This is a genomic window from Microbacterium sp. NPDC089987 (assembly GCF_044748505.1).
Taxonomy (GTDB): domain Bacteria; phylum Actinomycetota; class Actinomycetes; order Actinomycetales; family Microbacteriaceae; genus Microbacterium.
The window spans coordinates 681,316-737,967 of record NZ_JBIVGE010000001.1 but is presented as its reverse complement, the minus strand read 5'-3'; the positions used below and the strand labels follow the sequence as shown (position 1 = coordinate 737,967).

Here is a 56,652-nt window from a genome sequence, read left to right as displayed (position 1 = left end):
GTTCCTTCTGACCCGCCCAGTGAGCGCCGGTCAGCAGCAGGTCGGTGCGCGCGCGGGTGACCGCGACGTACGCGAGCCGGCGCTCCTCCTGCCGCTGATACTCGCGATACCTCCCCTTGAACACCGTCAGCGCTCCGGGCGCCGTCTTGCTCTGACTCGTGAGGGATGCGACTCCGGCCTTGATGCTCTTCGCCGGCTCCGCCGGATCGTAGGCGGGCGCCGACCACTCGAAGACCGGCAGCGCGCCGGCATCGCCGCGCAGCGCGAAGGGCAGCATCCCGAACCCGAACCATCCGGAGGTGTCGTTCACCCGCGAGGGAAGCTCATCGTCGACCAGACGCACCACGGCGACCGCATCCCACTCGAGGCCCTTCGAGCCGTGGATCGTCAGCAGCTGCACGACGCCGGGCTCGGGTGGCTCCGGTCGCGGCATGAGCTCGTCGGTGCTCTCCGCCTTGTCGAGCCAGGCCATCAGGCTGGCTATCGTTCCGCGCGGGTCGGCCGAGAGGAATGCGCGCACCTCGTCGACGAACGCCCGCAGCTGCGTCGCGGCCACCCGCGCGGGACCGCGGGTCTCATTGGCGGCGAGTTCGATGTCGAGTCGGAGCTCGAGCTCGATCAGCCGGATCAGCTCGGGGATCGGCTGCGCGGATGCCCGTCTCAGGCGCTCCAGCATCTCGCCGGCCGCACGGAGGCGTCGGCGTCCCTCGATGCTGATGCCCTCGAGCAGGCGGTAGTCATCGCGCAGGCTGCGCACGACATCCACCGCGTCGACGATCGAGACGGCTTCGTCCGCGCCCCGCGACGAGCGGATGCGCGCGCGAAGCTCATCCGGCAGCGGGAGCAGCCCGCTGTCACGCCGCGAGAGCTCGGCCGCGAGGTCGTACAGCGCCGCCATGTCGGCGACTCCCACTCCGAAGCGCGGCCCGACCAGCAGCCGGATGAGTGCCGATCCTGCGTTGGGGTCGTTGATCACCCGCAGCACCGAGACGACATCGACCACCTCGGGAGTGGCGAGGAGTCCGCCGAGGCCGAGGATGCGATGCGGGATGCCCGCCGCGGCGAGCGCGCCCGCGAAGGTCTGCATGTGCCGCTTGGAGCGGAACAGGATCGCGCCGGTGTGCGGCTTATCCCCGGGTGCGGCGGCGGCATCGTGCGCTGCGCGGCGATCGGCGAACCACGCCGCCACCTCCGCGGCCTCCTCATCGACCGTGAAGGGGAAGCGGATCTCGACGGCGCCCTGCCCGGCCCCCGGCCGGGGCTGAAGCGGCGGCACGTCGAGACCGGGCCGCTGCAGCGGCGCGAGCACTCGATTGGCGATGTCGAGGATGCGACTGTCGTTGCGCCAGCTCGTCATCAGGCTGTAAGTGCAGGGCTGCTGCTCACGGGCGAACGAGCACGAGAACGCGTACAGGTTGTCGGCACTCGCACCCCGCCAGCCGTAGATCGACTGGTGGGGATCGCCGACCGCCATCACCGCGGAGTCGCGGAACAGCTCCGCGAGGAAGCGGGTCTGGATGACCGAGGTGTCCTGGTACTCGTCGAGCAGCACCACGCGGTGCTGCTCGCGCAGCTCTGCGCGCACCTCGGGCGCGGACTCGACGATGTCGTACGCCCCGCTGACCTGATCGGCGAAGTCGAGCACGCCACGTCGCTGCTTCTCGGCGATGTACTCGCGCACCAGCGCGACCAGCGTGGGCAGGGCGATCAGGTTGGACGCTGCTCTGTCGATGGCGTCGTTGCTGCGGTACGGCTCGAATGTGCGCGCCGTCTCCAGGGCGATGCGGGAGGCTCGATCGAGATCGGCGCGGTGATCGAGCGCGTCTCCCGCCAGTCGCTGCACGGCATCGACGATCGTGTTGACCGCCAGCTCGATGTTCTCGAGCTCGGGCAGGTCGGCGCGCAGCACGACCTCGCGCGCGAGCATCCACGATGCCGCCTGGCTGAGCATCGCGACATCGGCGTCTCGGCCGATCCGCGCCGCATGCTCCCGCACGATCCCGTCGGCGAAGGCGTTGTAGGTCGACACGCGCGGTCGGATCATCAGATCCTCCGCCGTGCGAGGCGCAGTCGGATCCCAGCCGGTGCGGTAGCGGCCCGCCAGTTCGTCGAGCAGCTGCCCCCGCACCACCTCACGCTGCCGGCCGGGCGCCGCGGCATCGATCCGCAGCAGCTCGCCCGATCCGACGATCTCGGGCAGGTGCGGGAGCAGACCACGACGGCCGTACTCGTCGATCATGGCGAGCCGTGATCCGATGCGCTCGGCGAGCTCGCCGGCGGCCTTGCGCGTGAAGGTGAGCCCGAGGATCTCGTCTCGGCGCACCAGGTCGTTCGCCACCAGCCAGACCACGCGTCCCGACATCGTCTCGGTCTTGCCGCTGCCCGCGCCCGCCACCACCAGGGCCGGCGTCGGGGGCGCCTCGATCACGCGCTGCTGAGCCGGCGTCGGCGTGGGCAGCCCGAGCGCCGCGGACACGTCCGTGGCAGAGATGAGGGGCGGATGCGGCCACTCCCCCTGCTCGGGGATGGCGGCAAGCGTCGAGGCGGTCGGGCCCTGCGCCGCGGTCACGCGCTCACCGCCGGGATCGCGTGGATGCGGCAGGTCTTGATCCGCGCCTGTGTATCAGCGCAGTGAGTCTCGACCTGCGCCGTGAAGCTGCCCGCCGACATGCCCCTCGCGGCTTCGGAGACCCGCAGCAGGAACTGGGTCTTCGCGTCGTCGTCCAGACCGTGCTGGTGCGCGACGCGGTAGTCGCTCTTGGCGAGGGTGTCGGCGAGCATCACGAGCCGTGCGCCGCCGAGCGCCCGCGGCTCCGCTCCGCTGATGAGTCCCTGCTGCACAGCGATCTGATAGGCGGCGAGCTGGGCGTGCTCGATCACCTTGCCGTCGGTGGCCGTCTCCCTCGCCTCCTTCTTGCCGGTCTTGAGATCGACGACGACCACCCGCTCCCCCTCCTGCATCCGCTGCCATCCGCGCCCGCGCGCATCCTGGTGCTCGCCCGCGCCGTCCGGGTACGCCTCCACCCGGTCGATGAACCCATGGATCACGGCCTGCCCCGGCGGCGGCATCGCGCCATCGGGCAGCACAGTGACGGCCGGTGCCTCGCCGTCCGCCTGGGCCTCGGCGTCGACGGCGAAACGGAACTCGACCTCGCTGGCGATCACCCGACCGCCGTCGCGCTCGACCTCGCGCAGGTAGCTGTGCAGGCGGTCGATGAACTGGTCTGCACGACGGCGCTCCTTGCGACCGATCCACTCGGTCTCGAAGTCGAGTTCGGGCCAGTGCTCCTCAAGCACGGCGCGCAGCCGCACGAGATCGCCCTCGGGGCTGGTCTCCATCGCCTCGTGGATGATCGTGCCGATCCCGGCGGCGGGCGGCAGCACGCTGTCGCCGCCCAGCGCCGAGATCACCCATCCCAGTCCGCACTCCTCGAAGGTCTCCATCTTGGAAGGCGACACGCGAGCCGCCGCTGTCGTGAGATCGCGCAGCGGCGCATCCGACGACGGGCCCGAGACGCCGTACCACTGCTCAGGTGCGGCTCCCGGCACCCCCTCTTCCGCCATCAGCGCCAGCTGCGCAGCGGCGCCGCGCTTCACCGGCTCGGGTGCGTGCGAGGTGAGCGTGCGCCGATGCCGCGCGACGAGACCCCGCAGGGTGAGCGGATGCTCGGCCGAGGGATGCTGCTCGGGAGGCTGCGGAGCAGGAAGGAACGAGAAGAACGCGCTCGGGGTCAGATCGTCGTCGTCGACCGCCGTGACGAGAAGGCGCGAACGGGCTCGGGAGACCGCCCGCACGAAGAGCCGCAGCTCGTCGTGCAGAGCGGCGCGCCGACGATCCAGCACGCCGACGTCGGGGATGCCGACGCCCGTGCGCTGACCGATGAGCGCATCGGCGAGACGCCACGTCCGCAGCAGGCCCCCGCGCAGTCGCACGTTCGGCCACACCCCCTCCTGCACGCCCGCCACCACGACCGCATCGAACTGCGTGCCGAGCGCTGTCGCGGGTGTGAGCAGAGTCACTCGTCCGGGACGATCGGGCGTCGAGAGCGTGTCTTCCGGCACCTCGCTGCCGAGGATGTCGCGCACGAACCTCTCGGGGGTCTCGTTCGGGGTCCGCTCGACGAAGCGCTTGGCTGCGTCGAACAGCGCGACCAGCGCGTCGAGCGCACGAGCCGTCTCGCCGCCGGTGGCCTGCAGCGCGATCTCGCGCCACGCGATCTGCAGTGCGCGTCCGTCGACGGCTCGTGCCGCATCCCACGCGCGCCAGAGCAGATCGTGGATCGTCTCGCCCTCGGCGGCCGCAGCGCTCATCTCGGCCAGGGTCTTCGCGAAGCGCGCCGCCGCCCGCGCCTCCGGCGCGTCGATCAGCTCGAGCGGCAGGCGCTCGATCATCGCGCGCCGCAGCAGCTCTCGTGCGGGGGTGCTGCCGCCGTCTGACAGCTCCCGGTGGCGCAGGCGCGCCCGCAGGCGGCGCAGCCCGATGGCATCCATCCCGCCGAACGGCGAGAGCAGAGCCTCCTCCAGCCGGGCCGGAGTGCGCTCGTCGACGGGCAGCAGAGCGAGCTCGACGATGCCGACGAGGTCGCGCACCGCGGACTCCTCGCCGAGGGGACGCTGCACGCCGGCCGCCCTGGTCGGGATCTCCCGCGCGGCGAGCTCGGTCTCGAGCATCGCGACCTGCCGGGTGTCGTGAGCGATGACAGCCATGTCCTGCCAGGCCACCTCGTGCGAGAGATGCCAGTCGCGCAGCGTGCCGGCGATCCGGTCGAGCTCTTCGTACGGCGAGGCGGCGACGAAGCTCGTCAGCGCCGCGTCCGTGTCCTCGGCGGCGACCGGCACGGGTGCCCTGCGGTGCTCGACGCGCCCTGATGCGCCGATCGCCTGCGTGACGGTGCGCGTGAGCGCTGTCAGTGCCGGGTGCTGGCGGTGCGGCACCTCGAGCACCCAGACGCTGTCGAGCTCGACGGCCAGCCGCGAGAAGAGCTCGGGACTGGCGCCGCGGAAAGCGCCGGAGGAGATGTCGGGGTCGCCGAAGGCGAGCACCGCCACGCCCCGCTCGCGCAGCGCGAGTACGAGCTCGATTCCTCCGCGCGTGAGCTCCTGGGCGTCGTCGATGAGCACGACCCTCAGCGAGGCGAGGGGGCCGAGAGTCGCTGCGTCGGCATACCTCAGGATGCCGGTGGCCTCTGCGAGCAGATCGGCTGCGTCGCGGTGCGCCACCCGCATGCTGTCGAGCACGGCTCGATACTGCTCGAGGAAGTCGGCCGCGGCACGCCAGGCCTCGTCGCCGCTCGCGCGCAGCTCGACGGGATCGGCGCCGAGCTCGGTGCATTCAGCGAGGAATGCGCGCAGCTCGGACCGGAACGCCTTGCTTGTGCGGGCCGGCGCGCTCAGCGCCACCGGCCAGTCGACCGTGCCGTCCTCCAGGTCGCCGGCGAGCAGCTCCGCGATGATGCGGTCCTGATCGGCGCCGGTGAGGAGCGCCGGGGGTTCAGCGCCCTCGCGCACCATCGCCCCGCGCACGACCTGGAATGCGAACGACCCCAGCGAGCGCGCCAGGGCGCCGGGCGTGGCCTGGTCGATGCGCACGCCAACCCGATCCCGCAGCGCCGTGGCCGCCTGACGACTCGGGGTGAGCACCAGCACCTCTTCAGGCCGCAGCCCGGAGTCGAGCAGATGCACGACGCGGTCGACGAGCGCGGTCGTCTTCCCGGTGCCCGGGGCGCCGATCACCACGCCGGATGTCGTCGTGTCGACGTGCACCACCGCGTGCTGGACGGGATCCTGGGTCATGTCTTCCACGGTAGCGGCGGGTTCCGACACTTCGACTCGCTGCGCTCGCTCAGTGCATCGCACTTCGACTCGCTCCACGCATCGCACTTCGGCCCTGCGCTGAGCAGCTGTCGGCCGCGGCCTGTGCGCCCACGGCGAAATCACCCCCGACCGCGGAGTCGTGGGTGGGCCAGCCGGTAGAGTTGCCGGTGTTCGCCCAACCTGAGGAGATCGCGTGGAAATCCGCATCGGCATCATCAACACCGGTCGTGAGCTGAGCTTCGACACCTCCAGCACCGCTGACGAGGTGCGCGCCCAGGTCGTCTCGGCTCTCGAGGAGAACGCCAGCCACATCAGCCTCACCGACGCCAAGGGCAGCTCGTACATCGTGCCCACCGCGAACCTCGCCTACATCGAGCTGGGCACCGAGGAGACTCGCCGCGTCGGCTTCTTCGCCTGACATGTACATCCTGCTCGCCCTCATCGCGGCGTGCTCGCTGGGCGTCGCCCTGCACTTCCTCCTGCCGCAGCGCCGGCTGCGCGGGGTCGCCGTCACCCCGGCGATCGCGACGGCGACGACCGCCGCCGTCTACACGATCATGCAGTGGACGGGCGTCGGCGAGGGCGACGTGCGGCTCTGGGTGGTGAGCATCGGCGCCGGCATCGCGCTGGCCACGGCATCCACCCTCCTCCTGACGTCGCTGCGCACGCGCCGCGACGCGCTCGAGAAGCAGGCGCTCGGCATCTGAGGCGGACACGCGCCGTCGGAGATCTCAGCCCGGATGCTACGAGGCGAGCCCCATGGCATCCATCCGCCTGGCGTGCGCACCCATCAGCTCGGTGTAGACGGGCTCGATCCGCTGATCGTCGGCGACCAGTCGCCCTGGGCGCAGCGCGTCGCGGCACACCAGCAGCGTGTCACCGACCAGGCGGCGGCCCCACATCGACAGCAGCGAGCGCCATTCGTCATCGCTCTCGATCGTCTGCTGGATGATGGAGACGATCTCGCCGCCCCGGTCGTCCTCGCGCAGGATGGCGGCGACCCGCTCCCCCGTCTCGCCGTAGCTGCCGGCGAGCGCCAGGTAGAAGTCGTCCAGCATCCCGGCCGTGAGGTAGACCGCGAGCAGCGTCTCCTCCTGCCGCTCGCCGATGGTCTTGCGGCGGAACTCGTCGAGGTTCTCGCGGAAGGGCAGCATGACCTGCGTCGGATCGTCGCCGCGTTCGGCGATCACCTGCACGATGCCGCGGTGCTTGTCGAGGGCCGCACCGGCGGCGCGCGACAGCGCCTCCTTGCGTGCCAGCTCCTGGGTGCCCCGGATGCCGCGGCTGAGCGTCTCGAAGTACCCGAGCTGCAGGTAGGCGGCCTGTCCGAGGAACCGGTTCAGCTCGGGGGCGAGCTCGGCGAAATCCACGCGGGTCGTGCCGCTCGCCTCGCCGCGACTGTGCAGCTTCAGGGTGCGCCGCTGGGGCGTGCGCTTCCAGAACCAGTTGACCACAGGCCCAGACTAGTGGGCGAGGGGCCGTCCTCCGGTAGGCTTGTCCCGTCCTGCCATCGGAGCAGGGCCCCGCGCCTGTGGCATGCACGAGACGGCGTGGATCCGTTACGAGGCGCCCCGTGGCACACGCCGCGCTCGCGCCGGACAGGCAAGAGAACACTGTGACTTCATTCGCTGATCTGGGAATCGATCAGGACATCATCGATGCCCTCGCCGGGAAGGGCATCATCGACGCCTTCCCCATCCAGGAGCAGACGATCCCGCTGGGTCTTCCCGGCCAGGACATCATCGGCCAGGCCAAGACCGGCACCGGCAAGACCTTCGGCTTCGGCATCCCCGTGGTGCAGCGCCTGGGTAAGGACCCCGAGCACGGCGTCAAGGCGCTCATCGTGGTGCCGACCCGCGAGCTCGCCGTGCAGGTCTACGAGGACATGGACCTGCTGACCTCGAATCGCTCGACCAGCGTGGTCGCGATCTACGGCGGCAAGGCGTACGAGGGTCAGATCGACCAGCTCAAGGCCGGGGCGCAGATCGTCGTCGGCACCCCCGGGCGCCTGATCGACCTCGCCAACCAGCGCCTGCTCGACCTCTCCAACGCCACCGAGGTCGTGCTCGACGAGGCCGACAAGATGCTCGACCTGGGCTTCCTCGCCGACATCGAGAAGATCTTCTCGAAGGTGCCGGCCGTGCGCCACACCCAGCTGTTCTCGGCGACGATGCCGGGCCCGATCGTGGCGCTGGCGCGCCGGTTCATGTCGAACCCGATCCACATCCGCGCCAACGACCCCGACGAGGGGCTGACCCAGGCGAACATCAAGCACATCGTCTACCGCGCGCACTCGCTCGACAAGGACGAGATCATCGCCCGCATCCTGCAGGCGGAGGGTCGCGGCAAGGCCGTCATCTTCACCCGCACCAAGCGCGCCGCGCAGAAGCTCGTCGACGAGCTGGGCGACCGCGGGTTCAACGTCGGCGGCGTGCACGGCGACATGGGTCAGGAGCAGCGCGAGCGCTCGATGGCGGCATTCAAGGCCGGCAAGAGGGATGTGCTGGTGGCCACCGACGTCGCCGCGCGCGGCATCGACGTCGACGACATCACGCACGTCATCAACCACACCATCCCCGACGAGGACAAGACGTACCTGCACCGCGCCGGCCGCACCGGCCGCGCGGGCAAGACCGGCACCGCGGTCACGTTCGTCGACTGGGAGGACCTGCACAAGTGGGCCCTGATCAACCGCGCGCTCGAGTTCGGCCAGCCGGAGCCCGTCGAGACATACTCGTCGAGCCCGCACCTGTTCACCGACCTCGACATCCCCGAGGGGACCAAGGGCCGTCTGGTCACGGGTCCGAAGGCCGAGAAGCCGGCATCCGAGCGTCGCCAGCGTCAGCCGCAGAAGGCAGCGGATGCCGCGGCCGAGGGCACTGATGACGGCACGACCAAGCGGCGTCGGCGCCGTCGTCGTGGTTCGGCCGACGACAAGGTCGGGTCGACGTTCGCCGAGGGCGCCGAGGGCGCCGAGCAGCAGGCATCCGGCTCCTCCCCCTCCGCAGAGCGCGAGGCGGACGGCGCAGGCACGCACGACGGCGATGCCACCACCGAGCACCGTGACGGCAAGCCGGCCCCCCAGCGCCGCCGCCGTCGCCGCCGCAGCGGGGGCGCAGCGCCCAGCGGCGCCTGACGCATTCAGCTCATCGAGGCCTCTCCTGCTCGGCAGGAGGGGCCTCGATCGCGTCTCGGGGGGATGCCTCCGCTCGGGATGCCCGTGACGAGCGCCTCTCCGGCGCCTGCGGGGGGTACACCCAGGTGACGAGCACGACCGAGATGATCATCAGCAGGAACCACGAGCCGAGCTTGCTGATCGACACGAGCTCCCACCCGTCGACCTGACTCGGGTAGGCCCACGCACCCGCCCAGGTGCCGATGTTCTCGGCCAGCCAGATGAAGAACGCCACGCCCGCGAAGACAGCCAGCAAGGGCAGGCGGATGACCAGACGGCGGATACGGGCGTGCATCACGGTGCGTGCCCAGAGCAGCGCGACGAGGGCGAGCAGCACCCACCGCGCGTCCCACCAGAAGTGGTGAGTGAAGAAGTTCGCGTAGATCCCCACAGCGACGATCGCGGTCATCCACCGATGCGGATACCGCTCGAAGCGCAGGTCGAAGAGCCGGTGCACGCGCACCATGTACGACCCGACTGCCGCGTACATGAAGCCGCTGAACAGCGGGACGCCGCCGATGCGCAGCATCCCCTCCGCGGCATACGCCCACGAGCCGGCATCGGTCTTGAAGAGCTCCATGATCGTGCCGGTGACATGGAAGAGCAGGATCACGCGCAGCTCGCGCAGCGTCTCGAGGCGCAGCACGAGCATGAGCGCCTGGATCAGCACGGCGGCGAGCGTCAGCAGGTCGTTGCGGGCGAGCGCGGCATCGTCGGGGTAGAACAGCCGAGCCGCGACGATCACCAGCAGCAGCGCCGCACCGAACGCGCAGGCCCACGCCTGCTTGAGCACGAAGACGACGAACTCGATGATCCCTGCCCGCACGCCACCGGCGGCCGCGTCGCGCAGCATCCGATCGGCGGCTGCGTCGATCCGCTGCTCGAGCGGTGTACTCCATCGCATGACCGGACGCTATCGGCCTCATCCGAGTGAGTGCCGGGAGAAGCCGGGCGGAGCGCCGCAGGCGTCAGCGGGTGCGGGGCGGGGTGCCGCTTGCCCGCTCGATGATGCGGGCGACCATGTCGTCGGCCGTGGTGTTCTCGCCGGGACGGTTGGGCTTTCCTGCGCCGTGGTAGTCGCTGGATCCGGTGACGATGAGGTCGTGACGTGCGGCGATGTCGCGCAGCAGGCGCTTGCCGTCTGCCGTGTTCTCGCGGTGGTCGATCTCGAAGCCGGCGAGTCCCTCGGCGATCAGCCGCTCGATGTACGACAGCGGCATCATGCGGTCGCGTCCCGCGGTCACGGGGTGGGCGATCACAGCCACTCCCCCGGCGTGCGTGATCAGGCGCACGGCGGTGAGCGGGTCGGGCGCGTAGTGCGGCTCGTAGTAGCCCTCGCGCGGATGCAGGATGCCGTCGAACGCCTCCGTGCGGTCTCGGACGATCCCCCGGGCGACGAGGGCGTCGGCGATGTGCGGACGGCCGACCGTGGCATCCGGAGTCGTCTGCGCCAGCACGTCGTCCCAGCCGAGGTCGTAGTCGCGGCCGATGCTGCGCACGATCCGCTCCGCACGGCCGACCCGGTCGCTGCGGATGCGATCGGTCTCGGCGACGAGGTCGGGATCGTCGGGATCGAAGAGATACCCGAGCACGTGCACGCTGCGCCACTCGTGCTTGGCCGAGAACTCCATGCCGGGCAGGAAGGTCATGCCGAGCGAGACGGCGACATCACCCGCCTCCTGCCAGCCGGTGGTGCGGTCGTGATCGGTGAGAGCGGCGGTGCGGATGCCGTGGGCGTGCGCCTGACGCATCACCTCGCCGGGCGCCTCGGTGCCGTCGGAGTGATTGGAGTGCAGATGCAGGTCGCTCGGTCCCCGGAAGCGGGTGGAGGGGCCTGTGGTCATCCTCCGAGGGTACCGCCAGCGGCGACTCAGCCGTCTCCTCTAGGCTTTTCGGCGATGCTACGACTCGTCGGAATCCTCCTCACCGTGCTGTTCGCCATCGCGACGGCGATTCTGGTGTGGCCGCAGTTCTTCCAGCTCGAGGCGACCTTCCCGATCACTCAGATCATCGCCTCCAGGGCAGCCCTCGCGGTGGCGTTCCTGGTCTTCGCTCTCGTCGCCGCGCTGCTGCTCTTCGCGCGGCCCCTTCGCGGCTTCGCCGCCTCGATCCTCATCGTGTCGCTCATCGGCGCCGGCTCGATCGGGCTGATCGGCGCCGCACGCGGGTATGGCTCGGACGCCCTGCCGCAGAAGACCGACGGGGCGGTGCGCGTGCTCTCCTGGAACACGGCGGGCGCCGCTGTGTCGGCCGACACGATCGCGGGGGTCATCGCCGACCAGCAGATCGACGTCGTCGCGCTGCCCGAGACCTCGGAGGAGGTCGGTGAGCAGATCGCGATCATGATGCGCGACGCGGGCCGCCCGATGTGGGTGCATCACGTCAACATCCATCCCGACGTGCCGAACGGCCCGCAGGCCTGGCAGACGACGATCCTTATCTCGGCCGATCTCGGCGAGTACTCGGTGATCGACTCGTCGCGAGACGGGTCGAGCAACACCGGATCCGTTCCGAGCGCGGTGGCGATGCCCGTCGACGGCACCGGGCCGACCATCGTCGCCGTGCACGCGGTGGCGCCCCGTCAGGATGCCATGTCGCAGTGGCGGTCGGATCTGGAGTGGGTCGCCGACCAGTGCCCCGAGGGCGAGTTCATCCTCGCGGGAGACTTCAACGCCACCCTCGATCACATGGCGTCGTTCGGTGTGAACGGTGGCACCATGGGGCGCTGCGTGGACGCCGCGGCGAGCACGGACAACGGCATGGTCGCGACATGGCCCGCCGACCTCCCGCGTCTGGCCGGCGCGCCGATCGACCACATCATGTCGAGTCCGGAATGGAAGGCGACCGGCACGCTCGTGCTCGAGGAGTCGGGCGGCAGCGACCACCGGGCGATCGTCGCGCAGCTGGAGCGGGCGGGCGAGTAGCCGGGCTGCGGCGGGCATCCGTCGTCCGGCCGCCGGTGGGCGAGCATCCGGTCGACACATCTGCGTGCGGTGAGACAATGGATGCATGACCAGCGCAGACACCGACGCCGCCGTCGAGACCCCCGCCGAGGCTGTCGACGCGGAGAAGAACCCCCGCAAGCAGCCGTTCCCCCGCGGATTCCTCGACACGATCTCGACCGGATGGGCGGATCGCCCCGAGTCCATGCCCGCCCCGCGCGCCCAGGCGTCATATGCCGCCGCACGCCGCGCGAAGGTCTCCGCGGCCTTCCCCGGCAAGCGCCTCGTCGTGCCGGCCGGCTCGTTCAAGCAGCGCAGCAACGACACGGACTATCCGTTCCGCGCGCACTCGGCCTTCGTGCACCTCACCGGGTGGGCGAACGAGTCCGAGCCGGACTCGCTGCTCGTCTTCGAGCCGACCGAGAACGGCCATGACGTCACCCTGTACTTCCGTGAGCGCGCCGACCGCACCACGAGCGAGTTCTACTCGGATGCCACGATCGGCGAGTTCTGGATCGGCCCGCGCCCGTCGCTCGCCGGCGTCGCCGCCGACCTCGACCTCGCCACCGCGCACGTCGACACGTTCGTCATCGCAGACGACGATCTGGTCGTCGACATGGATGACGAGCTCACCCGCTTCGTCTCCGAGCTGCGCCTCGTGAAGGACGAGTTCGAGATCGCCGAGATGCGTCATGCGGTCGCCGTCACGGCATCCGGTTTCGACGACATCATCCGCGACTTCGACCGCGCCGTCGCGCATCCCCGAGGCGAGCGCATCGTCGAGGGCGTGTTCCACCAGCGCGCGCGCAGCGACGGGCACTGGGAGGGCTACGACACCATCGCGGCGTCCGGGCACCACGCGTGCTACCTGCACTGGACCCGCAACGACGGAGCCGTGGTGCCGGGCGATCTGATCCTGATCGACGCCGGCGTCGAGGTCGACAGCCAGTACACCGCGGACATCACCCGCACCCTGCCGGTGAACGGGACGTTCTCGGACGTGCAGCGCCGCGTGTACGAGGTCGTGCTCGAGGCCGCCGACGCCGCTTTCGCCGCCGCGAAGCCCGGCGTGAAGTTCCGCAGCGTGCACGAGGCGGCGATGGAGGTCATCGCCAAGCGCACCGCCGAGTGGGGCGTGCTGCCCGTCTCGGCCGAGGAGGCTCTGGACGCCGACAAGGGCGGCCAGCACCGCCGGTACATGGTGCACGGCACCTCGCACCACCTGGGCATCGACGTGCATGACTGCGCGCAGGCGCGACGCGAGATGTACTACGACGGCGTGCTCGAGGAGGGCATGGTCTTCACGATCGAACCCGGACTGTACTTCCAGATCGACGACCTCACCGTGCCCGAGGAGCTGCGCGGCATCGGCGTGCGCATCGAGGACGACATCCTGATGACCGCCGACGGACCGGTGAACCTGTCGGCCGACATCCCCCGCACCGCGGACGACGTCGAGGCGTGGATCGCCCGACTGAAGGGCTGATCCCGGCGCGGGGCGAGCTCCCTCCCTCGGTCGTTGAGCGAGCGCAGCGAGTCGAAACGCAGCCCCACCCGATCATCGACCCGAGCTCCCTCCCGATCGTCGAGCGAGCCCCTTCCGGTCGTTGAGCGAGCGCAGCGAGTCGAAACGCAGCCCACCGGTCGTTGAGCGAGCGCAGCGAGTCGAAACGCAGCCCCACCCGATCATCGACCCGAGTTCACTCCCGATCGTCGAGCGAGCCCCTTCCGGTCGTTGAGCGAGCGCAGCGAGTCGAAACGCATCCCACCCGGTCGTTGAGCGAGCGCAGCGAGTCGAAACGCAGCCCCACGAGCTCCGCTTCCCAGCTTCCCTCGCCCACACCTCCAGTTCGTTACATACCCGTGATCTTCTCGAGCCCCTTCCCGTCCGTATTCTCCTTCGAATGTCGGTGGCCCCTCTCACAATGGAGGCATGGCCCTCTTCACCGACATCGACGCCCAGGTCGCCGCGCTGCGCGACCTGTTCGGTGGCGATGTCGCGGTCGACGAACTGGCTTCCCGGATGTCGTCGTTCAGCGGCGAGAAGCTGATCCGTGCGGTGGCTGCCGCTGCCGCGTTGGTGCGATCTGCGGAGCGGGTCGGGATCGTCGGCGCGGGGATCGTCGCGGCGAGGTCTCGTCGTGAGGCCGGTCAGGACGGGCTGGCGCAGGCGCGTGGTCACCGGTCTCCGGCGGCACTGATTCAGGAGATCACCGGGTCCAGTCACGCCGACGCGCAGCGGCAGGTCCGGCTGGGACAGACGATCCTTGACAGCGAACCTTCCGCCGGAGGGCCGAACCCAGAGCCCGTGTCTGAGGCCGATGCAGGTCGCGATGACGACGGCGGCACCGATTCCGCGTCAGGTCCGGATGCCGATGCCGGCGGCGATTCGGATGACGGTGACGACCGCAGCGCCGATTCCGGTACTGGTCCGGATGCTGGTGCAGGACCGGCCGGTGTACCGCGCGCACCGTGGCATGCGCCGTTGTCGGTGGCGCTGCTGCAGGGGCGGATCTCCTCCGCGCAGCATGATGCAATCCAGCGCGGTCTCGGTCACCCGATCGATGACGCCGACGACACGCACGCGGCGTGGAGTGCGGCGGCGGAGCAGCTGATCGCCGATGCGGCCTCCCGCACGGTGGAGGAGCTGCGCATCCAGGCCAGGGCGATCCGCGACCAGCTCGACCCGGACGGTGCCGAACGGCGCTTCACAGAGCGCTACGAGCGGCGCTCATTTCGCACGTGGACCGACGCGGACGGGATCGAGCACGGCCGGATCGAGTTCGAAGACGACGGCGCCGCCTGGATCCGCGCGATCCGCGACGCGGCGCTGCGGCCCAGGCGCGGCGGGCCGCGATTCGTGGACTCCACCGAAAACCGTCAGGCCGCCGACCTGGCCGCCGACACCCGGACGAACGATCAGCTCAGCTACGACCTGCTCATCGACCTGCTGCGTGCCGGAGCACTCGCCGACGCCACCAGCGTGTTCGGCACACGGCAAGCCGGCGTGCGGATCGTGCAGGTCATCGACGACACCGGCGCCGGTGTGTCTGCCCGCACCGAGGACTACGGACACCCGATCCCCAGCGCCGCGGTCGACCAGCGCATCTGCGACACCGGCGCAGTGCAAGTGACCGTCGATGCCTGCGGGAACCCGCTCGACGTCGGACGAGAACACCGCCTGTTCACACCCAGACAGCGCATCGCCCTCGCCATCCGCGACGGCGGATGCCGCTGGAGTGGATGCGACCGCCCCGCCTCCTACTGCGAAGCGCACCACATCGACGAATGGGCGCGCGACGGCGGACGCACCGACATCGACCGCGGCATCCTGCTCTGCCGACACCACCACATGCAACTGCACCACGGCGGCTGGCGCATCACCCGCGACGGCCGAGAAGACTTCCACCTGCACCCGCCCGCCGGCAGACCCACCATCCCACTGAGACCGCGCGCCGCACTCACCGCCGCCTGGGCCGGCATCGACCCGCCACCAAAGCGATTCAGACCCGCCGCCTGAATCCTCAGTGCACCGACATCTGAGCGCGCAGATGGGAGCGCGGCCCCACGTGCTCAGCGCAGCCCCACCTGGTGTGCGCAGCCCAGCCCAGCCCAGCCCACCTGCCCGGCCCAGTCCCATGTGCCAGCCCAGCCGCACGTGCCCAATGCATCCCCACGTGCATAGCCCAGCCCCAATGCGCCCAGGCCAGCCCCACGCGCGCAGCCCGGGGCCTAGCGCTCAGCGCAGCCCCACGTGCTCAGCGCAGCAGCACGTGCTCGGAGCCAGCGCCCGCCGTGCTGTCCAGAGCTGGGCAGTGTCAGCGCGGCTCGACCTCGTCGATGAACTCCACCACGAGCGTCGCCAGCCCCGCCCCGACGACGTCCGCCGGCCGCTTGGCGCCCTTCACCTCGAACGAGTGGCCACCGCCGTCGATCCAGGCGATCCGGGCATCCTGACACGACGACACCGCGTCCTCCAGCTGCGACAGCGGCTGCACGAACGGATCATTCGTGCCCTCGACGAACAGCTGAGGCGGACGCACGTCGGGCAGATGCTCCACCCGCGGCTTCTCGGGCTTCCCCGGCGGATGCAGCGGATATCCCAGGTACACCAGCCCGTCCACGTCCATCCCCTCCGCGACAGCCATCGACGCCATCCGGCCGCCGTACGACTTGCCGCACGCCCAGATCGCAGCATCCGGCCGCTCGGAGCGGATCGACGCCACCACCGCACGCCAGGTCAGCACAGCATGCGCGGCCGGCCCGGGCATCCGCCGACCTGCCTCGACGTAGGGGAAGTTGAAGCGCACCGTCGTGAACCCCTCCTCACGCAGCGCCGCCGCGAAACCGACGAGGAACGGATGATCCATGCCCGCGCCGGCACCATGCGCGATCGCGACCACACCGCGCGACTCCCCCTTCGGCTCCTCCCAGGCCGCCGACACGGCCGCAGGCCCCGACGGCAGCTCCACCGTGACGAGCATCAGACGCTCCTCACGAACGGAACGCGCACCACATCACTGCGGCGCGCGCGGCGCAGCGCGAAGAGCACCACGACGAGATGCACGACGCACACGATCACGTACAGCAGCAGCGGGATGCCCTGCGGAAGGAATCCCGACGCCGGAGCGCTCGGCTGGGTCAACCGCACGAGCCCGAGAGCCACCTGCAGGAGCAGCAGCGCGGTCGACACGAGCAGGAACACTCGCCCCCACGAGCGTGCGAGAGCGGCGTTCTGCTTCGCCAGCGGACCCTGGCGCGACAGTGATCCGTATGCGGCGATCATCCCGCCGCCGGCGGCCAGAGGTCCCAGGAACGGGATGGGCAGCAGCACGAGCAGCCCCAGCGCCCACGCCGAAGCGCCCGTCGCCTGGCCGCTCGAGCCCCTCATCGCGGGTCGGTCGGATTCGACAGGTCGCTGCCGATGCCGGGCTTCGGCGCAGATGCGGGGCCGGCGCCGGGATCAGCGGGGGTTCCGGATGCCCCGATGCCGGGCTCCGCACCCGGAAGCGGTGGCTTCGGAGGAACGACGGGCCCGCCGGTCGACCCCGGAGCGGGGTCCGGCGCAGGAGCGGGGTCCGGCGCAGGAGCAGGATCCGCCCCAGGAGCAGGATCGGCGCCAGGCGCGGGATCCGACCCGGGAGCAGGATCAGATCCAGGAGCAGGATCCGCCCCAGGAGCAGGATCGGATCCAGGAACAGGACCGCCCGCCGGAGCAGGATCCGCCCCAGGAGCAGGACTCGGCGCAGGCGCAGGACTCGGCGCAGGAACGGGACCGCCCGCCGGCGGAACGCGCTCGCCGTACCGCGGCGGCTCGCTCATGTCGACCGGCGGACGCACCGTCTGCGGCCGCTCCGGGCCGACGACGCCGCGCGCCTTGGTCAGCGACGCGGGCTGCACCCGCACCTCGTAGTGGTCGGCGAGCATCTGCATCATGCTCGCGAAGTCGCGACGGCGACGCACGATCGAGTACGTCACCAGGCTCATGATCATGCCGAGAGCGACACCGATGAGCAGGAAGCCGAGGAAGAGCGAGATCGGAGCATCCGGAGTGCCGAACAGCATGACAGCCGACAGCAGCAGACCGATCAGCACGCCGTTGGTCGCCCCCGACCGCGCGGCCGCCGCGTACCCGAGCTTGCCGGTCACGCGCTCCACGGTGCGCACACCCTCACCCACGATCGCGATGTCGCGCGCGGGCACCTCCCCCGCGATCAGCTTCGAGACGATCTTCTGGGCGGCCTCGTAATCCTTCGTCGAGGCGATCACCTCGCCGAGATCGGTGCCTTTTCCCGGTCGATTCAGCATGCTCATCCGGCCATTGTCCCATCGACCCCTATGCGCCGTCACCCGCCCGGCCGACAGCGGGCTCGCGGACTACGCTTGAGCCGTGAGCACACAACGGGTCTTCGTCGCACGTCTGGCAGGATGCGCCGTCTTCGACCCCGCCGGCGATCGCCTCGGCAAGGTGCGCGACGTCGTCATCGTGTACCGCAAGACGGCGTCTCCGCGCGTGATCGGACTCGTGATCGAGATCCCCGGGCGCCGCCACGTCTTCCTCTCGATCGGACGCGTGACCTCCATCCGCTCCGGTCAGGTCATCAGCACGGGTCTCATCAACGTGCGCCGATTCCAACCGCGCCCCGGCGAGGTCCGAGTCGTCGCCGAGTTCCTCGGCCGGCGGGTCAGCCTCACCGACGGTGGCGGCACCGCCGTCGTCGAGGACGTGGCGATCGAACAGGACCGCCACGGCGAGTGGGGCATCACCCAGCTGTTCCTGCGCAAGGCGAAGACCAGCGCCTCGCCGTTCGCCAAGGGCCCGACCACATTCGCGGCCTGGAACGAGGTCGCCGAGCTGCGAGAGCCCGGCCAAGCCCAGTCGGCCGAGCAGCTCGTCGCCAGCTACTCCGAGCTGCACGCCGCCGACCTCGCCACCACCCTGCTCGACCTCCCGCAGGAGCGACGGATCGAGGTCGCCGAGGAGCTGCCGGATGAGCGACTCGCCGACGCGCTCGAGGAGATGCCCGAAGACGACCAGGTCGGCATCCTCGATCGCCTGGGCGATGAGCGCGCCGCCGACGTGCTCGACGAGATGGAACCGGACGACGCCGCCGACCTACTCGCCCAGATGCCGCCGGAACGGCTCGAGCACCTGCTCGCCCTGATGGACCCGGAGGAGGCCGAGGACGTCCGGATGCTGCTGCGCTACGGCGCGGACACCGCCGGCGGACTGATGACCCCGGAGCCGATCATCCTGTCGGCCGACGCGACCGTCGCCGAAGCCCTCGCACTCATCCGTCGCCACGAGCTGCACCCGGCCCTCGCGGCGGCGGTGTTCGTCACGCTGCCGCCCTTCGAGACGCCGACAGGGCGGCTGCTCGGCGTCGTGCACTTCCAGAAGATGCTGCGCTATCCCCCGCACGAGCGACTCGGCGCGATCCTCGATGAGTCCGTCGAGCCGGTCGCCGTCACCGCCTCGGCGGCCGAGGTCGCGCGCATGCTCGCCAGCTACGACCTCGTCTCGCTGCCCGTGATCGACAGCGCGCACCGGCTGGTGGGCGCCATCAGCGTCGACGACGTGCTCGACTACCTGCTGCCCGACGACTGGCGCACCCACGACGCCGACGAGCCGACGGCGGGTGCACGCTGATGGCGCGCCCCTCGCGCACCGCGCCTCTGGACACGCCCGGCACTCGCGGAGTCACGCGCACGCAGTCGCCGTCGCGCGATCGATTCGGCCGCTTCACCGAGTGGGTCGCGCGGGCGATGGGCACCCCGACCTTCCTCACGATCCTCACCCTGTTCTGCGCGCTCTGGATCGCCTACACGATGCTGGCGGAGCAGAACGGCTGGTGGCGCTTCGACTCCGCAGCCCTCGGCTTCACCGCCCTCACGCTCATCCTGTCGCTGCAGGCCTCGTACGCCGCGCCGCTCATCCTGCTCGCGCAGAACCGGCAGGACGACCGCGACCGCGTGCAGATCGAGCAGGATCGTCAGCGTGCCGAGCGCAACCTCGCCGACACCGAGTACCTCGCCCGGGAGATCGTCGCGCTGCGCATGGCCCTCGAGGAGCGCTCGAACCAGCAGATCACCCGCGACGTGCTGCGCCACGAGCTGAAAGCTCTGCTCGCCGAGCTCAACGACGACGAGAGCGCAGCAGAGAACAGCCATGACGCTCGCTGACCGGGTGCGCGCGGCTGTCGCCGCCGTCACCGACCCCGAGCTGCGCCGTCCGATCGGCGACCTCGACATGGTGCGCGACATCGTCGTCGACGGCACGGCGGCTCGCGTCGGGATCGTGCTCACGATCGTCGGATGCCCGGCCGCCCAGCGCATCGAGCAGGATGTGCGGGATGCCGCGGCATCCGTCCCCGGCATCGACCAGGTCGCCGTCGACGTCGGCGTCATGACACCCGAGGAGCGACGCGCGCTCACCGAGAAGCTGCGTGAGGGACGCCCGGCACGCCAGATGCCGTTCGGACCGGACTCACTGACGCGGGTGATCCTCGTCTCGAGCGGAAAGGGCGGCGTCGGCAAGTCGACCGTCACCGCGAATCTCGCCGTCGCCCTCGCCCGTCAGGGACTGCGGGTCGGACTGGTGGATGCCGATGTGCACGGCTTCTCGATACCGGGACTGCTCGGCATCGCGCCCGGAACTCAGCCCACCCGCATCGACGACCTCATGCTGCCGCCCGTGGCGCACGATGTGAAGACCGTGTCGATCGGCATGTTCCTGCGCGACGGCGAAGCCGTGGTCGCCTGGCGCGGACCGATGCTGCACCGCACCGTGCAGCAGTTCCTCACCGACGTGTTCTTCGGCGACCTCGACGTGCTGCTGATCGACATGCCGCCCGGCACCGGCGACATCGCCATCTCGATCGGTCAGATCCTGCCCCACGCCGAGGTGCTCGTCGTGACCACCCCGCAGCCGGCGGCGGCCGATGTCGCGATCCGCAGCGGGCTCGTCGCCAGGCAGACCGGTCAGCGGGTGATCGGGGTGATCGAGAACATGGCGGCGTTCGCCCTCCCCGACGGCACTCTGCTCGACCTGTTCGGCGAGGGCGGCGGAGCGGAGGTCGCGCGAGCGCTCAGTGCTGATGGCGATGAGGTGCCGATGCTGGCATCCATCCCGCTCAGCCCGGCGCTGCGCCGCGGCGGCGACGAGGGCGTTCCGGTCGTGCTCGGCGATCCGGATGACGTCGCGGCGTGCGCCATCATCGACGTCGCGGAGCGCATCGCCCACCGCGGGCGGGGGCTCTCCGGCCGCGCCCTTCCCCTGCGGCTCGGCTGAACGGGCTCAGGTGGCCTCGACGTCGAACGGCGGCGGTGTCTGCCGCGAGAAGTACGTGCGCGTCATGCGCGGCCGCACAGCGGCGGCCGGGTCGGCGGCGACCGGGTCGGTGGCGACGGCAGTGCGCGTGGAGACGGGCTTGGCCTCGAACTCCGGCTCTTCGAACAGTGCGTCGCGGATGATGCGGCGAGGGTCGTACTGACGCGGGTCGAGCTTGCGCCAGTCGACCTCGTCGATCTCCGGGCCGAGCTCGTCGCGCATCCTGCTCTTGGTGTCGCGCAGGTACTCCCCGGCGCGGCGCACGAACTTCGCGAACGATTCAGCGGCCTTCGGCAGACGCTCGGGACCGATGATGATGACAGCGACAAGCCCGATCAGCAGCAGCTTGTCGAAGGTCAACCCCAGTTCCATCCCCCCAGGCTACCCGCCGCGCCTCCCCGCGTGATGCGTCGCGCCGCTTACGCTGGTGAACACAAGCTTTTCCGAGGAGAAACCCCATGAGCGAGCACGACGCGAACGCCCGATTCGCGCGAGAGACCATCGTCGAGCCCGCCGCGATCGCCCGCGCGCGCGCCCACGCCCTGGAACTCGGAGCCGCACCGATCAGCCCCGCAGTGGGCGCGCAGTGCGGGGTGCTGGCCGCTGCCAGCGCCGCCCGATCGATCCTCGAGATCGGCACCGGCGCCGGAGTCTCCGGCCTGTGGCTGCTGCGCGGAGCGCCGCAGGCGGTGCTGACGACCATCGACAACGAGCGCGAGCATCTCGCCGCCGCTCGCCAGGCGTTCGCCGACGCGCGCATCCCCGCTGCCCGCGGCCGTTTCATCACCGGCCGCGCGTCCGACGTGCTGCCGCGGATGAACGAGGGCGCCTACGACATCGTCTTCATCGACGCCGACCCGGAGAACGTCATCGAGTACGTCGAGCACGGCCTGCGTCTCGTGCGCACCGGCGGGCTCGTCCTCGTGCCGCGAGTGCTGCAGGGCGGTCGCGTCGCCGACCCGGTGCAGCGCGACGCGATCACCAGCGCCTACCGTTCCCTGGTGCAGGAGACGCAGGAGTCGCAGGCGGTGCTGGCCGCCCTCTCCACGGTCGGCGAGGGACTGCTGCAGCTCGCCCGCATCGCCGAGTAAGCGGCGAATCCGGCTGAATACAGCAGAGGGGCGGCGGATCCGCAGATCCGCCGCCCCTCTCATCGGAAGGTCAGACGCTCACGACGGCGCCCAGCACGTCGTGAAGCTCCTTCGCCTCTGCGTCGTTCACGGAGACGACCAGACGGCCGCCGCCCTCGAGCGGAACCCGCACGATGATGAGTCGCCCCTCCTTCACGGCCTCCATCGGTCCGTCGCCGGTCCTCGGCTTCATCGCTGCCATCGTGGCACCCTTTCCCTCGGTGGTATGGCTCAAGTTTATCGGTAGCCTTCACCCTTCGGTGTTACGCGTGTCACATCCGTTTCACGGCACCTGCCAGTAGGTCTGCGCCGAGCCGTACATCGCGAGAATCCACACCCACTGCAGCAGCAGGCAGACCAACAGCATCCCCCACCGATACGCCCGGGAGCGCGGCACCGCCAGGGCCCCTGCCAGCGGTGTCAGCGGAAACAGCAGGCGGAAGGTGCTCGACTGGGGGAAGAACACCGCCAGCAGGTACAGCAGGTAGCTCGCGCTCCACAGCCGGATGTCGAGGCCGAGCCGCCGCACGCTACGCGCGCGCAGCAGCGCGTATCCCGCGCCGATCACGAGAAGCGCCAGGATCACCCAGCCGGCCCAACCCGGCATCCCCCACTGCCCAGCCCAGAACTCTGCGCCGCGCACGAATCCCTCGAACGGGATGAAGTCGGCGCTGGGGTCGCTGAGCCAGTTGCGGCGCCACGACAGCTCGGTCTTCAGGTAGGCGCCCGGGTCGCCGGTGACGAGCCCCGCGATCACCTGCCACGAGAAGCCGACCAGCGTCGTCAGCGCTCCGAGCGCGATGATGTGCGCGATGTGCTTCGACGGCAGCGGATGCCGGTCGCGTGAGACCCACCGCGAGATGCCGTGCAGCCCGAGGAACAGCGCGAACGCCAGCACACCAGGGCGGGTGAACCCCATCACCGGGATCACGAGGTACAGCCACCCGTACCGGTGACGCGAGACCAGATCGAGCGCCACGAGCAGCAGCAGCATGAAGAGACTCTCGGCATACCCCACCTGGAACAGCGCGGCGAGCGGCCCGCTCGCGAAGAACGCCACCGCCCACAGCGCCGCCGCTGCGCCGATCCGGGGCCGCAGCAGCCGGTACAGCACGAGACAGGCGAGGAAGCCCGCGGCGAGAGACACCAGCACAGCCCCCGCCGCCCACACACCCAGGCCCACGAACTGCGCCAGATAGGCGTACACCGGCATGAACGCCCAGGCGTTCTCGAGCACCTGCCCGGCCTCGTTCACAGGCAGCACGCTCGGGTAGCCGACCACCGCGACCGTCCAGTACCACTGGGCGTCCCAGCCGAGCGCGTAGTCTCCCAGCGTCGGCGCCGCACCGAAACGCGATGCGGGGCTCGACGCGGCCGCGGCGAGCACGAAGAACCCGGTTGTCACCAGCCGCGACAGCAGGTAGATGATCGCGATGCGACCGGCGACGGGAGTCCGCACCCAGCCGCGCAGTGCGCCGGTCAGGACGCGGTGAGCCACGCGCGCAGTCCGCGTTCGACGTCCTCGATCTGCGCGACCGGCACGCGCTCCTCGTCGTGGTGCGCGAGATGCGGATCGCCGGGGCCGTAGTTCACTGCGGGCACCCCTATGGCCGAGAAGCGCGCGACATCGGTCCAGCCGTATTTGGCGTGCGCCTCTCCCCCGACCGCTGCGAGGAACTGCTGCGCGATCGGCGCGTCCAGGCCAGGACGGGCGCCGCCGACGGCATCGACGATCTCCACGTCGAATCCGGCGAACGCCGCGCGCACGTGGGCCTCGGCGTCGGGGACGCTCTTGCTCGGCGCGAAGCGGTAATTCACCTCGACCTCGCACAGATCGGGGATGACATTGCCTGCCACACCGCCGCTGATGCTGACGGCATTGAGCCCCTCGCGGTAGCCGAGCCCCTCGACCGCGACCTCCCGGGCACGGTACTCGGCCAGCCTGCTGAGGATCGGCGCCGCCGCATGGATCGCGTTCTCGCCGATCCACGAGCGCGCGCTGTGCGCGCGCACCCCGCGCACGCGGACGACGGCTCGCAGCGTTCCGTTGCATCCGCCCTCCACGCGTCCGTCCGACGGCTCACCCAGGATGGCGAAGTCGGCGGCGAAGAGGTCGGGGCGTGCCTGAGCGAGCAGGTGGAGACCGTTCAGCGAAGCGTCCACCTCCTCGTTGTCGTACCACATCCATGTGATGTCGACCGAGGGCTCGGCGAGCTCGGCGGCCAGCTTGAGCTGCACCGCCACGCCGGCCTTCATATCGACCGTTCCGCGACCCCACAGGTACCCCGCACCGTCGATCTCGATGTCGCGGGTGGGAACGTTGTCGTTGATCGGCACCGTGTCGATGTGACCCGCGATCACCACACGCTGCGCCCTGCCGAGATCCGTGCGCGCGACGACGGTGTTGCCGTGACGCACCACCTCGAGATGCGAGCACGAGCGCACCGCCGCCTCGATCGCATCGGCCAGCGGCGCTTCGCCGCCGGACACGCTGGGGATGTCGCAGATCGTGCGAGTGAGATCGAGAGAGGATGCAGTCAGATCCAGCGCCATGCGCCCAGCCTAGCCACGCCGACACATCGCGCCGCCAATGGGTCCGGGCCCGTACCGTAGGAAGATGAGCACTGCACGCATGGTCTGGGGCATCGGCCTGAGCACGATCGCATCCGATGGCACCACCCTCGACGCCTGGTACCCCGAGCTCGGCCTCGGCGCTCCGGAGCCCGACGACGCCGCAGCTGCGGCATCCTCCTGGGGCGCCTTCGCGGACGGCGATGAGCGCCGGGGAGTGACGGTCGAGCTCGTGCAGCTCAGCATCGACCTCGACGCCCCGGTCGCATCCACCGCCGACGCGTACCTGCGCCTGCATGCGCTGTCGCACCTGCTGGTGCGTCCGAACGAGCTCAGCCTCGACGGGATCTTCGCGCACCTGCCCACCGTGGCATGGACCAACGCGGGACCCATGCACCCGGCGGACGCCGCGCGGCTGCGGCCGGTGCTGCAGCGGCATGGCATCCAGGTGCAGGGGCTCGACAAGTTCCCCCGCCTCACCGACTACGTGCAGCCCGCGGGCGTGCGCATCGCCGACGCGTCGCGGGTTCGCCTGGGCGCGCATCTCTCCCCCGGCACCACGGTGATGCACGAGGGCTTCGTCAACTTCAACGCCGGCACCCTCGGTGCGTCGATGGTGGAGGGACGCATCTCGCAGGGCGTCGTCGTCGGCGATGGCAGTGACATCGGCGGCGGCGCATCCATCATGGGCACGCTGTCCGGCGGCGGACAGCACCGCGTCTCGATCGGTGCGCGCACGCTGCTGGGCGCCAATGCGGGCATCGGTATCTCGCTCGGCGACGACTGCGTCGTCGAAGCGGGGCTGTATCTGACCGCAGGCACCAAAGTGGTCGTCGCCGGCGCCACCGCCGACGACGGGCGCCAGACGGTCAAGGCGGCTGAGCTGTCTGGCCGCAGCGGACTGCTGTTCCGCCGCAACTCGCTGAGCGGTGCGGTCGAGGTCGTGCAGCGCTCGGGTCACGGCGTGACGCTGAACGAGATGCTGCACGCCTGATCACGGTGCTCGCACAGGCCCGCAGCCGCGGCTGCTGTCGGGCGATCACGGCGCACGTTCAGCCCAGCGGCCACCGCTGCTGTTAGGGTGAGACTCGACGCCCCTCGCGAAGCGAGACGTCTGCGTCGTCGATATCCCTCCGCACCGGCATCCGGTCGCGGTCACCTCGAGCGGCGAAACGATGCGCGATCCCGCGCCGTCGCCCACTTCCGCAGCCACGCTGCGCCTTCCCGGAGATACTCCTATGCCTTCCTTCCTCGATCTCGGCGTGCCCGCCGTGCTGGCCGATGTTCTGGCCGCCGACGGCAAGACCGAGGCGTTCGCCATCCAGCGCGACACGCTCCCCGACTCCCTCGCCGGCCGCGACCTGCTCGGCCGCGGCCGCACCGGCAGCGGCAAGACCATCGCGTTCGCGCTGCCCCTGGTCGCCCGCCTGGCCGCATCCGCCTCGCGGCGCCAGGCCGGCCGACCCCGCGGTCTGGTGCTCGCACCGACGCGCGAACTCGCCACCCAGATCGCCGCGACCATCAGGCCCCTCGCCGAGGCCGTCGGCATGCGCGTCACCACCGTGTTCGGCGGCGTCAGCCAGCGCCCGCAGGAGCAGGCGCTGCGCGGCGGCGTCGACATCGTCGTGGCCTGCCCCGGCCGGCTCGAAGACCTCATGAAGCAGGGTGTCGTCTCGCTCGCCGCTGTCGAGGTGGCCGTGCTCGACGAGGCCGATCACATGGCCGACCTCGGCTTCCTTCCCGGCGTCACCCGCATCCTCGCGGCCACCCCGGCCGGCGGACAGCGCCTGCTGTTCAGCGCCACCCTCGACCGCGGCATCGACGCACTCGCGAAGCGCTTCCTCAGCCGTCCGGTCAGCCACGAGGTCGACGAGGCGAGCGTCCCCGTCGGCGAGATGACCCACCGCGTGCTGATCGCGTCGGATGCGGATGCCAAGAAGAAGCTCGTCGAGGATCTCGCATCCGGCGTCGGCCGTCGCATCCTCTTCACCCGCACCAAGCACCATGCGAAGAAGCTCGCCAAGCAGCTGACCTCGGCGGGCATCCCGTCGGTCGACCTGCACGGCAACCTCGGCCAGAACGCGCGTGAGCGCAACCTCGCCGCGTTCGGCGCCGACCCGGCGAACGGCGGGGTGCGCGTGCTCGTCGCGACCGACGTCGCCGCTCGCGGCGTGCACGTCGACGATGTCGAGCTGGTCGTGCATGTCGACCCGCCCGTCGAGCACAAGGCGTACCTGCACCGCTCGGGTCGCACCGCTCGTGCGGGCGCCGCCGGCACCGTGGTCACGCTCATGCTGCCCGAGCAGCGTCGCGACGTGAAGGACATCCTGCGCAAGGCGCAGATCACGGTGGGCCTGGAGGACGTCACGCCCGCCATCGTCGCCGAGCTCGTCGGCGAGCGCGCCCCGAAGGTGAAGTACGTGCCGGCCGCCCCTCAGCAGAGCAAGCCGAAGGCGAAGCCGGCGCAGCAGCCGGGCGAGCAGGCCGGCGGACGCTCGCGCCCGAGTCGCCGTCGCTCCGGCAGCACCCGGGACGCGGCCCCGCGCACCGACGTGGGTCGCGAGCGCTCGCGTTCGCACGGTCAGAGCAGCCAGCCGCGGTACTCGACGCAGACCGGGTCCCCGGCTGGCCAGCAGCGCCAGGGTGACCACGCCGGCGCACGTCCGGCATCGAGCGGTCAGCAGCATGGCGCCGGTCGCGCACGCGCCGGGTCGCGCCGCGCCAGCCGCCCCCAGGGTCACTGACCTCAGCAGACGCGCAGAACGGCCCGGCATCCGAGAAGGATGCCGGGCCGTTCCGGTCCGGGGATGCGCTCCCCGAGATCAGCGTGTCGGGTAGGAGCGCTCCGGCGACCCGACGTACAGCTGCTGCGGACGACCGATCTTGGTCTGCGGGTCGAGGTTCAGCTCACGCCACTGCGCCAGCCAGCCGGGCAGGCGGCCGATCGCGAACAGCACGGTGAACATGCGCGTGGGGAAGCCCATCGCCTTGTAGATCACGCCGGTGTAGAAGTCGACGTTCGGATACAGCCGGCGCTCTTTGAAGTAGTCGTCGGCGAGCGCGATCTCCTCGAGCTCCTTGGCGAGGTCGAGCAGCGGATCGGTCACGCCGAGCTCGGCGAGCACCTCGTCCGCCGCCTCCTTGACGAGCTTCGCGCGCGGGTCGTAGTTCTTGTAGACGCGGTGCCCGAAGCCCATCAGCTTCACACCGGCCTCCTTGTTCTTCACGCTCTCGACGAAGCGCTGCACGCTCTGACCCGACTCGCGGATCTGCCCGAGCATGGTCAGGACCGCCTCGTTCGCCCCGCCGTGCAGCGGGCCGGAGAGGGCCTGGATGCCGGCCGAGATCGACGCGAACTGGTTGGCGCCGGTCGAGCCGACCAGACGCACGGTGGACGTCGACGCGTTCTGCTCGTGGTCCTCGTGCAGGATCAGCAGCAGCTCGAGCGCCTTCGACATGACCGGGTTCACCTCGTACGGCTCGCTGTGCACGCCGAAGTTGAGCTTGAGGAAGTTGTCGACGAAGCTCAGCGAGTTGTCGGGGTACAGGAACGCCTGTCCGACGCTCTTCTTGTGCGCGTACGCGGCGATCACGGGCAGCTTGGCGAGCATGCGCACCATGTTCAGCTCGACATGCTCGGGGTTGTGTGGGTCGGTCTGACCCTCGTAGTAGGTCGACAGCGCGGCGACGGCCGACGACAGCACCGACATCGGGTGAGCGGTGTGCGGGAGGGCGGAGAAGAAGTGCTTGAGATCCTCGTGCAGCAGGGTGTGCCGGCGGATCTTCTCGTCGAACTCACCGAGCTCGGTCGCCGTCGGCAGCTCGCCGTAGATGAGCAGCCACGCCACCTCGAGATAGCTGCAGTTCTTCGCGATCTGCTCGATCGGGTATCCGCGATAGCGGAGGATGCCCTGATCTCCGTCGATGAAGGTCACAGCCGACTTGGTGGACGCGGTGTTCACGAAGCCGTAGTCGAGGCCCGTGTAGCCGGTCTGACGCGTGAGCGTCGAGAAGTCGATGCTGTCGGTGCCGCTGCTGCCGCGGACGACGGGGAACTCCGCCGTGGTGTCGCCGATCGAAAGAGTCGCCTTCTCGGGCTGAGCTGCGCTCACGCCAACCTCCTGCTGCGTTCGTATCGTCGTGGGCGATGAGTGACGCACGCAGCGCCGTTCTGGCAGACCCCATCGCCCCTACAGCCTAGTGGTGACCTCGGCCTACTGTGACATCCGCCAAGAGATGCGCGTCATCACCCCGTGGTGCACACAAATGTCAGCGATCGGCGGCGATCAGACGCGTCGCCGCCTGCTGCACGCGCTCGAGGGGCGCGGTGAGCGAGAGACGCACGTGCTGCCCGGAGTGGTCGCCGTAGAAGTGGCCGGGACCGGCCAGGATGCCGAGGGATGCCAGACGGTCCATGGACTCCCAGGCGTCGCGTCCCTCTGTCGCCCACAGGTACAGGCCCGCCTCGGAGCCGTCGATGCGGAACCCCGCCTCGACGAGCGCGGGCAGCAGCGCCTCACGGCGCTGACGGTACAGCTGCTTCTGTGCGGCGACGTGCTCGTCGTCTCGCAGGGCCACGGCCATCGCATGCTGCACCGGGGCGGGCGGCATCAGGCCGAGGTGCTTGCGCGCGGCGAGGATGTCGCCGATCAGCTTCGAGCACCCGGCGATGAACGCCGCACGGTAGCCCGCGAGGTTGGACTGCTTGCTCAGCGAGTAGACGCTGAGCAGACCGGCGCGGCTGCCGTCGGTGACGCGCGGGTCGAGCACCGAGGGGATCGCCTCGCTCCGCCAGAGGCCCTCCCAGCCGAGCTCGGCGTAGCATTCGTCGCTCGCGAGCACAGCGCCGAGCTCGCGCGCCCGGCGCACGGCGACGCGCAGAGCATCCACGTCCCAGGTGCGGCCGTCGGGGTTTCCGGGGCTGTTGATCCAGATGAGCTTCGCGCCCTCGGGCCACTCCGCGGGGTCGTCGGCGGCGACAGCGGTCGCGCCGGCGACCGCCGCACCGACGGCGTACGTCGGGTAGGCGACACGAGGGTGCACGACGACGTCGCCCGGGCCCAGGCCGAGCAGCAGAGGCAGCAGCGCGACGAGCTCCTTCGAGCCGATCGTCGGCATGACGTTCGCCTCGGTGAGGTCGGGCACACCGCGCCGGCGGGCGTACCAGTCGACGATGGCCCGGCGCACGTCGCTCGTGCCGACGGTCTGCGGGTAAGCGTGTGCGTCCGTCGCCTCGGCCAGTGCGCGGCGGATCACCTCAGGGGTGGGGTCGACCGGCGAGCCGATCGACAGATCGACGAGTCCGTCGGGATGCCGGGCGGCCCGCTCGCGGTAGGGAACGACCGCGTCCCACGGGTAGTCCGCGAGATCCCGGACTCCCACTCACTCCCCCTGCGGGGGCACGGCGGTGACGACGGGGTGGTCGAAGTCGTAGACCCCGACCTTGGATGCGCCACCAGGAGAGCCGATCTCGTTGAAGAACTCGACGTTGGCCTTGTAGTAGTCCGCCCATTCCTCGGGCAGGTCGTCTTCGTAGTAGATCGCCTCGACCGGACAGACCGGCTCGCAGGCGCCGCAGTCCACGCACTCGTCGGGGTGGATGTACAGCATCCGCTCGCCTTCGTAGATGCAGTCCACGGGGCACTCATCGATGCAGGCGCGGTCCTTGACATCGACGCAGGGAAGGGCGATCACGTACGTCACGTGTTCAGTCTACGACCCCTCAGCGCGCCTCGCCCCGCGGTGCGGCCGCGCTCGCGGACAGCTCCCTGAGCCGCCGGGTGTCCGGCCAGGCCACGACCAGCATGACGATGCCGGCTGCGACGTACATCCAGATGTTGCCGAGTGCGGTGTTCTGCACGACGATCGATCCTCCCGGTCCGCGCTGGGAGATCACCAGAAGCAGCGCCATCATCCCCAGTCCCGCAGCGAGCGCCGCCCACCGGTCGCCCGTGAGGGCGCGGAGCGCGACGAGCAGCGCGGCGCAGGCGATGCCGCCGAGGATCATCCCGACGGGCACGGGCCCGATCGTGAAGCTGTGCGCGATGGTCGCGGCGACACCGTACACGGCCCCGGCCAGGGCCGCGGCCAGCCACGAGAGGCCTCGGGAGAGCATTCTGCGCACGGAGTCAGCGTAGTGCGTGCTGCTGTCCCCCGCCTGAGGAGCGCTCACGCGGCGAGGCCCACCAGGCGCAGCAGCGCCGCGACAGCGGCGGCGGCGAACACGACGACGAGGAACGACTGCCGCATCCACAGCAGCCCCGCGGCGACGAGCACGGCCGGCACCCTGGCATCCACCATCACGGCCTGGCCGGCGCCCAGAGTCTGCACTGCGACCAGCGCGCCCAGCAGCGCGACCGTGAGCAGATCCGAGATCCGGGCAGGTCGCGGCGCCTCCAGCAGCCGAGCGGGCACCAGGTATCCGGTGGCTTTCAGCCCGACGCAGATGCAGGCGGCGAGCAGCACCGCACTCCAGACGGTCATCGCGACGTCTCCGCCGGCGTGTCCCTGCGGCCGAGCCAGTTGAACCAGCCGACCACGATCGCCACGAGCGCGGCGACGAGCACCGGAAGACCCGGCATGAGGAAGGGCGTCAGGCTTGCGGCGACCACGGCAGCGGCGACGCCGACGGCGATCGCCTGACGTTCGCGCAGCCGGGGCCAGAGCAGCGCGAGAAATGCGGCGGCGGCAGCGGCGTCGAGACCCCAGGCCTTCGGGTCACCCAGCACGTCTCCGAGCAATGCGCCGGCCAGCGTGGTGATGTTCCAGCCGACGAGCACCCCGAGCCCGGTGAGCCAGAATCCGAGACGGCGCAGGGGCGGTGTCCCCTGAGAGATCGCGACGGCCGTCGACTCATCGATGGTGACGTGCGCGGCCGCGGCGCGGCGCCAGAAGCCGTCCCCGATGATCGATGACATGCGCATGCCGTAGGCGACGTTGCGCACCCCCAGCAGCGCGGCGCTGGCGACGGCCGAGGGCAGAGCGGCGAGGCCGCCCGCGCCGAACACGCCGATGAAGGCGAACTGCGACCCGCCGGTGAACATCAGCAGGCTGAGCACGCAGGTCTGCCACACGTCGAGTCCGGATGCCACCGAGAGAGCGCCGAACGAGATGCCGTACGCGCTCGTGGCGATGGCGACACCGAGGCCCTCGCGCCACACCTCCCGGGTGGCGTGCTCCTGGTCAGCTGTTCGGTGCACTGAACGCATGGACAACATTCTGAACACCGCGGATGGCCGAGTCAAATCGAACGAGCGTTTGCCATACTGAACGCATGGATCTGCGTGAACGTCTCGCACTCGCTCTGCGCCGCGAGCGGGAGGGCGCCGGGATCTCGGTGTCGGAGCTGGCCCGCCGGGCAGGCGTCTCCAAGGCCACCGTCTCCCAGCTCGAGAGCGGCTCCGGCAACCCGAGCGTCGAGACCCTCTGGGCGATCGGAGACGCGCTGGGCGTGCCGTTCGCGACCCTCGTCGACGATCGCGCCCCGACAGCGCGGCTCATCCGCCTCGGTGACCATGCGGGCGTGCCGTCGGCCGCGTCTCCCTATCTGGCAACGCTGCTCTCAGCTGCGGCTCCCGGCACGCGGCGCGACATCTACCTCATCCAGGCCGAGCCGGGCGAGCCTCGACGCTCTCTGCCGCACCGTCCGGGCACGACCGAGCATGTCGTGCTGGTCAGCGGCGAGGCGCTGGTCGGCCCGCACGACACGCCCGAGCTGCTGCACCCCGGCGACTACCTTTCGTACGCGGGCGATGCGCCGCACACCTTCGAGGCGCGCAGCCCCGGCACCAGCGCGGTGCTGGTGTCGGAGCTGCGCTGACTCGCCGCTTCAGCGGTCAGTACCAGTTCATGGCCTGCGAGTGGCCCCACGCGGCACACGGCGATCCGTAGGAGCCGTTGATGTAGCCGAGTCCCCACGCGATCTGCGTCGCCGCGTTCGTGCGCCAGTCGGCACCGGCGCTGGCCATCTTGCTGCCGGGGAGCGACTGAGGGATGCCCGTCGCCCCGCCGTTGGCGTTGTAGGCCTGGTAGTTCCACCCGGACTCCTTGGTCCACAGCTTGGCGAGGCAGGAGAACTCTCCCTCGCCCCAGCCGTACCGCTCGGCGGCCATGGCACGCGCGGTCGCCTTGGCCCCCTCCGGGGTGTTCGCCGCGGCGAGGCGAGCCTGCTCCTCTGCCGCGCGCCGTGCTGCCTCCTCGGCGGCGACGCGCTCGGCTTCCGCCTGCGCGCGCGCAGCCTCGGCGGCCACACGTGCAGCCTCTGCTTCCTTCCCTGCCGTCAGCGCGTTCTGCAGGTCGGAGGTCTTCGACTGGAGGATGGTGGTGCCCTGCACGACATCGGCCGTGAGGTCGACGACCTCCTCGGACGTCAGCTGATCGGCCTCGGTGAGGCTCTGCACCTCAGCGGTCAGGTCGCTGAGGTCGATCTCGGTCTGCTCCGTCGGCAGCGAGAACTCGACCTGAGCGACCACGTTATTCAGCGACTCGGCGTTCACCAGAGCGATCTTGCCGTCGTCGGCGGCGTCGGCGGCCTGCTCCAGGACATGCTCGGAGGGGATGGCGCCGAGCGCGGCGGGGGCGAAGACCGCGCCGGCGGCGGCGGTGGCGGTCAGCACAGCGCCGACGGCCACGGCGATGAACGGACGCCGCATGCGGGAGTGAGCGGATGCCAGGTTTGCGACCCGCTGAGACGCACGCGTGTTCTGGGTATCGATCATGGGGTGAGGTTCGACCTTCGGGGTTCGTCGAGGGCCCGGACCCTCACGGGGCGCGCTCATGGGAGCGCCGTTTCCCGGGCACGAGAGACAAGTCTGTCCTCTGCACCTGGGCAGAACCCTGCTCTCATCTGAACGGGAGGTGCGCGCTTCCCGAGAATGACGCCCTTGCGCGTTCGGGGAAGTATGTTATGAGTTCGTTATCTTCCGTGCGGCCCTGCGCCCCTGCGGCGGTGCGGCCCGCGGCCGTCGGCGCCCCCGCTGACGACCGAGGCCCCCGCGCAGCGACACCGCCCGGAGGCGACGCCAGTGCTGCGAGGGGGCCTCGACGAACAGGGAAGATCAGGCGTTGGCGTCCTGGCGCTTCAAGCGCGCCGTCTCCCGTGCACGGGTGTTGGCGTCGAGGTTCACCTTGCGGATGCGAACCACCTCCGGCGTGACCTCCACGCACTCGTCGTCACGGGCGAATTCCAGGCTCTCCTCGAGAGTCAGCACGCGCGGGGGCGTCATCGATTCGAACGAGTCGGAGCTCGCCGCACGCATGTTGGTGAGCTTCTTCTCCTTGGTGATGTTCACGTCCATGTCGTCGGCTCGCGAGTTCTCGCCGATGACCATGCCCTCGTACACTTCGGCGCCCGGCTGCACGAAGAACGACATGCGCTCCTGCAGCGCGATGATCGCGAACGGCGTGACGACGCCCTGACGGTCGGCGACGATCGAACCATTCTGACGCGTCGTGATCGATCCGGCCCACGGCTCGTAGCCGTGCGAGATCGCGTTCGCGATGCCGGTGCCTCGGGTGGTGGTGAGGAACTCGCTGCGGAACCCGATCAGGCCGCGCGAGGGCACGATGAACTCCATGCGCACCCACCCGGTGCCGTGGTTGGTCATGTTCTCCATACGACCCTTGCGGTTCGCGAGAAGCTGCGTGATCGCGCCGAGGTGCTCCTCGGGGGTGTCGATCGTGAGGTGCTCGAAGGGCTCGTGGGTCTTGCCGTCGATCTGCTTCGTGACCACCTGCGGCTTGCCGACCGTGAGCTCGAAGCCCTCGCGGCGCATGTTCTCGACGAGGATCGCGAGAGCCAGTTCGCCGCGGCCCTGCACCTCCCATGCGTCGGGGCGTCCGATGTCGACGACCTTGAGCGAGACGTTTCCGATCAGCTCCTTGTCGAGACGGTCCTTGACCATGCGCGCCGTGAGCTTGTGGCCCTTCACCTTGCCCATGAGCGGCGAGGTGTTGGTGCCGATGGTCATCGAGATCGCGGGATCGTCGACCGTGATCGCGGGCAGCGGCCGCACGTCGTCGGGGTCGGCGATCGTCTCACCGATGGTGATGTTCTCGAAGCCCGCGATGGCGACGATGTCACCGGGACCCGCCGAGTCGGCGGGGTAGCGCTCGAGCGCGCGGGTCTTGAGCAGCTCGGTGATGCGCGCGTTACTGGTCGTGCCGTCGGAGCGCACCCAGGCGACCGTCTGTCCCTTCTTCAGCGTGCCGTTGAAGACGCGCAGCAGGGCGAGGCGACCGAGGAACGGGCTGGAGTCGAGGTTCGTCACCCACGCCTGCAACGGCGCCTCGTCGTCGTAGGCCGGAGCCGGGATGTGCGCGAGGATCGCCTCGAACAGCGGCTCGAGGTCGTCGTTGTCGGGCAGCGTGCCGTTCTCGGGGCGGTTGCGCGATGCGGCACCGGCGCGGCCCGAGGCGTACACCACCGGCACGTCGAGCAGGGCATCGACGTCGAGGTCGGGCACGTCGTCGACCAGGTCGGACGCCAGACCGAGCAGGAGGTCCTGAGCTTCGGCTTCGACCTCGGCAATACGCGCGTCGCCGCGGTCGGTCTTGTTGACCAGCAGGATGACGGGGAGCTTGGCCTCGAGGGCCTTGCGCAGCACGAAACGGGTCTGGGGAAGCGGCCCCTCGCTGGCATCGACGAGCAGCACGACGCCGTCGACCATGGACAGCCCGCGCTCGACCTCACCGCCGAAGTCGGCGTGGCCCGGAGTGTCGATCACGTTGATCGTGACTTCCTGACCGCCCGAGTGTGCACCGCTGTAGGTGATAGCCGTGTTCTTCGCGAGGATCGTGATGCCCTTCTCGCGTTCGAGATCGCCGGAGTCCATCGATCGTTCTTCGAGGTGCGCGTGCTCCCCGAACGAGCCCGTCTGGCGCAGCATGGCCTCGACGAGAGTGGTCTTGCCGTGGTCGACGTGTGCGACGATCGCGACGTTTCGGAGGTCAGAGCGGAGGGCGTGCGCCATTCAGGAAGTCCAATGCGGATGTGGTGTGAGCTGGGGTGCCGCGTATGCCGAGTGAACGGGGCGACGTTCCAGAATAGCGTACGGCCGAGGATGGCGCCTGGGAGCAGGCCGTAGCATCGGAGGCGTGAACCGGACGCGCCTGTGGTGGGAGATCGCGATCGTGCTGGCGCTGGGCCTGGGCCAGTCGGCTGTGTACGCGATCGTGCAGCTCGCCTATCGGCTCACCGACTCCACTCCCCTGGCCGATCAGACCGCGACGCTCAATTCGTCGCGCAGCGATCGCGAGATCTTCGATCTCATCTACCAGCTTCTCTCGATCGGCTTCGGGATCGTCCCCGTGCTGCTGGTCTGCTTCCTGCTGTGGCGGTCGCGCCCCCCGCATCTCCGGATGCTCGGGATCGACGGCACGAGGCCCGCTCGCGACATGGGATGGGGCCTCGGTCTGGTCGCCGTCATCGGCATCCCGGGCATGGCGCTCTACTTCGCCGGCCGCGCGCTCGGCTGGTTCGTCGCCGTCGATCCCGCCGGGCTCGAAGCCCACTGGTGGACCGTGCCGATCCTGCTGCTGTCGGCGGCCCGGGCATCCATTCAGGAGGAGTTCGTCGTACTCGGCTACCTGTTCGCGCGGCTCCGGCAGCTCGGGTGGGGTGTCTGGCCGATCATCATCGCGACCAGCGTGCTGCGCGCCAGCTATCACCTCTACCAGGGCCCCGGCGCCTTCATCGGCAACCTGGCGATGGGGCTGCTCTTCGGCTGGCTGTTCGCCCGCACCGGGCGCCTGCTGCCGTTCCTCGTCGCGCACTTCGCGATCGACGCGATCGTCTTCGTCGGCTATCCGTGGGCGGCCGCGACCTGGCCCGCGCTGTTCGGGCTCTCCGGCTGACGCCCGCTCCGCGGCTCAGCCGGCGATGAGCACGGCCGCGACGGCCCAGGCGATGATCACGAGCAGCGCGACGATGGCTGGGATGTCCCATGCCCGCCGCACGGGTGGCGCGGGCGTGACGGGCGCCGCGCTCGCCTTCGCCTTGCGCAGCGCCGCGACAGCATCGTCGGCGCGCCCGTTGGCGTCCTCCTTGGTGCGGCCGGGGCCGAGTCGCTGCGGCCGGCGTGTGGCCGGACCGCCGAAGCAGGGCACCAGCGAGCCGTCGTCGAGGGTGATCTCGATCTGCCACCGCATCCGGATCTGCTGCACCCGCGCCCAGGGGGCGAACGTGGTGCGCAGCAGGTTCTGCACGAGCACGCCGTCCGGCGTCGCCCGCACGCGTGAGGCCACGCCGAGCACGTACACCGCCCACAGCGCCAGCAGCGGCCACGGGGCCAGCAGCATGGCCGTGACCACGTCGCCGCGCACGGCCGCGTCGATCAGCAGCACAGCCGAGAGGATCGAGCAGATCACCAGCAGCGCCACCCCGCCCCGGTTGCGGAGGGAGGCGGCGCCGACAGGTGTCTCCGGATGCTCGGCTGTCACAGACCGACGCCGCCCAGCGGCAGCGAAGCGCCGGGGATCGCATCGAGCAGGCGACGCGTGTACTCCTCCTGCGGGTTCGTGAAGATGGAGTCCACCGTGCCCTGCTCGACGATCTTCCCCTTCTCCATCACGCAGACGAGGTCGGCCGCCACACGCACGACGGCGAGGTCGTGCGTGATGAACAGGTACGTCAGCCCGAGGTCGTTCTGCAGGTCCGACAGCAGGTGCAGGATCTGGTCCTGCACGAGCACGTCGAGCGCTGAGACGGCCTCGTCGAGCACGACGATGTCGGGCTTGAGAGCCAGCGCACGCGCGATCGCCACGCGCTGGCGCTGACCGCCGGACAGCTCGTTCGGATACCGCTCCGCGAGCTCCCGCGGCAGCGAGACCTGATCGAGCAGTTCGAGCGAGCGCTTGTGCTGCTCGTCGCGTGTGCCGATGCCGTGCACCTGCAGAGGCTCGCTGATGAGACTGCCGATGCTGCGCAGCGGGTCGAGCGATCCGTACGGGTCCTGGAAGACCGGCTGCATGCGCCGCCGCAGCTTGAAGATCTCTGCGCGCGACATGCTGCTCGTCGCCGCGCCGTCGATGAGGATCTCGCCGTCGGTGGGCTTCTCGAGCTGCAGCAGCATCTTCGCGACCGTCGACTTGCCGGATCCGGACTCGCCCACCAGCGCGAGCGTCTTGCCCCGAGGGATCGAGAACGAGACGCCGTCGACAGCGAGGAACTTCTCGCTGCGCAGACCGCCGCCGCGGATCGAGTACTGCTTGACCAGGTCGCGCACCTCGACCACCGCGGGGGCGGTGCTCACCGTCTCCTCCGTACGGGCCGACACAGCGCCGATCCGCTTCGAGGCGAGGCTGGGAGCTGCGGCGACCAGACGCTGCGTGTACGGGTGCTGCGGGCGCGAGAGGATCTCGGCGCTCGGGCCGGCCTCGACGATCTCGCCCTGATTCATCACGATGATGCGGTCGGCGCGGTCGCCGGCCAGACCCAGGTCGTGCGTGATCAGCAGCACCGAGGTGCCGCGCTCGCTGGTCAGGCTCGCCAGGTGATCGAGGATCACCCGCTGCACCGTCACGTCGAGCGCGCTGGTCGGCTCGTCGGCGATCAGCAGCTGGGGATCGGCCGCGAGGCCGATGCCGATCAGCGCACGCTGTCGCATACCGCCCGAGAACTGATGCGGGAACTGGTGCATGCGGCGTGCGGCGTCGCTGAGGCCTGCCTGCTGCAGCACCTCGACGGCACGGTCGTGCACCTCCTGGCGACCCTGAGCCAGCCCGTTCGCGCGCACCGCCTCCTTGACCTGGAAGCCGATCGACCACACGGGGTTGAGGTTCGACATCGGGTCCTGGGGCACGTAGCCGATCTCACGCCCGCGGATGTGCTCGAGCTCGGCCCGCTTCGCGGTGGTGAGCTCGCGCCCGTCGAGGGTGATGCTGCCGCCGGTCACGTGTCCGGTGCCGGGGAGCAGGCCGATGATGGCGGCCGCGGTCGTGGACTTGCCGGACCCCGACTCCCCCACGATCGCCAGCGTCTCGCCGGCCATCATGTCGAAGCTCACGCCGTGCAGCACTTCGCGGATCTTCTTGCCGCTGCGGAACGCGACACGCAGGTCGCGCACTCTGAGCAGAGGTTCGGTCATCGCTGAGCCCTCGCCTTCGGGTCGACGGCGTCGCGCAGGAGCTCGCCGAGCGTGACGAACGCCAGCACGGTGATGGTCAGAGCCAGCGACGGCCAGAACAGCGCCATCGGCGCGGTGCGGATGTTGGTCTGAGCCTGGCTGATGTCCAGACCCCACGACATGGTGCCGCTCAGCCCGACGCCGAGGAACGACAGCGTCGCCTCGGCGACGATGGCACCCGCGAGCGACAGCGTGGCGACGACGATGACCGGAGCCATCGCGTTGGGCAGCACGTGCACGAGAAGCGTCTTGAACTTCGACATGCCGATCGACTCGGCGCCCATCACGAAGTCGGCCTGCTTGACCCGCAGCACCTCGGCGCGCATGATGCGCGCGGTCGAGGCCCAGGCGAAGCCGCCGATCGCGAACGCCAGCACGATCTCATTGCGCTGCGGCAGCACCGACATCACCACGATCGCGGCGATGATGTAGGGGATCGTGAAGAAGATGTCGCCGACGCGCGAGAGCACGGAGTCCAGCCATCCGCCGTAGAAGCCGGCCAGTGCGCCCATCACGATTCCCACGATGGTGCTGATGAGCGTGGCCAGCACACCCACGATGAGCGACGTGCGCGTTCCCCAGATGGTGCGGGCGTACACGTCGCAGCCCTGGCGGGTGAAGCCGAGCGGATGCCCTGCCTCGGGACCCTTATTGCTCTTCACCAGCACGCAGCCGTCGGCCGGCGCCACCTGGGTGAACAGGGTCGGCGCGAGTGCGACGATGATCACCAGCAGCACGAAGGCGGCGGAGATCCAGAACAGCGGACGGCGACGCAGGTCGCGCCATGCGTCCAGCCACAGGTTGCTGGGCTTCGCGTCGATGCGCACGACATCGACGGGCACCGACATGGTGTCCGCGGGCGCGACGTAGTGGCCGCGATCGAGGTCAGGTCGAGACATAGCGGATCCTCGGGTCGAGCAGGCCGTAGAGAAGATCCACGACGAGGTTGATGAGCACGTACACGACGACGAACACCGTCACGAACGACACGACCGTCGGGTTCTCCCCGCGGATGATCGCCTGATAGAGGGTGTTGCCGACGCCGGGCACGTTGAAGATGCCCTCGGTCACCGTCGCGCCGACCATGAGGATGCCGAAGACGGTGCCGAGATCCGTGACCATGGGGATGAGCGAGTTGCGCAGCACGTGCACGGGGATGACGCGGCTGCGCGACAGGCCCTTGCTGTACGCCGTGCGCACCCAGTCCTGACCGAGGGTCTCGATGGTGGACGCGCGCGTCAGCCGCATGCTGGTGGCGTAGACGCTGAGGCCCAGCACGATCGCAGGCAGCCAGAGATCACCCCAGTCATTGCGCGCGCCGACGGTGGGTCTGAACCAGCCGAGCTGCACGGCGAGGAAGTACTGCGCGAGGAACGACAGCACGAAGATCGGCACGGCGATGAAGATCAGCGCCAGCACGAGCATGGAGTTGTCGAACACGCCGCCCTTGTCGAGGGCGGAGAACAGGCCGATGATGATCGCGAGCACGAACGCGATGGCGACCGCCATGACCGCGAGGCGCAGGGTGATCGGGAACGTCCGCGCCAGGATGTCCGTGACGGACTGGCCCGAGAAGCTCGTGCCGAAGTCGAGCCGGAAGATGCCGGCGATGTAGTAGCCGTACTGCACGAGGAACGGCTCATCGAGGTGGTACTCGGCGCGCAGGCGCTCGAGCACGGCGGGGTTCGGCTGCTTGTCGCCGAACAGTCCGGCGATCGGGTCGCCGGGCATGGCGAAGACCATGAAGTAGATCAGCAGGGTCGCCCCGAAGAACACGGGGATCGCCTGCAGGATTCGTCTGAGGATGTAAAAGGCCACCCTCGACCTCCCTTCGGGTACGGGACGCGGGTCACGCGCCTCGAGGGCAAAGATAACGAGGCGGTGGTGCGAGCACCACCGCCTCGTTGCGAAGGGTTACTCCGCCTTCTTCTTCTCGATGTCGGAGAAGAGCGGAACGGAGTTCCAGCCGAACTTCACGTTGTCGACGTTCTCGCCGAAGCCGCCGACGACGTTCGAGTACCACAGGGGCATGGCGGGAAGGTCCTCGAGGAGGACTTCCTGAGCCTGCTGGTACAGCTTGTTCGCGGCCTTGGGGTCGGTCTCGGAGACGCCCTCGGACAGCAGCTTGTCGAACTCGGGGTTCGAGTAGTCACCGTCGTTGGAGCCGGCGTTGGTCGCGTACAGCGGGCCGAGGAAGTTGTACAGACCCGGGTAGTCGGCCTGCCATCCGGTGCGGAAGGCGGTCTCGATCGTGCGGTCGGTGACCTTGGAGCGCAGCTCCTTGAAGGTCGGGTACGGAGCACCCGAGGCGTCGATCCCGAGCGTGTTCTTGATCGAGTTCACGGTCGCGTCGACCCAGGCCTGGTGGCCGCCGTCGGCGTTGTACGCGATCTGGAACGAGCCGTCCCAGGGGCTGATCTTGTCGGCCTCGGCCCACAGCTCCTTGGCCTTCTTCTCGTTGAAGTCGAGGACCTCAGCGCCCTTGAGCTCGTCGCTCCAGCCGTCGATGACCGGCGACGTGAAGTCGCTGGCGGGGGTGCGGGTGCCCTGGAAGATCACATCGGTGATCTCCTTGCGGTTGATCGCCATCGACAGAGCCTGGCGACGCAGCTTGCCCTCTTCACCGCCGAAGTGCGCGAGGCGCTCGGGGATGGTGAACGACTGGAAGATGGCCGCAGGCTGGTTGACCGCGCGGTCGCCCAGGTCGGACTCGTAGTTGCCGAACGCCGAGTCCGGGATGGCGTCGAGGACGTCGAGCTCGTTGGCGAGCAGGTCGTTGTACGCGGCGTCCTGCGTGGCGTAGAAGACGATCTCGAGACCGCCGTTCGCGGCCTTGCTCGGGCCGTCGTAGTCGGGGTTGGTGACGAGGTTGATGCCCACATCGTGCTTCCAGGCGCCCTCACCGTCGAGCATGTAGGAGCCGTTGCCGATGGGGTTCTCGCCGAAGGCCTCCATGTCCTCGAACGCGACGTCCGGGAGCGGGTAGTAGGCCGAGTAGCCGAGGCGCTGCGCGAAGTCGGCGGCCGGCTTGTTGAGCTTGATCGTGAAGGTGTGCTCGTCGACCTGCTTCAGACCGGTCAGCTCGGAGTCCTCGTCGTAGCTGAAGCCCTCGATGTCCTCGAAGAAGTAGCTGGAGAGCTGCTCGTTCGACGCCAGGGCGCCGTAGTTCCATGCCTTGATGAAGTTGTCGGCGGTGACCTCTTCACCGTCGGTGAACTTCAGGCCCTTGCGCAGCTTGACCGTGATGTTCTGCGGGTCGTCGACGCTGATGTCTTCAGCGACCTCGTTGAAGACCGCGCCATCGGCCTCGTAGCCGATGAGGCCGGCGAAGATGGCGTCGAGGATCTTGCCACCACCGGTCTCGTTGGTGTTGGTCGGGATCAGCGGGTTCTGGGGTTCAGAGCCGTTGACCTTGATGATCGCGGACGCATCGGCGCTCGACGAGCCCTTGTCTGCGTCGGGCTTATCGCCGCTGCTTGCGCAGCCGGAGAGTGCCAGGGCACTCGCCGCGAGCAGCGCAATGCCCGCGAGGGTGATCTTGTTGTGCTTCACAGTGTCCTCCTGTGGACCGGGACAAGCACGCGCTCGGCGTCGAACGCGCTCACATCCGATCCTAGGACCCGTTGCGGATGGCACCAGCACGCCCGCAGAACTGTTATCGACCCTTAACCGAAGCGCCCCCGCCGCGGATGCGGCGGGGGCGCTTTCGCCGCTGCGCGCGACTCAGGCGAACGCCTCGATGGGCGGGCACGCGCACACGAGGTTGCGGTCGCCGTACGCCTGATCGATGCGTCGCACCGGCGGCCAGTACTTCGATGCGATCAGAGCCTGCACCGGGTACGCGGCCACCTCGCGTGAGTACGCGTGCTGCCACTCCCCTGCGATGAGGGATGCGGCGGTGTGCGGCGCGTTCACGAGCGGGTTGTCGTCGGCGGGCCAGGTGCCGGCAGCCACGGCATCCGCCTCCGCCTTGATCTGGATCATCGCCTCGATGAAGCGATCGACCTCGGCGAGGTCCTCCGACTCGGTCGGCTCGACCATCAGCGTGCCGGCGACGGGGAACGACATCGTGGGCGCGTGGAAGCCGTAGTCGATCAGGCGCTTCGCGACGTCGTCGACCGTGATGCCGGTCGCCTCCTTCAGCGGGCGCAGGTCGAGGATGCACTCGTGCGCGACCCGGTCGTTCTTGCCGGTGTACAGCACCGGGTAATGGTCGCGCAGACGCTGGGCGATGTAGTTGGCCGACAGCACCGCGGCCGCCGTGGCGCTGCGCAGGCCCTCGGCGCCCATCATCCGCACGTACGCCCACGAGATCGGCAGAACACCGGCGGATCCGTACGGAGCACCCGAGACCGGGCCGCCGTCGAACACGTAGCCGCCGGCGTGCACGCTCTTCTGCGCCTGCGGGTGGCCGGGCAGGTAGGGCGCGAGGTGAGCCTTCGCCGCCACCGGGCCGATGCCCGGTCCGCCACCGCCGTGCGGGATGGCGAAGGTCTTGTGCAGGTTGAGGTGCGACACGTCGCCGCCGAGGTCGCCGAAACGCGCGTAGCCGAGCAGTGCGTTGAGGTTCGCGCCGTCGACGTACACCTGGCCGCCCGCGTCGTGCACGGCGGAGGTGATGTCGAGCACCTGCTGCTCGTACACGCCGTGCGTGGACGGGTAGGTGATCATCAGCGCTGACAGCGCGTCCGCGTGCTGAGCGATCTTCGCACGGAGGTCGTCGAGGTCGACGTTGCCGAGCTCATCGGTGGCCACGACGACGACCTTCATGCCGGCGAGCACCGCGGACGCCGCGTTCGTGCCGTGCGCGGAGCTCGGGATGAGGCACACATCGCGGTGCGTGTCGCCGTTGGCGAGGTGGTAGCCGCGGATCGCGAGCAGGCCGGCCAGCTCACCCTGCGAACCGGCGTTCGGCTGCAGCGAGACCGCGTCGTACCCGGTGACCTCGGCGAGCCACGCCTCGAGCTGGTCGATCATCGCCAGCGAGCCCTCGACGTCCTCCGCCGGGGCGAAGGGGTGCAGCTGAGCGAACTCGGGCCAGGTGATGGCCGCCATCTCGGTGGCGGCGTTCAGCTTCATGGTGCACGAGCCCAGCGGGATCATGCCGCGATCGAGCGCGTAGTCGCGATCAGCGAGCTGCTTGAGATAGCGCATCATGGCCGTCTCGGAGCGGTGCGCGTGGAACACGGGGTGCGTCAGGTACTCGTCGTCGCGCAGCAGCGCCTCGGGCAGCGCATTGTCGCCGACCATGAAGCCGAAGACGCGCTCCTGCTTCCCGCCGAACAGCGCCGCCACGCGGTGCAGGTCGGTGAAGGAGGTGGTCTCGTCGACCGAGATGCCGACGGTGTCGGCATCCACTCCCCGCAGCAGGATGCCCTGGTCGTGCGCCTTCGACACCACGGCCTCTGCCGCGCCTGCTGCGCGCACCGTGATTGTGTCGAAGAACGCATCGTGCACGATCTCGGCGCCGGCCTCGACGAGCCAGTCGCGCAGCAGGGTCGCTTTGCTCGCCACCTCGGCGGCGATCGCCCGAAGGCCGTCGGGTCCGTGGTAGACCGCGTACATCGAGGCCATCACGGCCAGCAGCACCTGCGCGGTGCAGATGTTCGACGTCGCCTTCTCGCGGCGGATGTGCTGTTCGCGGGTCTGCAGCGACAGACGGTAGGCGGGGTAGCCGACAGCGTCGACCGAGACGCCGACCAGACGTCCGGGCAGCTGACGCTCGAGACCGGAGCGCACGGCCATGTACCCGGCGTGCGGACCGCCGAAGCCCATCGGGACGCCGAAGCGCTGGGTCGTGCCCACGCCGACGTCGGCGCCGAGCGAGCCCGGCGAGCGCAGCAGCGTCAGCGCGAGCAGGTCGGCGGCGGCGACGACGATCCCCTTCGCCACGTGCGCGGCGTCGATCACGGCGCTCGGGTCCCACACGCGCCCGGACGCGCCGGGGTACTGCACGAGCACACCGAACAGCTCCTCCGGAAGCTCCGCACCGCCGGCGAGATCCTGCTCGACGAGCTCGATGCCGACGGCATCCGCGCGCGTGCGCAGCAGCGCCTTCGTCTGCGGAAGGGCGTCGGCGTCGACGACGAACACGTTCGACTTCGACTTGGAGGCGCGCCGAGCCAGCAGCATGCCCTCGGCGACGGCGGTCGACTCGTCGAGCATCGACGCGTTCGCGGTAGAGAGGCCGGTGAGGTCGGCGACCATCGTCTGGAAGTTGATCAGGGCTTCGAGCCGGCCCTGCGAGATCTCCGGCTGGTAGGGCGTGTAGGCGGTGTACCAGGACGGGTTCTCGAGCACGTTGCGCTGGATGACCGACGGCGTGAGCGTGCCGTAGTAGCCGAGGCCGATCATCGGGCGATTCACCGTGTTGCGGCCGGCGAGCGCGCGCAGCTCGTCGAGAGCCTCGGCCTCACTGGCAGCGGCCGGGATGCTGCTCTGCGGGGCCCCTGAGCCCTCCTGGGTCCCTGAGCCTGTCGAAGGGCCGGTGAAGATGGATGCCGGCACCGCCTGGCGCATGAGGGCCTCGATCGGCTCCTCATCGGTCGGTTCGAGTACGGGCGCCTGCTGGATGCCGAGGGCGGCGAGCATCTGCTGACGCGCCTCGGCGGTGATGCCGATGTGGCGATCTGCGAATGAGGTCACTCTCACGCCTCCGTGTGCGCCACGTAGGCGTCGCGGTCGAGCAGTCCGTCGAGGGCGCCGTCGGCGACCTCGACCTTGATGAGCCACGCGTCGCCGAAGGGCGCGGAGTTCAGCGACGCGGGGTCGTCGACGACGGCGTCGTTGATCTCGACGACCGTGCCGCTGACGGGGGCGTAAAGCTCGGAGACCGACTTGGTCGACTCGGCCTCGCCGAACACGTCGCCGCGGGTCAGCTCCGTGCCGACCTCGGGCAGCTCGACGAACACGATGTCGCCCAGCGCGTCAGCGGCGAAGTCGGTGATCCCGATCGTCGCCGTGGCGCCGTCGAGAGCGACCCATTCGTGCTCTTCGCTGTACTTGAGGGTGCTGAGATCGGTCATTTCTTCCTCCGGTAGAAAGGCAGGGCAGTGCGGGTGGCGGGGATCTTCGTCCCCCGGACGTCGAGGAACAGGTCTGCTCCGTCTTCGGCATACGACGGGTCGACGTAGGCCATCGCGATCGGGTGGCCGAGCGTCGGGCTGAGGGCGCCGCTGGTGATCTCGCCGACGACGGTGCCGTCTTCGAGCACGACAGGGTAGCCCGCGCGACCGGCGCGTCGACCTTCGGCGGTCAAGCCGATCAGGGTGCGCCCGGCCTGAGCGCCGGTTCCCGCGGCGCCACCGGCGAGGGCATCCTTGCCGACGAAGCGCTCCTTGTCGGCGACGACGACGCGGCCCAGGCCGGCCTGGGCGGGCACGGTCTCGCGAGTGAGCTCGTGACCGTACAGCGGCATCCCCGCCTCGAGGCGCAGGGTGTCGCGGGCCGCGAGGCCGGCGGGCACGAGCCCGCGGTCGGCGCCGGCGGCGAGCACCGCATCCCAGAGCTCGGCGGCATCGCCGGCGTCCACCAGCAGCTCGAAGCCGTCCTCTCCGGTGTATCCGGTGCGCGCCAGCAGCAGCGGCTTGCCGCGGTACACGGCGCTCGCCCAGGCGTAGTACTTCTGCTCGTCCCAGGGGACGCTGAGCTCGTCGATGCCGTCCGTGGCTGCGACGATCTCGGCGGCCTTCGGGCCCTGCACGGCGATGAGGGCGAAGGAGTCGGACACGTCCTCGACGGAGACACCGGGCGCGCCGGAGACGAAGCCGAAGGAGCCGTCGTCGGATACCGGTGCGGGCGTCTCCGAGGCGAAGGACGCCACGCGCGCCCCGAAAGCCTCGCGCACGGCATCCCGGTTGCCGGCGTTGGAGATCACGAGGTAACGCTGCTCGCCCATCCGGTACAGGATGACGTCGTCGATGATGCCGCCGTCCTCGGCGAGCAGCAGCGAGTACTTCGCCTTGCCGACGCTCATCGCCGACAGGCGTCCGGCGAGCGCGTAGTCGAGGTACTCGCCCGCCCGAGGACCGTCGACGATGAACTCGGCCATGTGCGAGATGTCGAAGATGCCCGCAGCCTCTCGCACCGCGTGGTGCTCCGCCAGGTCTGACGTGTAGCGAACGGGCATCTGCCAGCCGTCGAAGTCGGTGAAGGAGGCGCCGAGCGCCTCGTGGCGTTCGCGGAGCGGGGTGTAGCGCGGGCTGTCGCCCTGGGAATCAGACTGTTCGGTCACGGAGTTCTCCCGGTCAGGATCGGGCAGGACGACGTCATCGGCATCCTCGGAACTCCCCCTCTGTCATCGGGCCTGAGAGCTTCGCCTTCGCCAGCGGCTCGAGGAGCAGATGGACGAGGGCTTTCACCGTCGGCGGATGCGTGAGCATCGCTTTTCAGAGCGGCCGGACCGGGGCGGTAGGGGTACCTGAGAGATTGGCGGGGAGGCTTGCTCCTTCGGTGCCCGATCGCGTTCATCGGGCTCTCCCGCACGGGTCATGCGGCCTGTGTTCGATTAGGCCTCCCAGCATACCGTCTAGGCTCGTCGATGTGAGTGGCACGACCGGCGACAGGGACGCGATCGGCGTCGCGGTGTCGACGGTCATCTTCTCGCTGCGCAGCGCGGATGAGGGTGAGCGTCTCATGCTGCCGCTCGTACGCCGCACGCGCGAGCCGCACCTCGGGTCATGGGCTCTGCCAGGGGGGTGGCTGGATCCGGCGGAGGATCTGGATGCCGCGGCATCCCGCACCCTCGCTGAGACCACCGCCCTGCAGCCGAGCTATCTCGAGCAGCTGTACACCTTTGGCGACGTCGCGCGCTCCCCCTCGCGCACCATCTCGATCGTCTACTGGGCGCTGCTGCGCTCCGACCTCGTCGATGCGCAGCGATCACGAGCGGGCGCTCCTGAGAACGTCGAATGGTTCGACGTCGACGCCGTGCCCCCGCTGGCGTTCGATCACAACCGCATCGCGGAGTACGCGCTGTGGCGCCTGCGCAACAAGGTGGCGTACAGCCGCATCGCGGCGGGTCTGCTGCCTGACGAGTTCACCCTCACCGAGCTGCGCGAGGTCTACGAGGCGGTGCTCGGCCAGCGTCTGGATCCCTCGAACTTCCGCCGCCTCCTGGAGGGCTCGGACGAGCTCGTGCCCACCGAGTCGTTCCGCACCGGCAAGCACCGGCCCGCGCGCCTGTACCGCTACGTCGCGCACTCCTGATCACGACGGCGTCGGCGATGCGACGTCATCTGATTGCACTTCTGGTCAGATCGACCTAATCTTCTCGCAGACAGTAAATGTCATCGCGACCAGAAGGCGGTCCTCGCATGTCCCTCCTCCGCAGCATCGACCCGTCCGTCGATCACGCACTCCAGGCGATCATCGCCGGCACCTCCCTCGATCCGACGTGCACCACCGACCTCGCCGTCGGCCCCTGGGACTTCGACAGCCGCCCCGGGTACGGGCCCGGTTCCTCGATGGGCGACGTCATCCCGGTGGGGGCCCCTCGCCAGGGCGAGCTGCCCGCCGCCTACCGCGAGGCTGGCGAGGGCGAGCTCGACGCCCGCATCCGCGCGGCGAAGCAGACGCTCGGCGACCGCGTCGTCGTGCTCGGCCACTTCTACCAGCGCGAGGAGGTCGTACGGCACGCCGACTACGTGGGCGACTCGTTCCAGCTCGCCAACGCCGCGCTCGAGCATCCGGACGCCGAGGCGATCGTCTTCTGCGGTGTGCACTTCATGGCCGAGACGGCCGACCTGCTCTCCGGTCCCGATCAGGCGGTCGTCCTGCCGAACCTCGCCGCGGGATGCTCGATGGCCGACATGGCCGACATCGATCAGGTGGAGGACTGCTGGGAGCAGCTCGCCGAGGTGCTCGGGCCGCTCGAGGAGCCGGACGCCGACGGCCTGCTGCCCGTGATCCCGGTCACCTACATGAACTCGTCGGCCGCCATCAAGGGCTTCGTGGGACGCCACGGCGGAATCGTGTGCACCTCGTCGAACGCCGCCACTGTGCTGGAGTGGGCGTTCGCTCGCGGCCGTCGCGTGCTCTTCTTCCCCGACCAGCACCTCGGTCGCAACACGGCCAAGGCGATGGGAGTGCCGCTGGAGCGGATGCCGATGTGGAACCCCCGTCGGCCGCTCGGCGGCTCCCGCGTCGACGAGCTGCGCGACGGCCGGGTGATCCTCTGGCACGGCTTCTGCTCGGTGCATCGCCGGTTCACCGTCGATCAGATCGAGCAGGCGCGCGCCGAGCATCCCGGTGTGCGGGTCATCGTGCATCCGGAGTGCCCGGTCGAGGTCGTCGACGCGGCGGACGAGGCGGGGTCCACCGACTACATCCGCAGGGCGATCGCCGCCGCGACCGAGCCCAGCACCTTCGCGATCGGCACCGAGATCAACCTCGTCCGGCGCCTCGCCGCAGAGCATCCGCAGCACGAGATCTTCTGTCTGGATCCAGTGGTCTGCCCCTGCTCGACCATGTACCGCATCCACCCCGGCTACCTCGCCTGGGTGCTGGAGGAGCTCGTCGCCGGACGGGTGCAGAACCGCATCCGCGTCGCCGACGACGTCGCGCAGCCGGCGAGGGTGGCGCTCGAGCGGATGCTGGCGGCGCGACCGCGATGAACGTGATCGTCGTCGGCGGCGGCATCGCCGGGCTCACTGCTGCGCTGCGCGCCGATGCACTCGGCCACCGGGTGACGCTGCTCGTCAAGGGCGCCCTCGGCGACGGCTGCACCGCGCACGCGCAGGGCGGCATCGCCGGGGCATACGGGGTGGGCGACTCCCCCGCGCTGCACGCCCTCGACACTCTGCAGGCCGGCGACGGCCATGGCGATGCCCTCGCGATCACCGCCCTCGTCGACGGGGCGCATGCCGCGATCACGCAGCTGATCGACGCCGGTGTCGGCTTCGACCGCACCGAAGATGGCGCGATCGCCCGCGGGCTCGAGGCCGCCCACAGCCGGTCGCGCATCGCGCACGCCGGCGGCGATGCCACCGGGGCCGCCATCTCGGTCGCCCTCCTGTCCCACCTGCAGACATCCTCGGTGCACGCGCACGAGCATGCGTTCGTCACCGACCTGCTGACCGGCGGGGGCAGGGTGATCGGCGTCCGCGCGATCGACGGCCGAGAGCTCCGGGCGGATGCCGTCGTGCTCGCCACCGGCGGCGCCGGGCAGCTGTACGCCCACACGACCAACCCGGCCGGCATCACCGGCGACGGCATCGCCATCGCGCTGCGTGCGGGCGCTGCGGTCGCGGACCTGGAGTTCGTGCAGTTCCATCCGACGGTGCTGGTCGGCGAGAATCCCTTCCTCATCTCGGAGGCGGTGCGGGGTGCGGGTGCGGTGCTGCGAGACGCCTCAGGGCGCCGCTTCCTGCTCGACGAGCATCCGGATGCCGAGCTCGCCCCGCGCGACGTCGTCGCCAGGGCCGTGGCACGGCGGGCCGCGGAGCAGGACGCGCCCGTGGTGCTGGATGCCACCGCGCTCGGCGCCTCGATGCTCGCCGCGCGCTTCCCCACCATCGATGCGGAGCTGCGGCGTCGCAGAGTCGACTGGTCGCGGCATCCGGTGCCGGTGACCCCGGCCGCGCACTACCTCATGGGCGGCGTCGCGACCGACGTCGACGGCCGCACCTCCCTGCCAGGGCTCTGGGCGGTCGGCGAGACGGCGCGCACCGGAGTGCACGGTGCGAACCGGCTGGCGTCGAACTCGCTGCTCGAGGGCGCCGTGTTCGGCGCTCGCGCGGCCGAATCGCTCGCGCTCCCTGCGTCCCCGGATCGCCCCACACGGGCCCTTGGCCCCACATGGACCCCTGGCCCCACGTGGGCCCCTGAGCCTGCCGAAGGGCCGTCCAAGAGCCAGGACGCCACCCGCCCGCGCGACGAGCCGGCACGCTCGGTGAGCCAGCTGCCGTTCTCGCGGACAGCACTGCAGCAGCTGATGTGGGATCACCTGGGTCTGACCCGCACCGAGTCGGGGATGCAGGATGCGCTCGCCCAGCTGCACGCGTGGTCCGCACCACCACGGATCTCGCCTGCAGCTCACGAGGACGCGAATCTGCTCACTGTGGCGCGCGCCCTGGCATCCGCCGCCCTCGCCCGGACCGCATCGCTCGGCGCCCACTCCCTCTTCTCCCCCGCCCTGATCGGAGCCGCATGATCACGCCGGCCACCCTGCGACGCACGGTCTCCGCCGCCCTCGAGGAGGACGCGCCCTGGGGCGATCTGACCAGCACAGCGCTGCTGCCCCGGTCCGCACAGGCGACCGCCGACCTCATCGCCCGCGAGCCGGGCGTGTTCAGCGGCGGAGAGGTGTTCGCCGCGGCTTTCACCCTCACCGACCCCAACGTGCAGGTCGACCTGCTCGTCTCCGACGGCGAGCGCTTCAAGACCGGCGACGTGCTCGCGTCGGTCAGCGGTTCCGCGCGCTCCCTGCTGACCGCCGAGCGCGTGGCACTTAACTTCACCCAGCGGATGAGCGGCATCGCGACCCTCACCGCCACCTACGTCGACACGGTCGACGGGACCGGCGTGCGGATCGCCGACACCCGCAAGACCACGCCCGGGCTGCGGGAGTTCGAACGGCACGCCGTCGTCTCGGGCGGCGGAAGCAACCACCGGCGGTCGCTGTCCGACGCCGTGATGGCGAAGGACAACCATCTCGCGGTGCTGCGCCAGAACGGACAGGATCTCGCCGCCGCGCTGCGCGACGCGCTGAGCCGCCTGCCGCACACCACCCACGTCGTCGTCGAGGTCGACCGCCTCGATCAGATCCCCGCCGTGCTCGACGGCGGCGCCCACACCGTGCTGCTCGACAACTTCACTCTCGACGATCTGCGCGGGGGCGTCGCCGTCATCGCCGGCCGCGCCATCGCAGAGGCCTCGGGCGGCGTGACCCTCGACACCGTGCGATCCATCGCGGAGACCGGCGTGCAGGTGATCTCGGTCGGCGCGCTCACGCACTCGGCCCGGGCACTCGACCTCGGGCTCGACCTGCGGATCGACTGACGTGCTGTATCTCGATCACGCCGCCACGTCACCCGCGCGACCGGCGGTGCTCGAGGCGATGCATCCGTTCCTGACCGGTGTGTACGGCAACCCGTCCAGTCACCACACGGTCGGCGAGGCGGCATCCGAGGCGCTGGAGTGGGCCCGCGGGCGCGTGGCGGCAGCACTGGGAATGCGGCCGTCGGAGGTGATCTTCACCTCGGGAGGAACCGAGTCGAACAATCTCGCCGTGAAGGGCATCGTGCTCGGCGCCCTGCAGGAGGATCCGCAGCGGCGCCGGCTGCTCACCACTCCGATCGAGCACGAGTCGATCCTCCGCTCAGCGGAGTATCTGCACCGCCTGCACCGGGTCGCCGTGGCGATGCTGCCCGTCGGCGAGGACGGCGTCGTCGCGATCGACGATCTGCGCATCGCCCTGGATGCCGCCGACACCGCGCTGGTGACCTTCGGCCACGCGAACAACGAGATCGGCACCGTGCAGGATGTCACGGGGCTGATGGCCGTCGCGCACGAGCACGGGGCGCCCGTCCATGTTGACGCGGTGCAGTCGGCCGGATGGCTCGATCTTCGGGCACTCGGCGCGGATGCGGTCTCGATCGCCGGGCACAAGCTCGGCACGCCGAAGGGGATCGGAGCGATCGGGGTGCGTTCGCGGGTTCCCCTGGAGCCGCTGCTGCACGGCGGCGGTCAGGAGCGCGGACGCCGCAGCGGCACCGAGAACGTCGCGGGCGCGGTGGGACTCGCGACCGCGCTCGATCTCGCTGAGACGGAGCGGGCGCAGAGCATCGCCGAGGTGGGCGCGCAGACCGGCGCGTTCATCGCCTCGGTTCTGGATGCCGTGCCGCAGGCCGCACTGACGGGCTCTCCCGACCACAGGCTGCCGAACCTCGCGAGCTTCACGTTCGCCGGCGCCAGCGGGGAGGCCGTACTGCTGGAGCTGGAGCGACGGGGTGTCGTCTCATCGAGCGGGTCGGCGTGCGCCGCCGGCAGCGACGAGCCCTCCCCCGTGCTGCTGGCGCTCGGCATCCCGGCGGAGGTCGCGCAGACCTCGGTGCGGTTCACCTTCGGCCGCACGCCCCTGCCGGAAGGTGCAGCGCAGCACCTGGCGGGGCTGGTCGCCGACGCCGTCGCAGCGGTCACAGCCTGATGGGCGGGAGACGCCGGACCGTAGACTCGGCGTCGTGACTCCGCTTGTGACGATGATCGTGCCAGGACGCGACATCGCCGACTTCGCGCCCGCTGCCATCGCCTCGCTGCAGGCGCAGACCGAGACCCGCTGGCGTGCTCTGCTCGTCGACGACGGCTCGCACGACGACACCGGCGAGGTGTTCGCCGCTGCTGCAGCGCGCGACGCCCGTTTTCAGGTGCTCCACCACCAGGAGGCGCGTGGCCTCGGCGCCGCGCGCAACGTCGCTCTCGACCTCGTCGACACGCCGTTCATCGGCTTCCTCGACGGCGACGACGAGCTGACGCCGCGCGCGATCGCGAACTGGCTCGGCACGCTCGAGGAGTCGGGCAGCGACTTCGTCGCCGCCGCGTATGTGCGCGCGCGACTCGTCGACGGCGCTTACCGCTCCGGCCGGGTGCAGCCATGGGTCGCCGACGCCACCGCGCCCCGGCGACTCGGCGTGACCCTCGCCGAGCACCCCGCCGCATCGGCGAACATCGTGGCCTGGTCGAAGCTCAGCCGAGCCGAGCTCTGGGAGCGGCTGCGCTTCCCCGAGAACGTCGCCTACGAGGACCAGGTCGTCGCGCAGCGGATGTACACCGAGGCGCGCGCGTTCGACGTCATCCCCGACATCGCAGTGCACTGGCGCGTACGCGCGGACGGCACCTCGATCACGCAGGGCAGAGCCCGGCTCCCGGTGCTGCACGATTACCTCTCCGCGCTCCTCGGCGGCATCGACGTGCTCAGCGCGGCCGGTCAGAGCGATGCCGTTCGGGCGCGCATCGCGCTGATCCTCGCCATGGATCTGCCGTCGCTGCGGATGATCGCGGCCGAGCATCCGGATCCCGCTTACGGCGACGCCCTCGAGGCCTTCGAGGCGTCGCTGCGCGCGCTGCCGGAGTACGACGATGCCGAACTCGATCCGACGCTGGCCAAGGCGCTGACATGGTGACCCTCGACGCGCTCTTCTCCCTTCGAGGACTCACGGCCGTCGTCACCGGAGGGTCATCGGGCATCGGCCGCGCGATCGCGATCGCGCTCGGCGGCGCCGGGGCATCCGTCGTCATCGTCGCGCGCGACGGCGAGCGCATCGCCGCCGTCGTGCGCGAGATCTCGGATGCCGGCGGCCGGGCCGCCGGCGTGATCGGCGACCTCAGCACGCGCGACGGGATCCGCGCAGCAGCGGATGCCGCCGTGGAGCCCTTCGGCGACCCCGACATCCTGGTGAACTCCGCCGGGATCAACCTGCGCCCGCCGTTCGACGAGATCGACATGGCGGTCTGGGATGCCACGATGACCGTCAATCTCGAGGCGCCGTTCCTGCTGAGCCAGCGCTTCGCACCGCGCATGATCGAACGCGGGTTCGGCAGGCTGATCCACATCAGCTCGCAGCAGGCGCATCGCGCCTTCGTCACCAGCGGCGTCTACGGCGTCTCCAAGGGCGGGCTGGAATCTCTGACCCGCTCGCAGGCGGAGGCCTGGTCTGCGCACGGCGTCACCGCCAACACGCTGGTTCCCGGCTTCGTGCTCACCCCGCTCAACGCGCGCCTGCAGACCGACGCCGTGAAGGTGCAGCAGCTCGCGGAGCGCACGATGGTGGGACGTAACGGCCTGCCGGAGGACTTCGCGGGCATCGCGGTGCTCCTGGCCGGCCGGTCGTCGGGTTACATCACCGGGCAGTCGCTGTTCGTGGACGGCGGATTGTCGGTGCACTGACGCGATCGCCGCCCGGAGCAGGCGTCGGTCAGCGCTGCCCGTCTTCGAGCACCCTCGTCGACGCCATCTGCTGTGCCGCGAGCGTGGCGTACAGCCCGCCCCCGGCGAGCAGCTGCCCGTGCGTGCCCGACTCGACGATGCGGCCCGCCTCGACGACGTGGATCACGTCGGCATCGATCACCGTCGATAGCCGGTGCGCGATCGACAGGGTCGTGCGCCCCTGCGCGGCGGCATCCAGGGCTTCCTGCACCACCCGCTCCGAGACGGTGTCGAGAGCCGAGGTCGCCTCATCGAGCAGCAGCACCGGCGGGTCCTTCAGGAGCACGCGAGCGATGGCGATGCGCTGCTTCTCGCCGCCGGACAGCCGGTAGCCGCGCTCTCCCACGACGGTGTCGTATCCCTGGTCGAACGACGTGATCACGTGGTGGATGTTCGCGGCGCGGCACGCGCGCTCGAGCTGCTCGTCGGTGGCATCCGGCTTCGCGTACCGCAGGTTCTCGCGGATCGTCGCGTGGAACAGGTATGTCTCCTGCGAGACGATCCCGATCTGCTCGATGATCGACTCCTGCGTGAGCGACTTCACGTCGGCTCCCGAGAACTCGACGACGCCGCCCGACGCCTCGTACATGCGCGGCGCGAGGTAGAGGATGGTGGTCTTGCCTGCACCCGACGGTCCGACGAAGGCGACGTGCGTGCCGGGTTCGGCGACGAAGGAGACGCCGTCCAGGGTCGGGCGCGCGTCGGCGGCGGCATCCGGATACCGGAACACCACGTCCTTGAACTCGATGCGTCCGCGCGGGCCGGGCGCATCGGCGACGTCGATCGCGTTCGGCGCGTCCTGGATCTGCGGCACCATGTCGAGGTACTCGAAGATGCGCGCGAACAGCGCGGCCGAGGTCTGCAGGTCGAGCGCCACGCGCATCAGGCCCATCAGCGGCATGAGCAGCCGCGCCTGCACGGTCGTGAACGCGACGATGGCGCCTGCGGTGATCTCGGGAGCGCCGCCGGTGAGGAAGAAGCCGGCCACGAGGTACACGATCGCCGGCACGCTGGCCATGATCACCTGCACGACCGCGAAGAAGCCCTGACCGCTCATCGCCCGCCGCACCTGCAGCCGAACCTGGTTGCGGTTCTCGGCCTGGTAGCGCACCGACTCGGTGCGCTGACGGTTGAACGACTTCGAGAGCAGGATGCCCGAGACGCTCAGCGTCTCCTGGGTGATGCTGGTCAGCTCCGACAGCGACTCCTGCGTCTCGCCGGCGATGCGCGCGCGCACCTGCCCGACACGTCGCTGCACGAGCACGAGGATCGGCATGAGGATCACGGCGATCAGCGTCAGACGCCAGTCGATCAGGATCATGGCGACCAGCGACGCGATCACCGTCACGGTGTTGCCGAGCACGCTCGTGACGGTGTTGGTGAGCACGCCCGACACCCCGCCGACGTCGTTCTGCAGCCGCGACTGGATCACTCCCGTCTTCGTGCGGGTGAAGAAGCCCAGCTCCATGGCCTGCAGATGCTCGAACAGCCGCACCCGCAGGTCGCCGGTGACCTCATTGCCGACCGTGGAGGTGAGCCAGGTCTGCGCGACGCCCAGCACGGCCGACAGCAGGAACAGCCCGATCGTGATGCTGACCAGCGTCGCGAGCAGCGGGATGTGCGGTCCACCGCCGTCGAGGGGGAACAGCGCCTCGTCGAAGATGCGCTGCACGAGCAGCGGCGGGATGACGGCGAGCGCGGCGCCCACGACCACCAGCAGCGCGGTGATGACCAGGCGGCCGCGGTAGGGGCTGAACAGCGCGACGACGCGGCGACCGAGACCGGGCACCTTCGGAGCGGCTGCGTTCATGCGCCGCTGCGCGGCCTCGTCGACGCCGCGGAAGGCTGCGCCGCGTCCTCCTCCACCACCCATGCTCATCCCTTCAGGCTAGTCCGCGGAAGATGAGGGTATCCCGTCGTGCGCGCACGAGTTAGGATGGACGGCTGATCTTCTCGGTCGGCTCATCGGCCGGTCGTGTCGTGCTCCGATCGTGGGGCCCCTTCGCCGTTCACCACCACTTTCGAGGAGACCCATGTCTGCCGTCCACACCGGGTCGACTCCCGTCACGCGCCCTTCCGCGGGTCTCATCCCCGCGAAGGACATGGCCGTGATCTGGGTGCTGCTCACCGCCGCATTCGTCGCCA

51 protein-coding genes and 1 riboswitch (2 of these 52 cut by a window edge) are annotated in these 56,652 nt (G+C 69.9%); of the genes, 22 read left to right on the top strand and 29 right to left on the bottom strand.

All coding sequences use genetic code 11. The features are described from left to right. Positions 1–2,569 carry the 5' portion of a UvrD-helicase domain-containing protein gene (locus tag ACIPV2_RS03400; protein WP_400838497.1) on the bottom strand. It extends 950 nt beyond the left edge of the window, so the window shows 2,569 of its 3,519 coding nt (coding positions 1–2,569); its start codon is at positions 2,567–2,569; the stop codon falls past the left edge of the window. Beyond that, positions 2,566–5,793, bottom strand: coding sequence for an ATP-dependent helicase (locus ACIPV2_RS03395; RefSeq protein ID WP_400838494.1), 3,228 nt, complete (start codon positions 5,791–5,793; stop codon positions 2,566–2,568). Before ACIPV2_RS03395 ends, ACIPV2_RS03400 begins: the two co-directional genes overlap by 4 nt. A 214-nt stretch (positions 5,794–6,007) precedes the next feature. On the opposite strand from ACIPV2_RS03395, the gene ACIPV2_RS03390 reads away from it, so the two are divergent. Beyond that, complete coding sequence (locus ACIPV2_RS03390) at positions 6,008–6,232, top strand: DUF3107 domain-containing protein (RefSeq protein ID WP_400838491.1); 225 nt, start codon at positions 6,008–6,010, stop codon at positions 6,230–6,232. Between the two features lies 1 nt (position 6,233). Beyond that, on the top strand, positions 6,234–6,521 hold the full coding sequence (locus ACIPV2_RS03385) for a hypothetical protein (RefSeq protein ID WP_101187212.1): 288 nt from the start codon (positions 6,234–6,236) through the stop codon (positions 6,519–6,521). 36 nt (positions 6,522–6,557) lie between these two features. On the opposite strand, the gene ACIPV2_RS03380 is transcribed toward ACIPV2_RS03385, so the two are convergent. Next, a complete protein-coding gene (locus ACIPV2_RS03380) occupies positions 6,558–7,268 on the bottom strand; it encodes a ferritin-like fold-containing protein (RefSeq protein WP_400838488.1) in 711 nt (236 codons plus the stop codon). Between the two features lie 161 nt (positions 7,269–7,429). Between ACIPV2_RS03380 and ACIPV2_RS03375 the strand changes: the two genes are divergently transcribed. Continuing rightward, positions 7,430–8,950 (top strand): DEAD/DEAH box helicase, encoded by a 1,521-nt coding sequence (locus tag ACIPV2_RS03375; RefSeq protein ID WP_400838485.1) that lies wholly within the window; start codon positions 7,430–7,432, stop codon positions 8,948–8,950. A gap of 10 nt (positions 8,951–8,960) precedes the next feature. Here ACIPV2_RS03375 and ACIPV2_RS03370 read toward each other — a convergent pair whose 3' ends face one another. Together ACIPV2_RS03370 and ACIPV2_RS03365 are read right to left on the bottom strand one after the other, a co-directional pair. Beyond that, positions 8,961–9,893 carry a DUF817 domain-containing protein gene (locus tag ACIPV2_RS03370; protein WP_400838483.1) on the bottom strand — a complete coding sequence of 311 codons (933 nt, stop codon included), beginning with the start codon at positions 9,891–9,893 and terminating at the stop codon, positions 8,961–8,963. Positions 9,894–9,957: 64 nt separating this feature from the next. Beyond that, complete coding sequence (locus ACIPV2_RS03365; RefSeq protein WP_400838480.1) at positions 9,958–10,833, bottom strand: PHP domain-containing protein; 876 nt, start codon at positions 10,831–10,833, stop codon at positions 9,958–9,960. Between the two features lie 54 nt (positions 10,834–10,887). Here ACIPV2_RS03365 and ACIPV2_RS03360 point away from each other — a divergent pair, with 54 nt between their 5' ends. The 3 genes from ACIPV2_RS03360 to ACIPV2_RS03350 all read left to right on the top strand — a co-directional run bounded on the left by ACIPV2_RS03360 (position 10,888) and on the right by ACIPV2_RS03350 (position 15,451). Continuing rightward, positions 10,888–11,913 carry an endonuclease/exonuclease/phosphatase family protein gene (locus tag ACIPV2_RS03360; RefSeq protein ID WP_400838477.1) on the top strand — a complete coding sequence of 342 codons (1,026 nt, stop codon included), beginning with the start codon at positions 10,888–10,890 and terminating at the stop codon, positions 11,911–11,913. 85 nt (positions 11,914–11,998) lie between these two features. Then, positions 11,999–13,417, top strand: coding sequence for an aminopeptidase P family protein (locus tag ACIPV2_RS03355; RefSeq protein WP_400838474.1), 1,419 nt, complete (start codon positions 11,999–12,001; stop codon positions 13,415–13,417). A gap of 447 nt (positions 13,418–13,864) precedes the next feature. Beyond that, the gene (locus tag ACIPV2_RS03350) at positions 13,865–15,451 is read left to right on the top strand and encodes a DUF222 domain-containing protein (protein WP_400838471.1); all 1,587 of its coding nucleotides are present in this window, start codon (positions 13,865–13,867) and stop codon (positions 15,449–15,451) included. A 298-nt stretch (positions 15,452–15,749) separates the two neighbouring features. Here the strand turns inward: ACIPV2_RS03350 and ACIPV2_RS03345 are convergent, their stop codons facing one another. From ACIPV2_RS03345 to ACIPV2_RS03335, 3 genes are read right to left on the bottom strand one after another with little or no spacing between them, the layout of a single operon-like run. Further along, the gene (locus ACIPV2_RS03345; protein ID WP_400838468.1) at positions 15,750–16,415 is read right to left on the bottom strand and encodes an alpha/beta family hydrolase; all 666 of its coding nucleotides are present in this window, start codon (positions 16,413–16,415) and stop codon (positions 15,750–15,752) included. Beyond that, positions 16,415–16,822 (bottom strand): hypothetical protein, encoded by a 408-nt coding sequence (locus ACIPV2_RS03340; protein ID WP_400838465.1) that lies wholly within the window; start codon positions 16,820–16,822, stop codon positions 16,415–16,417. The genes ACIPV2_RS03345 and ACIPV2_RS03340 overlap by 1 nt, the downstream gene beginning before the upstream one ends. Continuing rightward, positions 16,819–17,745, bottom strand: a complete 927-nt coding sequence (locus tag ACIPV2_RS03335; protein WP_400838462.1) for a general stress protein — start codon at positions 17,743–17,745, stop codon at positions 16,819–16,821. The genes ACIPV2_RS03340 and ACIPV2_RS03335 overlap by 4 nt, the downstream gene beginning before the upstream one ends. 76 nt (positions 17,746–17,821) lie before the next feature. Here ACIPV2_RS03335 and ACIPV2_RS03330 point away from each other — a divergent pair, with 76 nt between their 5' ends. Genes ACIPV2_RS03330 through ACIPV2_RS03320 form a run of 3 tightly spaced genes read left to right on the top strand, consistent with a single transcriptional unit; the run spans position 17,822 to position 20,722 of the window. Continuing rightward, entirely contained in the window at positions 17,822–19,081 is a 1,260-nt protein-coding gene (locus tag ACIPV2_RS03330) for a magnesium transporter MgtE N-terminal domain-containing protein (protein ID WP_101187221.1), read from the top strand. Continuing rightward, positions 19,081–19,614 carry a DUF1003 domain-containing protein gene (locus tag ACIPV2_RS03325; protein ID WP_400838459.1) on the top strand — a complete coding sequence of 178 codons (534 nt, stop codon included), beginning with the start codon at positions 19,081–19,083 and terminating at the stop codon, positions 19,612–19,614. Before ACIPV2_RS03330 ends, ACIPV2_RS03325 begins: the two co-directional genes overlap by 1 nt. Further along, positions 19,601–20,722: an Mrp/NBP35 family ATP-binding protein gene (locus ACIPV2_RS03320; RefSeq protein WP_400838456.1), complete on the top strand. Its 1,122-nt coding sequence runs from the start codon at positions 19,601–19,603 to the stop codon at positions 20,720–20,722. Before ACIPV2_RS03325 ends, ACIPV2_RS03320 begins: the two co-directional genes overlap by 14 nt. Positions 20,723–20,728: 6 nt before the next feature. On the opposite strand, the gene ACIPV2_RS03315 is transcribed toward ACIPV2_RS03320, so the two are convergent. Next, positions 20,729–21,133: a twin-arginine translocase TatA/TatE family subunit gene (locus tag ACIPV2_RS03315; RefSeq protein ID WP_400838453.1), complete on the bottom strand. Its 405-nt coding sequence runs from the start codon at positions 21,131–21,133 to the stop codon at positions 20,729–20,731. An 86-nt stretch (positions 21,134–21,219) separates the two neighbouring features. Between ACIPV2_RS03315 and ACIPV2_RS03310 the strand changes: the two genes are divergently transcribed. Beyond that, on the top strand, positions 21,220–21,852 hold the full coding sequence (locus ACIPV2_RS03310) for an O-methyltransferase (protein WP_400838450.1): 633 nt from the start codon (positions 21,220–21,222) through the stop codon (positions 21,850–21,852). Between the two features lie 70 nt (positions 21,853–21,922). On the opposite strand, the gene ACIPV2_RS03305 is transcribed toward ACIPV2_RS03310, so the two are convergent. From ACIPV2_RS03305 to dapE, 3 genes are all read right to left on the bottom strand, one after another. Continuing rightward, a complete protein-coding gene (locus tag ACIPV2_RS03305; RefSeq protein ID WP_101187225.1) occupies positions 21,923–22,093 on the bottom strand; it encodes a DUF3117 domain-containing protein in 171 nt (56 codons plus the stop codon). An 81-nt stretch (positions 22,094–22,174) separates the two neighbouring features. Next, positions 22,175–23,389: a hypothetical protein gene (locus tag ACIPV2_RS03300; RefSeq protein WP_400838446.1), complete on the bottom strand. Its 1,215-nt coding sequence runs from the start codon at positions 23,387–23,389 to the stop codon at positions 22,175–22,177. Next, on the bottom strand, positions 23,371–24,444 hold the full coding sequence (gene dapE, locus ACIPV2_RS03295; protein WP_400838443.1) for a succinyl-diaminopimelate desuccinylase: 1,074 nt from the start codon (positions 24,442–24,444) through the stop codon (positions 23,371–23,373). Before dapE ends, ACIPV2_RS03300 begins: the two co-directional genes overlap by 19 nt. Positions 24,445–24,508: 64 nt before the next feature. Here dapE and dapD point away from each other — a divergent pair, with 64 nt between their 5' ends. Beyond that, on the top strand, positions 24,509–25,456 hold the full coding sequence (gene dapD, locus ACIPV2_RS03290) for a 2,3,4,5-tetrahydropyridine-2,6-dicarboxylate N-succinyltransferase (RefSeq protein ID WP_400838440.1): 948 nt from the start codon (positions 24,509–24,511) through the stop codon (positions 25,454–25,456). A 244-nt stretch (positions 25,457–25,700) separates the two neighbouring features. Continuing rightward, positions 25,701–27,206, top strand: coding sequence for a DEAD/DEAH box helicase (locus ACIPV2_RS03285; RefSeq protein ID WP_400838437.1), 1,506 nt, complete (start codon positions 25,701–25,703; stop codon positions 27,204–27,206). Between the two features lie 78 nt (positions 27,207–27,284). Here the strand turns inward: ACIPV2_RS03285 and ACIPV2_RS03280 are convergent, their stop codons facing one another. From ACIPV2_RS03280 to ACIPV2_RS03255, 6 genes are all read right to left on the bottom strand, one after another. Next, positions 27,285–28,574, bottom strand: coding sequence for a citrate synthase (locus ACIPV2_RS03280; protein ID WP_400838433.1), 1,290 nt, complete (start codon positions 28,572–28,574; stop codon positions 27,285–27,287). Positions 28,575–28,731: 157 nt separating this feature from the next. After that, entirely contained in the window at positions 28,732–29,844 is a 1,113-nt protein-coding gene (gene dapC / locus ACIPV2_RS03275; protein ID WP_400838430.1) for a succinyldiaminopimelate transaminase, read from the bottom strand. Next, complete coding sequence (gene fdxA, locus ACIPV2_RS03270) at positions 29,845–30,165, bottom strand: ferredoxin (protein WP_101187233.1); 321 nt, start codon at positions 30,163–30,165, stop codon at positions 29,845–29,847. Positions 30,166–30,184: 19 nt separating this feature from the next. Then, positions 30,185–30,577, bottom strand: coding sequence for a histidinol dehydrogenase (locus tag ACIPV2_RS03265; protein WP_101187234.1), 393 nt, complete (start codon positions 30,575–30,577; stop codon positions 30,185–30,187). A 53-nt stretch (positions 30,578–30,630) separates the two neighbouring features. Next, positions 30,631–30,945, bottom strand: coding sequence for an AzlD domain-containing protein (locus ACIPV2_RS03260; RefSeq protein WP_400838427.1), 315 nt, complete (start codon positions 30,943–30,945; stop codon positions 30,631–30,633). Beyond that, complete coding sequence (locus tag ACIPV2_RS03255) at positions 30,942–31,670, bottom strand: AzlC family ABC transporter permease (protein ID WP_400838424.1); 729 nt, start codon at positions 31,668–31,670, stop codon at positions 30,942–30,944. The genes ACIPV2_RS03260 and ACIPV2_RS03255 overlap by 4 nt, the downstream gene beginning before the upstream one ends. A 65-nt stretch (positions 31,671–31,735) precedes the next feature. Between ACIPV2_RS03255 and ACIPV2_RS03250 the strand changes: the two genes are divergently transcribed. Then, a complete protein-coding gene (locus ACIPV2_RS03250) occupies positions 31,736–32,281 on the top strand; it encodes a helix-turn-helix domain-containing protein (RefSeq protein WP_400838421.1) in 546 nt (181 codons plus the stop codon). Between the two features lie 16 nt (positions 32,282–32,297). Here the strand turns inward: ACIPV2_RS03250 and ACIPV2_RS03245 are convergent, their stop codons facing one another. Both ACIPV2_RS03245 and typA read right to left on the bottom strand, forming a co-directional pair. Beyond that, positions 32,298–33,179 carry a phospholipase gene (locus ACIPV2_RS03245; protein WP_400838418.1) on the bottom strand — a complete coding sequence of 294 codons (882 nt, stop codon included), beginning with the start codon at positions 33,177–33,179 and terminating at the stop codon, positions 32,298–32,300. Positions 33,180–33,518: 339 nt separating this feature from the next. Continuing rightward, positions 33,519–35,432 (bottom strand): translational GTPase TypA, encoded by a 1,914-nt coding sequence (gene typA, locus ACIPV2_RS03240; protein ID WP_400838415.1) that lies wholly within the window; start codon positions 35,430–35,432, stop codon positions 33,519–33,521. Positions 35,433–35,556: 124 nt separating this feature from the next. Here typA and ACIPV2_RS03235 point away from each other — a divergent pair, with 124 nt between their 5' ends. Beyond that, positions 35,557–36,315 (top strand): CPBP family intramembrane glutamic endopeptidase, encoded by a 759-nt coding sequence (locus ACIPV2_RS03235; protein ID WP_400838412.1) that lies wholly within the window; start codon positions 35,557–35,559, stop codon positions 36,313–36,315. A gap of 15 nt (positions 36,316–36,330) precedes the next feature. Here the strand turns inward: ACIPV2_RS03235 and ACIPV2_RS03230 are convergent, their stop codons facing one another. The 8 genes from ACIPV2_RS03230 to gcvT all read right to left on the bottom strand — a co-directional run bounded on the left by ACIPV2_RS03230 (position 36,331) and on the right by gcvT (position 46,818). Further along, positions 36,331–36,900: a PH domain-containing protein gene (locus tag ACIPV2_RS03230; RefSeq protein WP_400838409.1), complete on the bottom strand. Its 570-nt coding sequence runs from the start codon at positions 36,898–36,900 to the stop codon at positions 36,331–36,333. Then, positions 36,897–38,546: a dipeptide ABC transporter ATP-binding protein gene (locus tag ACIPV2_RS03225; protein ID WP_400838406.1), complete on the bottom strand. Its 1,650-nt coding sequence runs from the start codon at positions 38,544–38,546 to the stop codon at positions 36,897–36,899. Before ACIPV2_RS03225 ends, ACIPV2_RS03230 begins: the two co-directional genes overlap by 4 nt. Beyond that, positions 38,543–39,484, bottom strand: coding sequence for an ABC transporter permease (locus ACIPV2_RS03220; RefSeq protein WP_101187242.1), 942 nt, complete (start codon positions 39,482–39,484; stop codon positions 38,543–38,545). The genes ACIPV2_RS03225 and ACIPV2_RS03220 overlap by 4 nt, the downstream gene beginning before the upstream one ends. Then, on the bottom strand, positions 39,471–40,403 hold the full coding sequence (locus tag ACIPV2_RS03215) for an ABC transporter permease (RefSeq protein ID WP_101187243.1): 933 nt from the start codon (positions 40,401–40,403) through the stop codon (positions 39,471–39,473). The genes ACIPV2_RS03220 and ACIPV2_RS03215 overlap by 14 nt, the downstream gene beginning before the upstream one ends. Before the next feature lie 96 nt (positions 40,404–40,499). Continuing rightward, positions 40,500–42,137: an ABC transporter substrate-binding protein gene (locus tag ACIPV2_RS03210; protein ID WP_101187244.1), complete on the bottom strand. Its 1,638-nt coding sequence runs from the start codon at positions 42,135–42,137 to the stop codon at positions 40,500–40,502. A 171-nt stretch (positions 42,138–42,308) separates the two neighbouring features. Next, positions 42,309–45,176, bottom strand: a complete 2,868-nt coding sequence (gene gcvP / locus ACIPV2_RS03205) for an aminomethyl-transferring glycine dehydrogenase (RefSeq protein WP_400839896.1) — start codon at positions 45,174–45,176, stop codon at positions 42,309–42,311. Between the two features lie 56 nt (positions 45,177–45,232). Continuing rightward, complete coding sequence (gcvH, locus tag ACIPV2_RS03200; protein WP_400838401.1) at positions 45,233–45,610, bottom strand: glycine cleavage system protein GcvH; 378 nt, start codon at positions 45,608–45,610, stop codon at positions 45,233–45,235. After that, a complete protein-coding gene (gene gcvT, locus ACIPV2_RS03195) occupies positions 45,607–46,818 on the bottom strand; it encodes a glycine cleavage system aminomethyltransferase GcvT (RefSeq protein WP_400838398.1) in 1,212 nt (403 codons plus the stop codon). The genes gcvH and gcvT overlap by 4 nt, the downstream gene beginning before the upstream one ends. A 164-nt stretch (positions 46,819–46,982) precedes the next feature. After that, positions 46,983–47,076, bottom strand: a riboswitch (glycine riboswitch). A gap of 50 nt (positions 47,077–47,126) precedes the next feature. Between gcvT and ACIPV2_RS03190 the strand changes: the two genes are divergently transcribed. From ACIPV2_RS03190 to ACIPV2_RS03160, 7 genes are all read left to right on the top strand, one after another. Then, positions 47,127–47,792 carry an NUDIX hydrolase gene (locus tag ACIPV2_RS03190; protein WP_400838395.1) on the top strand — a complete coding sequence of 222 codons (666 nt, stop codon included), beginning with the start codon at positions 47,127–47,129 and terminating at the stop codon, positions 47,790–47,792. A gap of 107 nt (positions 47,793–47,899) precedes the next feature. Continuing rightward, positions 47,900–49,198, top strand: a complete 1,299-nt coding sequence (gene nadA / locus ACIPV2_RS03185; RefSeq protein ID WP_400838392.1) for a quinolinate synthase NadA — start codon at positions 47,900–47,902, stop codon at positions 49,196–49,198. Continuing rightward, positions 49,195–50,736 (top strand): L-aspartate oxidase, encoded by a 1,542-nt coding sequence (locus tag ACIPV2_RS03180; protein WP_400838389.1) that lies wholly within the window; start codon positions 49,195–49,197, stop codon positions 50,734–50,736. Before nadA ends, ACIPV2_RS03180 begins: the two co-directional genes overlap by 4 nt. Then, complete coding sequence (gene nadC, locus ACIPV2_RS03175; RefSeq protein WP_400838386.1) at positions 50,733–51,584, top strand: carboxylating nicotinate-nucleotide diphosphorylase; 852 nt, start codon at positions 50,733–50,735, stop codon at positions 51,582–51,584. The genes ACIPV2_RS03180 and nadC overlap by 4 nt, the downstream gene beginning before the upstream one ends. A 1-nt stretch (position 51,585) precedes the next feature. Continuing rightward, positions 51,586–52,731 carry a cysteine desulfurase family protein gene (locus tag ACIPV2_RS03170; protein ID WP_400838383.1) on the top strand — a complete coding sequence of 382 codons (1,146 nt, stop codon included), beginning with the start codon at positions 51,586–51,588 and terminating at the stop codon, positions 52,729–52,731. 34 nt (positions 52,732–52,765) lie between these two features. Beyond that, positions 52,766–53,704 (top strand): glycosyltransferase family 2 protein, encoded by a 939-nt coding sequence (locus ACIPV2_RS03165; RefSeq protein WP_400838380.1) that lies wholly within the window; start codon positions 52,766–52,768, stop codon positions 53,702–53,704. After that, complete coding sequence (locus tag ACIPV2_RS03160) at positions 53,698–54,468, top strand: SDR family NAD(P)-dependent oxidoreductase (protein WP_400838377.1); 771 nt, start codon at positions 53,698–53,700, stop codon at positions 54,466–54,468. The genes ACIPV2_RS03165 and ACIPV2_RS03160 overlap by 7 nt, the downstream gene beginning before the upstream one ends. 28 nt (positions 54,469–54,496) lie before the next feature. On the opposite strand, the gene ACIPV2_RS03155 is transcribed toward ACIPV2_RS03160, so the two are convergent. Next, complete coding sequence (locus ACIPV2_RS03155; protein ID WP_400838374.1) at positions 54,497–56,386, bottom strand: ABC transporter ATP-binding protein; 1,890 nt, start codon at positions 56,384–56,386, stop codon at positions 54,497–54,499. Positions 56,387–56,540: 154 nt separating this feature from the next. Here ACIPV2_RS03155 and ACIPV2_RS03150 point away from each other — a divergent pair, with 154 nt between their 5' ends. Continuing rightward, positions 56,541–56,652, top strand: the 5' end (the start) of a protein-coding gene (locus ACIPV2_RS03150) for an MDR family MFS transporter (RefSeq protein WP_400838371.1). Its footprint extends 1,364 nt past the window's final position; the window shows 112 of its 1,476 coding nt (coding positions 1–112); the start codon lies at positions 56,541–56,543; the stop codon falls past the right edge of the window.

Excerpts from the sequence above, each read along its gene's own strand:
- ACIPV2_RS03395 (WP_400838494.1), bottom strand. The coding sequence starts at position 5,793 with ATGACCCAGGATCCCGTCCAGCACGCGGTGGTGCACGTCGACACGACG.
- ACIPV2_RS03385 (WP_101187212.1), top strand. The coding sequence starts at position 6,234 with ATGTACATCCTGCTCGCCCTCATCGCGGCGTGCTCGCTGGGCGTCGCC.
- ACIPV2_RS03370 (WP_400838483.1), bottom strand. The coding sequence starts at position 9,893 with ATGCGATGGAGTACACCGCTCGAGCAGCGGATCGACGCAGCCGCCGAT.
- ACIPV2_RS03365 (WP_400838480.1), bottom strand. The coding sequence starts at position 10,833 with ATGACCACAGGCCCCTCCACCCGCTTCCGGGGACCGAGCGACCTGCAT.
- ACIPV2_RS03360 (WP_400838477.1), top strand. The coding sequence starts at position 10,888 with ATGCTACGACTCGTCGGAATCCTCCTCACCGTGCTGTTCGCCATCGCG.
- ACIPV2_RS03355 (WP_400838474.1), top strand. The coding sequence starts at position 11,999 with ATGACCAGCGCAGACACCGACGCCGCCGTCGAGACCCCCGCCGAGGCT.
- ACIPV2_RS03350 (WP_400838471.1), top strand. The coding sequence starts at position 13,865 with ATGGCCCTCTTCACCGACATCGACGCCCAGGTCGCCGCGCTGCGCGAC.
- ACIPV2_RS03345 (WP_400838468.1), bottom strand. The coding sequence starts at position 16,415 with ATGCTCGTCACGGTGGAGCTGCCGTCGGGGCCTGCGGCCGTGTCGGCG.
- ACIPV2_RS03340 (WP_400838465.1), bottom strand. The coding sequence starts at position 16,822 with ATGAGGGGCTCGAGCGGCCAGGCGACGGGCGCTTCGGCGTGGGCGCTG.
- ACIPV2_RS03335 (WP_400838462.1), bottom strand. The coding sequence starts at position 17,745 with ATGAGCATGCTGAATCGACCGGGAAAAGGCACCGATCTCGGCGAGGTG.
- ACIPV2_RS03325 (WP_400838459.1), top strand. The coding sequence starts at position 19,081 with ATGGCGCGCCCCTCGCGCACCGCGCCTCTGGACACGCCCGGCACTCGC.
- ACIPV2_RS03320 (WP_400838456.1), top strand. The coding sequence starts at position 19,601 with ATGACGCTCGCTGACCGGGTGCGCGCGGCTGTCGCCGCCGTCACCGAC.
- ACIPV2_RS03315 (WP_400838453.1), bottom strand. The coding sequence starts at position 21,133 with ATGGAACTGGGGTTGACCTTCGACAAGCTGCTGCTGATCGGGCTTGTC.
- ACIPV2_RS03310 (WP_400838450.1), top strand. The coding sequence starts at position 21,220 with ATGAGCGAGCACGACGCGAACGCCCGATTCGCGCGAGAGACCATCGTC.
- ACIPV2_RS03305 (WP_101187225.1), bottom strand. The coding sequence starts at position 22,093 with ATGGCAGCGATGAAGCCGAGGACCGGCGACGGACCGATGGAGGCCGTG.
- dapE (WP_400838443.1), bottom strand. The coding sequence starts at position 24,444 with ATGGCGCTGGATCTGACTGCATCCTCTCTCGATCTCACTCGCACGATC.
- dapD (WP_400838440.1), top strand. The coding sequence starts at position 24,509 with ATGAGCACTGCACGCATGGTCTGGGGCATCGGCCTGAGCACGATCGCA.
- ACIPV2_RS03285 (WP_400838437.1), top strand. The coding sequence starts at position 25,701 with ATGCCTTCCTTCCTCGATCTCGGCGTGCCCGCCGTGCTGGCCGATGTT.
- ACIPV2_RS03265 (WP_101187234.1), bottom strand. The coding sequence starts at position 30,577 with ATGCTCTCCCGAGGCCTCTCGTGGCTGGCCGCGGCCCTGGCCGGGGCC.
- ACIPV2_RS03260 (WP_400838427.1), bottom strand. The coding sequence starts at position 30,945 with ATGACCGTCTGGAGTGCGGTGCTGCTCGCCGCCTGCATCTGCGTCGGG.
- ACIPV2_RS03255 (WP_400838424.1), bottom strand. The coding sequence starts at position 31,670 with ATGCGTTCAGTGCACCGAACAGCTGACCAGGAGCACGCCACCCGGGAG.
- ACIPV2_RS03250 (WP_400838421.1), top strand. The coding sequence starts at position 31,736 with ATGGATCTGCGTGAACGTCTCGCACTCGCTCTGCGCCGCGAGCGGGAG.
- ACIPV2_RS03245 (WP_400838418.1), bottom strand. The coding sequence starts at position 33,179 with ATGATCGATACCCAGAACACGCGTGCGTCTCAGCGGGTCGCAAACCTG.
- typA (WP_400838415.1), bottom strand. The coding sequence starts at position 35,432 with ATGGCGCACGCCCTCCGCTCTGACCTCCGAAACGTCGCGATCGTCGCA.
- ACIPV2_RS03225 (WP_400838406.1), bottom strand. The coding sequence starts at position 38,546 with ATGACCGAACCTCTGCTCAGAGTGCGCGACCTGCGTGTCGCGTTCCGC.
- ACIPV2_RS03220 (WP_101187242.1), bottom strand. The coding sequence starts at position 39,484 with ATGTCTCGACCTGACCTCGATCGCGGCCACTACGTCGCGCCCGCGGAC.
- gcvP (WP_400839896.1), bottom strand. The coding sequence starts at position 45,176 with ATGCTCGCCGCCCTCGGCATCCAGCAGGCGCCCGTACTCGAACCGACC.
- gcvH (WP_400838401.1), bottom strand. The coding sequence starts at position 45,610 with ATGACCGATCTCAGCACCCTCAAGTACAGCGAAGAGCACGAATGGGTC.
- nadA (WP_400838392.1), top strand. The coding sequence starts at position 47,900 with ATGTCCCTCCTCCGCAGCATCGACCCGTCCGTCGATCACGCACTCCAG.
- ACIPV2_RS03180 (WP_400838389.1), top strand. The coding sequence starts at position 49,195 with ATGAACGTGATCGTCGTCGGCGGCGGCATCGCCGGGCTCACTGCTGCG.
- nadC (WP_400838386.1), top strand. The coding sequence starts at position 50,733 with ATGATCACGCCGGCCACCCTGCGACGCACGGTCTCCGCCGCCCTCGAG.
- ACIPV2_RS03160 (WP_400838377.1), top strand. The coding sequence starts at position 53,698 with ATGGTGACCCTCGACGCGCTCTTCTCCCTTCGAGGACTCACGGCCGTC.
- ACIPV2_RS03155 (WP_400838374.1), bottom strand. The coding sequence starts at position 56,386 with ATGAGCATGGGTGGTGGAGGAGGACGCGGCGCAGCCTTCCGCGGCGTC.